The following is a 57,671-nucleotide window of genomic DNA, read 5'->3' as shown; positions in this document are numbered from 1 at the left end:
AGGCGCCAATGGGTTGTCGGAGTTTCTTACAAGGCTGGAAAAACGAACAAGGACAAGAGGTCAACAGTGGCCGTATGAACTTGGGTGTTGTAACAGTTAACTTGCCACGGATTGCGCTTGAAGCTGCTGGCGACCAAGCTAAGTTCTGGGAAATTTTAGAACAACGCTTGAAGGTCTGCAAGGAAGCCCTCGTCTTCAAAGTGGAACGTGCTAAGGAAGCTAAACCTGAAAACGCCCCAATTCTTTATCGTTACGGTGCTTTTGGCAAACGCTTGAAGAAAACGGACAGTGTTGATGAAGTCTTCAAGAATTCACGCGCAACAGTTTCATTGGGCTATATTGGCCTCTATGAAGTCGGTGCAGCCTTCTTCGGCCCAGATTGGGAAAAGGATGCAACTGCTAAGCAATTCACGTTAGACGTGGTTAAGGACCTCTATAACCATTGTGTTGATTGGGAAAAAGAATATGGTTATCATTTCTCAGTTTATAGCACACCTGCTGAAAGTTTAACGAATACTTTCTGTCAAAAAGACACGCAAAAATTTGGGATTGTCGAAAACATTACGGACAAGGAATACTACACAAATAGTTTCCATTATGATGTTCGCAAGGCGCCAACCCCATTTGAAAAGTTAGACTTCGAAAAAGATTATCCTAAATATTGTGCCGGTGGCTTTATTCACTATTGTGAATATCCAAATCTACGTCAAAATCCTAAGGCACTAGAAGCTGTTTGGGATTACGCTTATGACCGTGTTGGCTATTTAGGCACCAATACGCCAATTGATCAATGTTTCAAGTGTGGCTTTAAGGGTGACTTTAAACCAACTGAACGGGGCTTCCAATGCCCACAATGTGGGAACACAGATCCAGCAACGTGTGACGTTGTTAAACGGACTTGTGGTTATTTAGGTAACCCACAACAACGGCCAATGGTTCACGGTCGTCATAAGGAAATTTCAAGTCGTGTCAAACACATGCACATCACGATTGGTAATGATAATAATAACGTTGCAAGACAATAAACGATTTTGAGTTGAGGAGTTTGTTCAATGGGAAATACGAAACGCGGGCCTAAGAACCCGGCACCACAAGAATGGTTGTCTGAAGAACTTAGTCAGGATTATATTGCGGATTACAAACCATTTAATTTTGTTGATGGTGAAGGTGTCCGTTGTAGTTTGTATGTTAGTGGCTGTTTATTTGCCTGCCCAGGTTGTTACAACCGAATTGCACAGAATTTTAAATATGGCCGGCCTTACACCAAAGAACTGGAGGACCAAATCATTGATGATCTTGGCCAACCGTATGTTCAAGGTTTGACGTTACTGGGGGGCGAACCTTTCTTAAATACCAAAACGTGCCTGTCATTGGTTGATCGCATCCATGAAACCTACGGACAGACTAAGGACGTTTGGTCGTGGACGGGTTATACTTGGGAAGAATTAATGCTCGAGTCACCCGATAAACTGGAATTGTTATCGCAAATCGATATTCTAGTGGACGGTCGCTTTATGCAAGATAAGATGGATTTAACCTTACAATTTAGAGGAAGCAGTAACCAACGTATTATCGATGTACCGAAATCATTGGTTGCTGGTAAGCCCGTTATTTGGGATAAATTAGTCCGTTAACGATGCATCACTAATAAAAAAATAACATTTTATTTTAAGAGAATGGTATATACCGTATAAATTAAAAAAGAAGCATCAACTCAGTATTTAAGTGAGTTGGTGCTTCTTTTGGTTATTAGTGAAAACCTTCCTAATTTAAGCTTTTTAGTATGGTTATTATTTGATAACGCTTACATAAGCCGTTATGATAATACTTGTAATAGCAATTATATAGGCTTTTAAATAACAGGACAGAGAGTGAGATTTATGGATTCAGTTATCAGTTTCATGGAGAAACGATTCTTACCAGTTGCTGCTAAAGTTGGGAACCAAAGACATCTAATTGCCATTCGGGATGCCTTTGTGACAACAATGCCGTTGATGATTTTAGGTGCTTTTGCGACCTTACTCAATAACTTACCAATTCCGGCATATACCAATTTTATGAATAGTGTTTTCTCAAAGACAGTTGGTACCGGCGCGGACAAAGCTTACATTTGGACTAAATTTGGGGGGAACGCTTGGAGTGGGACATTTGCTATTTTGTCTGTCTTCATCGTTTTCCTAGTCGCCTATAACTTAGGTAAGTCTTACGATGTTAATCCGCTAGCATCAGGCGTAACAGCATTAGGTTCTTTCTTTGCTGTTGGTGGCTTGGCTGGCATGGATTCAATGGGCTTATTCGTGGCCTTAATTGTCGCAATGATTTCAACTGAAATCCTCAGACGCTTATTAGGTAACAAACACTTAGTGATCAAGATGCCTGATGGGGTACCACCTGCAGTTGCTAAGTCATTTGCTGCTTTATTACCATCAATGATTACCATTTCTATTTTTGCATTATTCGCAACAATTTTATTAGGTTTTGGTATTGAAAATATCGTGACATCATTCTACAAAGCCGTTCAAGAACCATTCCAAGGGCTTGCAAACAGCTATCCTTCAGCTTTATTATTAGCATTCATTACACCATTCTTATGGTTCTTCGGGTTACATGGTGCCAACATGATCGAACCATTCATGCAAACAATCAATGCACCTGCTATTACAGCTAACATCACAGCGATTAAAGCTGGTAAAGTGGCCCCTTACATCGTTAACAAACCATTCTTTGATTCATTTGTTAACTTGGGTGGTACAGGTGCAACATTAGGTTTAATTTTCGCTATCTGGTTAGTTGGCCGTAAGAACAAACAATACATGATTGTTGGTAACTTAAGTGCCGCACCTGGCGTTTTCAATATCAACGAACCATTAACTTTCGGCTTACCAATTGTATTAAATCCAATTCTATTCATTCCATATATTGTGACACCAATGGTCTTAGTGACAATTGCTTACTTTGCAACGAGCACAGGGTTAGTGCCAGCAGCAACCATCATGCCACCTTGGGTAACACCACCAATTATCGGTGGGATTATGGCAAGTGTTAGTTGGCAAGGCGGGGGTTTAGCCGCAGTTAACTTACTCGTTTCAACGATTATCTACTTGCCATTTACCAAGATTGCCACATCAATGGCATTAAAAGAAGAAGCAGCCCGTGAACAACAAGAAGCTGCCTAATAAAAAAGGAAGACGCTTAGCGTATTCCTTTTTTTAGTTTGTAACTGATTTATTTTCCGTAATTTGACCGGCAGTAACATCCGTCAAATAGTTGATACTAGCGCTCATACCGACGATTGGAGCATCCGCTTTAGTGGTGATTGTTGAAGCAACCTCGCCAGGATATTTATCATCCATCTGCTTGAAAATCGTGATACTTTGTTGCGGTAACTCTTTTTCAGAGACTTGGTCGCTTGTTTTTTGGTAGTCGGTCGCAAGACCTTCGCCAATACGAACTAATTTTTGATTGTTAACAAAGAGGTAGAGGTACCCAATACTATCGCCACTGGCAACTGATTTACCAGTGAGTTGGTAGCCAGCTTTGGCTGCAGAACTTTGCTGATCGGTGAACATCGCGCTTTTTCTAAGGGTGGCGGCCGATTCGGAAGCCAGCGATTGAATTGCGGAGCGTTCATAACTGTCATAGCGTTGTTGATAGAGGTAGCCGTCTTTGACGAGTACTTTGCCGCTATCGTTAGCGCTGGCCGTTGTGCCGGCTGCAGTCCAAGTACCATTTAACTGCGTTAAGGGGACTTGCGTTGTTTTTTGTTGGGTTGCGGTACTATTGAAGACTTCACCACGTTCTAGGGTTTGGGTGTGATCAGTCGTAATGTATTCGATATTAATAGTGTATAGGTGGTCGTCTTTGGCAATGACCGCTTCAGGAAGAACCATCGTTTTAGTCTTTGTTTCTAGATAAATCAGATCATTTAAACTACCGATTTTGAAATTGGCACCTAATTTTTTGAGTGTCTGGTTAATTTGAGTGACCGACATAAAGTGAAGATCATCTTGACCTTCTTTAGTAACGCTTTGTCGTGTTTTCCGAGACCAGGTTTTAAACGATACTTGATTGTAGACCACTGTATTACCAGAAATTTGACCTTGGCCGGTTGTCCAGTTAATTTGGGCATCGCTTCTGGTGGTCGGCGAGATGGTTAATTGCTCAGACACACCTTTGGTTGTTTGTTGTGAACCAACCCTTTTGCCGAAGGTCCAAGTTTGAGTGGCACCTTGGATGATTTTTTCTGTGGTTGATTTGACGTTAGTGATGGTTGCTTCTTTCGTACTTTTGGTTGATTGGGTCGTTTTTTTAGCTTGAACACCACAGCCGGTAAGCAAGAGTAGTGAAGCGAGGGTTAAGATGATTGTTTTGCGCATGCGTTGGTTCCTTTCGCTGGTTAATGTGCTTATTATAACAGTTGCATGAGTCAGTGAATAAAAAAATCGGCTAGTACCACCTTCAAAAAGGGGAACTAGCCGATTATATTTATCTAAAATGATTTTCTTTGCCCATCAAACGTTCACCGTCTGGATCATTATAGTAACTTAAAAAGGGAAAGAGTAATTTGAAAGTCGCACCATTTCCGGGCGTTGAGCTGGCATAAAGTTCGTGGCCAAGCTTGTTACTTAGCGATTTAGCGAGATAGAGGCCTAGGCCAGTTGAGCGCTGATTGGATTGACGCCCATTTTGCCCAGTGAAGCCTTTATCGAAGACGCGCGGTAAATCTTCAGCGGGAATACCGATACCAGAATCGCTGACACTAAGCCAGACACCTTGTTCATCATGCGCCAAATCAATTGTAATTTGCCCGTTTTGAGGCGTGTATTTCAAAGCATTGGAGACGATTTGATTCAGGATGAAGACTAACCATTTTGCATCTGTCAGTACAGTTTGCTCCTCACCAGTTAATTTGAATTGAATCCGGTTTTGGATAAAATAGTTTCGATTTTGACGAATCGTTTGGTTGATGAGGGGTTTCAAAGCATATTCTTGGACCAAGTAGTCTTTAGAGAAACTATCAAGACGAGAATAATAGAGAACTTGTTCGACGTAGTGTTCGATTTGTACGAGCTCGTCGGTCAGTTGATTAAATTTCTCCTCTGGGATTTGATCTTCAATCCATTCAACCAACAATTGCGTTGCAGCAAGTGGCACTTTGCTTTCATGGACCCAGCCGTCAATGAAGTCTTTTTGATCTTGTTGAGCGTGCATCAAACGTTCGATGCTTTGTTGATGATAGTCTAATAGCGAATTAACGTATTTTTGAAAGTACTGTTTTTCAGCCGAAGTAGCGCCGGTTAGTGGCCAATTGAGGGCATCTTCTTTAGCATTGAGGCGAATCTGAATTGTTCGAAACCATTTACGATGGTAGAGGTAAAGGCCAATCAAGAAAGCACAAAAGAAAATCGTTAATAGGAAATCGAGGTACATCAAGGTTTCTTTGGCCAGGCGCATATGGGGATCTAGCCATAAGACGATGTCTAAGACAAACATGCCACCAAAGAAGAATACGATGTGAAATAGATGATCACGAATAAATTTTTTAAAGGTCATAATTACTCCTTATGGAATGATGTAGCCTTGGCCGATTTTAGTTTGAATATAGTCTTCTAGACCGGCTTGTTCGATTTTTTTACGCAGCCGATTGATATTGACGGTTAATGTATTGTCATCGACAAAACGTTCGTCGTCCCATAACGCCCGTAGGAGTTTTTCACGACTGACAATTTGCCCGTGTTGACGCATCAAAAATTGGAGTAACTTATATTCATTTTTAGAGAGGTCAACGACAGTATCACCAACTTGAGCCCCGCCACTTTGTAAGTTAATTAGAAGGCCGTTATGTTCGATGACGTCTGTATTTTGATCGACATAGTTATAGGTCCGGCGTAAAAGCGCATTGATTTTAGCGATTAAGACTTCCATTGAAAAGGGCTTGTTAACAAAATCATCGCCACCCATGTTCATTGACATCACCATATCCATATTAGTACTGCGGCTAGAGATGAAGATAATTGGCACTTTAGAAACTTCACGAATTTTACGACACCAATAGAAACCGTCATAGACGGGTAAATTGATATCTAGTAGGACTAAGTGGGGTTTATCCGTTAAAAAACGGTCAAAAATGGTATCGAAATCATCGGGGATAATGGCTTTTAACTGCCATTTCTCTAAGTTTTCAGCAATCAAGTTAGCAATTGTAGGATCATCTTCAACAATCATAATTTCAAACATAATAAGCGCTCCTCAGACATAATTAAGTTCATAGTACCGATTTTTAAGTTAAAAGACAACCAACTAAGGTCTGATTAAATGGGTTTTTTGGTAAAACTCTGCTAAAATGTAAAGCAAGTTAATTCGGGAGTGTGACAAAATGACAGTGGTAGCCGTTCAACAAGTTTCTAAAGTTTATGGCCATCGGTTTAATCTGGTGAATGCGTTAAATAATATTTCCTTTGAGATCGAAGAAGGCGAATTTGTCGGCATCATGGGACCTTCTGGTGCTGGTAAAACGACGCTTTTAAATATGATTGCGACGATTGATCGGCCAACACATGGGCAAGTAATGATCAAAAATCAAGTTGTGACGAAAATGCGTGAGGCTAAGTTAGCCAATTTTAGACGACATGATTTAGGCTTTATTTTTCAGGACTTTAATTTATTGGATTCGCTGACGGTTAGGGAAAATATTTTGTTACCGTTAGCGTTAGATAAGATGAGCGTCGCCTTAATCGAAAAGCGACTCGCCCAAGTGACACAAGTTCTCGGGATTGGGGGCCTATTAGACCGCTATCCAGATGAAATCTCAATCGGGCAACGGCAACGGGTCGCGTGTGGTCGGGCGATGATTACCAATCCTACTTTATTGTTGGCTGATGAACCAACAGGGAGCTTGGATTCAAAATCGGCAACCGAACTTTTACGGTATTTAACGGAAATTAATCATCAGGAGAAGACGACGATCCTATTAGTAACGCATGATGCGTTTACGGCAAGTTATTGCCGGCGGATTCTCTTCATCAAAGACGGTCAGCTCTTTTCTGAGATTGTCCGCAGTGGTGATCGACAACAATTCTTTAATCAAATCATTGATATGCAGGCGACAATTGGTGGGGGAGGTCGCTACAATGCTGTTACGACTCCTCGTTAGAAGTACCATTAATCGGGCCCGCGATTACGCTGCGTATTTGATGGCCTGTATTATGGCGATTGTTGTTTACTTTTGTTTTACAGCTATCAAAACTGATCCAGTGTTGTCTAAACTAAAATCGGCGGGTGAACGCTTAATTTTTGGTGGGACGATTCAAATTGCCAGCATCATTATCATTTTATTTGCGGCCTTTTTCCTAGCGTATGCCAATCTATTTTTTATGAAGAAACGGCGGCAAGAAATCGGAATGCTAAGTGTGATAGGTGTTACGCGTCTGCAGATTAGTGTGGTATTCTTCGCCGAAAGTTTAGTAATCGGAACGATTGCACTGTTGATTGGTCTGTTTTTCGGAATCTTTTTATCAAAGTTATTTGGGATGTTACTATTACGGATGATGGGCATCAGTGTCGCAATCCCGTTTTTAATCTCCTGGGGAGCTATTAAGCAGACGACGATTACTTTCGGTTTGCTGTTCTTATTAACTGGCCTATTAAATAGTAGTTTAATTTTTCGCTATCAACTGGTCGATTTATTACACCCTACCGAATTTAGCCGCAAAATACGGCGCCCTAATTGGTTAACAACCATCTGGGGAATAATTGGCATTGTTTTGATTATCAGTGGTTATTATTTAGCGGAACGTATTTTAGTGCTGATGCCCGAACTTGAACGGCGTTATGGCTATGGTATTGATGCGGGGTATTTGGGTGCCATTTTGTGGTTTGAAGTCATCGGGACACTTGCCTTTTTCCAAGCGTATACGCAGATTTGGCTCCGAATTGAACGCCATTGGAAACGACTCTATTATCGGGGCACACATTTATTGAGTGTGACGAATCTGAGCTATCGGTTTAAGAAAAATGCGAAAACATTGTGGATGATTACCATTCTAAGCGCTGTGACGATTACAGCGTTGGGGAGCGCAGCGATGATCTATACATTTAGCCAAAAGACATTGCGTGAAAATATTCCCGCAGATATTATTTATTCTAAATATCAAAAAAAAGGTGTCGAACAAATTTTACGGGCGCATCAGGTTACACCGAAAAAAATCACAGAGACTACCTATAAAATTGTCGATGCCCAATTTGAACTGGCAACGCCCTTGTTAAGTGATTCAATGACGCTTGCTGGTGCTACTGGCGTTTTACCATTATCGCGATATAATGCGTTGATGGCTCGACAATTTAAGCTTCCAGCAACGCCATTACGGCCTAATGAGGCGATTGCGATGATTGATTTACCGCTAACGATGATTAAGATGCCACATCATAAACGGTTAGCGCATGCCAATCAACAAGGAATTCCTCTGCAGATTAAGCAACCGGAGTTACCACAGCTCCGCATTATTCATCTTCGGCGGTTATTTCCAAATGGCGTATCGGTTAATTTTTACGGCTCACTGAATATGGTTGCTGTGCCAGATCAATATTACGATCAAATCAAGCCGGCTACTATTGACCATGTCTATGCGCTTGATCTAACGCCTAAGCAACGACGCGATAAAAAACTGATGAAGTCGTTTTTTAAGCTTTCACAAGATACGAAAAAACGGAGCTATCTAACAGCTGTTAGAAATGAGAATGGCTTTAAACGCTATCGAGTGACGACTAAAGAAGAACGAAGTGGTTTTGTCCGTGCTGATTTATTATTACGCAAGCCTAATCAGGACCGTGCGAATGCCAACTTTGGCTTTTATATGTACATCGCCTTATTTATCGCATTGACGTTTATGTTGGCGACTGGGAGTATCATTATGTTGAAACAATTATCGGAAGCCCAAGAGGAAATTTTACAGTATAAAACCTTAAAACGAATTGGCATGACTTATTCGGAAATCAAACGCACGATTTATTTCCAAATTCTGATTATCTTTTTATTGCCGATTATTCTGGGGACCTTGCACGCGATTTTTGCGATTCGATTATTGAGTTTGTTTTTGGATAATCCTGGGTTACAATTAGTCTATATTGTGTGCGGTATTTTCATTATGATTTATTTTGTGTTCTATCTGGTAACTGCCGAAATCTACAATCGCATCGTCAATATACCGTTAAATGACGATGCACTATATTAAGCTCGGAGGAAAATTTTTTGCAATTAAGAACTTATCGTGCAACTGCGCGGCAACTATTAAAAGGCCACTGGCAGATGATGGCAACCTTAGTGATTATCTGGCTATTAGTCGAAATGGGGACCGATACGCTGTTGCAAAGCTTATTCGAGACAAATTCATTTGGTTATCAAATGTTAAATACGTTTGCCAACTATTTATTTTATTTTGTCTTTTTAAACGCTGTTTTCTTAGCGGCGTATAAATTAACAATCAAAAAAGAAACGCGTCTCAGCGATACATTAGTATTGTTCCGACCACCGTTTTATACGCATCTGATTATCTTAAACTTCATTCAACAATTATTAAATTGGGCATTAACATTTATTGGTTTAGCACCATTTCACCAGTTAATCAGCTGGCAAAGGGTTTTCCGTTATACGTATAATGGCATCACATCAATGGCACCTTATATTATGCAGATTAGTCAGAATCCAAAACAATATACGACTGTTTTGGCATTCTTGTTGGTGATTCTAGCAATCACCTTCTTGCAACCATTAATTTTGATGTACTATCAAATCTTAGTGTTGATCAAATTTGATTTTCCACAGGTTTCAATGCGGATGCTACTATCCTTGTCAGTACTTATCTTAAAAGGGCACTGGTTGAAATTATTAGGATTAGGGTTATCATTCATTGGCTGGGAATTGTTAGTCTACTTGACGGCCGGCATCGGTTTCATCTGGTTCTATCCATATTTAATCGTCAGTGTGACGGCCTTTTACCAAGATATTAAGCAACAACGCATTCAAATTATTCAATAGTAAAGAAGGATTGGCTAACATGCCAATCCTTTTTTGATGCTTAAAAAACGCTAAATATTTAAAAACAAGGGTGCAATATAATTGGCTAGTGAGCTACTATAGAGGAAGATAGAAAGGTGGTTCATTAAAATGGAATTAACAGTTTTAGGTTATTATGGCGGTTATCCATACGCGGGGGTCGGCACAAGTAGTTATCTCTTAACGAGTGGCGATTATCATTTATTACTCGATTGCGGGAGCGGCGCACTCTTGGCACTCGAAAAAGAACTTGATCCACTCCAATTAGATGCCGTCTTGTTGACGCATTATCACCATGATCACATCGCAGATGTCGGCGTTTTACAATATTACTGGCAACTACAAGCAGGTCAAAAGAAAGAACCCATATTGCCAATTTATGGGCATTTACAAGATCCATTGCACTTTGGTAGCCTAACCCTACCAAATGTAACGCAAGGTTTTGGTTATCAAGAAGATACTACGTTGCAACTCGGACCATTGAAAGTCACGTTTAAGCGGACTGAGCATCCAGTACCAGCCTTTGCCGTTCGAATTGAAGAAGAAACAACCGGCAAGGTTTTAGTCTTTACAGCAGATACTGCCTACTTCCCAGGGTTAGCTGAGTTCTGTCAGGGTGCTGATTTATTGATGACTGACACTAACTTCTTGGCTGATCGTACAGGGAAGATGGCGCACATGACGACGACGCAATCAGCGAACCTTGCACAGATTAGCGGCGTTAAACAATTATTGCTAACGCATTTACCACAAGCTGTCACACCAGAGACTTTATTGGCACAAGCTAAAACAGTGATAACGACAATTCCAGTCACAATTGCCGAACAGGGTTTGACAATTAAAATAGACTAGGTTAGAATAGGTCTTGTTGTTAGCTTACAAAAAATAAGTTAAATATCATGAGAACGATACGCTGGTATAATTTTTTTTAAATGGTAAGGATAACCTTTTAAAAGGGACAATAAGTTCAAAGTGTGATATGAGTGGATTGAAACGCTTTTATTGAACATAACGAAACTATTAGTCTAATAGAAAAGATTAATATTTAATTAGAAATTAAGGAAATTAACTAGTTTTTGCTGGTTGTTTCGTGTATAATAAGTTCTTGTAAGAGAGAGAATGAGGCGGAGATGGGTTATTTCATAGCCGCTCTCATAAAAGGTAAAGGAGAGAGACATATGGTTACATTATATACTTCACCAAGTTGTACATCTTGTCGTAAAGCTCGTGCGTGGTTAAAGGAACATAACATTCCATTTAAAGAACGCAATATTTTTTCGGAGCCTCTCAATAAAAATGAAATTAAAACCATTTTGCGAATGACTGAGGACGGCACTGAAGAAATTATTTCAACACGTTCTAAGATTTTCCAACAACTAAATATTAAAATTGATGATTTATCTGTTAATGAATTATTAGATCTTGTTCAAGAAAATCCTGGTCTATTAAGACGACCAATTATCTTGGATGAAAAACGACTTCAAGTTGGTTACAACGAAGATGAAATTCGTCGTTTCTTACCACGCGAAGTGCGCGCACTAGAATTACAACAAGCACAATTAATGGCAGGATTCTAAAAAAAGTCGAGGTGGATACCTCGACTTTTTTAGTAGCAAACGAAATTATTATCTTTTTTTGAATGGAAATGGTTTGATACTTGAATGTTGTGTCCGATACTGGTATGGTAAAGCAAAGAGTAGGATACTGTGCAGGCTATTTAAATAGCCCAATAGAAAGGGGCGTTGTCCCATGAGAATGGAAAAAATCGATGAAAACACAATTCGTGTTTTATTGGAAAATGATGATCTAGAAGAACGTGGCATTACTGGTCTTGATTTATTGAGTAATCATAAAAAAATCGAGCGCTTCTTCTATTCAATTCTAGAAGAAGTTGATCAAGATCACGTTTTCGCTAATAATGATGCGGTCACTTTCCAAGTGTTACCTAATGAACAGGGGTTAGAGTTATTAATTAGTAAGAATTTATCTAATCTCGATTTGAACAAAGCACAATCAGAAATGGTTCAGGGAAAAGACGGTATTACAGAGTATATTAAGGATCAACTATTGAAGCGGGATACGGCCTCTTCTGAGGATGACGAAGAAGACGACGAAATCGAATCTTATTTAAATCAAGCGGATAACCCAACTAAACAAGTTGTTTTAGGCTTTGATACATTTGAAGATTGGATTGCACTCGCCCAACAGTTGCACATTGAAAGTGGTGTTTCGAACCTTTTTGTTTACAAACATCAATATTACGCGCAATTAGTGTTCTTCTTAGAAAATACAACGGAAACGTTTGTCCAAGATGATTTAGCGGTCGCTAATGAATTTGGTCATAAGACAAATTACACCGCTGATTTCTTAAGTGAATATGGTCAGAGAGTAATGGAAAATAGTGCCTTGGAATTAACACGTTACTATTTTAAAGATTAATTAAAAAGCCAGTTGATGAATAATCAACTGGCTTTTTTGCGTATTTTTTCTTGGGGTGTTTTGATGAAAATGGCTTTGAATCTTGCTGGTCAGTTGGTGTCTGCTGGAGATGCCGTCTTACTTGGAAGTGGTCAGTATTTTTGCCCGCGGTGCCAAAAGCCTGTTCAGCTCAAGGGCGGTCAGCAGACTGTTCCTTATTTTGCGCATCAAACTAAAGTGGTGGGTGGTGGCGGTGAAAGTGACGCCCATCAAACTGGTAAGGTGGCGATTGCAGCACTTGCTAATGCGCTGGGGTGGCAGGCGGATTTTGAGTTGGTTGTTAATCCTGAGCAGAGGGCCGATGTCTATTTAACAAAGCTCAATTGTGAGTCACAAGTGATTGAGTATCAATGTAGTCCGTTGACGCCCACACGATTGTTAAAACGAACGCAGGGGTATCATGCAAGTGGTTTGGCGGTCACTTGGATAGTTGGTGATCGGTTCCGTTTTAAATCCCGTCATCTTAGTCGGCAACAATTGGCTTTTTTAAATTATTGCCCGGCATGGGGCTTTTATCTATTTTGTTACAGCACGCAATTGCACCGTTGGGTCTTGCAACATCACGTCGTTGCGCTTGAATTTCAAGGTTATCAGTGGCGGACACAATACTTTAAACCGCGTCAACTAGTCGCATTTTTAAGTAAAAATCGTTTGTTAAAACCAATCAATATTCAAAATATGCCGATTGATTGGCAACGAGCGCGGCTGATGCAACGACTAAAGCTATGTGATGAGCGTTTTGTCCGCTTGCAACAGATTTGTTACCAACAAGGAACGTTACTCCAAAAAGCCCCTGATTGGTGTTTTTATCAATCGGTAGTGCCACCACTTTATCAGCAGAATCAGTTTGAAAGTCGCTTAAAGTGGTGGCTGGCTGAGCAACCCGTAACCACATTTTCGCAGTTTTGTCCCACCTTAAATCAACCGTTAATTGGCCAACAAGCTTTTCGAGATTGGCCAACCTGCAGGCTACAACAGGCTTTGCGGGCTAAAAAATAAGCGTCCAAGACTGTTTAAAATCTTGAGCGCTTATTTAGTGCTGAATGACGGATTACGACAGTACGCGAAAGGCGATTTTAGTCACATTAGCTTTATGTTTTTGTAATTTTTGGTACGTGTCTTCAGGACTCACTCCCTGAGAACAAACCTCTTTCAAGAGGTCGTAAGAATCACAATTTTCAATTAATAAGCCGGCTTCAGAGTCATCTTTAGAATAGTCAAAGGCAACTGCGGAAGGTGTCATCTTAATGTTCATTTCACAGGCTAGTTGTTGATCGGAATCAAAAACCTGTTTAGTTAAATCGCTGTGCCAATCTTCGAGTAACATTTCAGTATCTAAGTGGGCCTTTTCAGCGATTTCTAAAACTAATTTAGTATCAAGGGTAGTATCAGGTTGTTGAAAAACTTGTTGGAGCTGCATTAAAAATGCTTGGCTCTTCTTACTTCCTTGGAAAGTCGCTGCTTTATAAGCTAAGACTGCTTCGTACATCGTACTGAAGACGTGGTTTCTTAAGTCTAAGTCACGTCGGTTTAAATTTTGAAATTGCATGTAACGTTCAACGTTTTGTAAGTTGAGGACGGGTATGAACTTGAAATGGATGTTCATATCAGCCTCGTCAATAATTTTTAAAAGTGCCTTTTCGGATTGCAAGCAACGTTGGCCGATCGGGTTAATATATAAAAACACTTCTAACAAAATGGTTCCCCCAAACTTAAGTCTCGTATTGAAAGCTCTTGTCTTACTTTAACAAATTTTTTTGGATTTGCAATTAGTTAGCTTTGATGATTTTTAGCACGTTGAATCTTGTTGAGTGGTGCAGTTTGTGTTAATTTGAAACGCGCAACGATGTCTTGAAAGAAAGGTTGGGCGAGTATCATGTCGTCAAATTCCAGTTCCAATTCATAGTCAGCCGTCTGATCCGGATAGGTTGTTTGATCTAATGTCAGGCGACAACTAGGCAGTGTTAAAACCCGACGCTTAGTGGTTGCTTGACCCCAGATGAAAAGGGGCGACCAATCAATCCCGATTGTTTCTAGATACTTGGCAATTTGCTGATTGGGCTGAATGGTTTGTTGCGCAATCAATTGCTGTGCGGTGGCTAATGGCATTGTATCTGTGATCTCCAATAGGGTACGAGTCGCACCAGCTTGGGGGACCTTCAGTGTCTGTTCTGCATGATCTTGGTAAAGACGAGTTCGTAACCCCATATGTCGGCGTTGTAACTCATTTTGTGGTAGTTCGTAGTAATAATTAGTCTGGGTAAAAGGTGTCGGCCATGGATAAGCGGCTTGCAGTTGTTTAAATTGTTGTTCAGTGAGACTGACTTTAAATTCACGTTCAATGGTCTGAGTCATTTAATAACCTGCCTTTTGAGAATAAGACTATCCTAGCATAAATTTGAAAACTTGTAATTGTATTTGATTTGGGAGGAATGCTATCTATTCTTTTCCAATATATGTTAGAATAATGCTGTATGTGACAGATTGAATGAGGGGTTATTATGGTCGAAAATTGGAAAAAATTCCTGATGCCTTATGAACAAGCCGTTAGTGAATTGAAAATAAAATTACGTGGTATGCGTAAACAATATCAACAAAATAATGAACATGCCCCAATCGAATTTGTAACGGGCCGGGTCAAACCGATTGATAGTATCAAGGAGAAAATGCAACGGCGGTATATCACAGAAGATTTATTGGAACAAGATATGCAAGATATTGCTGGATTACGGATTATGTGTCAGTTCGTCGAGGATATCCACGAAATTGTGGGTCTATTACACCAACGAACCGATATGAAGATTATCGAGGAACGCGACTACGTTTCAAACGTTAAACCTAGTGGTTATCGTTCATATCACATTGTGGTGGAATACCCCGTGCAATTGATTAGTGGTGAAAAATTGATTTTGGCAGAAATTCAGATTCGGACAATGTCGATGAATTTCTGGGCGACGATTGAACATTCACTCAATTATAAATACCAAGGGGAATTCCCTGAAACCTTGAAAGCACGTTTAAAACGGGCAGCCGAAGCGTCATTTATGTTAGATAAAGAAATGTCTGAAATTCGCGAAGAAATTCAAGAAGCACAACAACTCTTTTCATATGGCAAGTGGCAGAGTGCTTTAGAAAAGGCGACTGAAAATGATTCTGAAGGAGATGCCCCAGATTGAGAATAACGGTATATAGCAATGACGGCAGCTCTTCTCGACAAGTGGCTGATAAACTGACCAATAAGTTAATTAACAACGGTTTTACGATGGACGCGCAAACACCAGAAGTGGTGATTTCAGTGGGTGGTGATGGGACGTTATTGTCTGCTTTTCACCGCTATGCCGATGCGCTAGATCAAATCCGCTTTATCGGGGTCCATACAGGGCACCTGGGTTTTTATACGGATTGGCGGGATTTTGAAGTTGATGATTTAGTGGTCGCTTTACAAGAAGATTTGGGTCAGAGTATTAGTTATCCGTTACTCGAAGTTAAGATTACCTATGCTGATACCAATGAAGTCCAACACTTCTTGGCATTGAATGAAGTGACGTTGCGGCGTTACGCGGCAACCTTGCGGACTGATGTTTATATCAAAGAGAACTTTTTTGAAAGCTTCCGTGGCGATGGGCTATGTGTTTCGACACCAACCGGCTCAACGGCCTATGGGAAATCAATTGGTGGTGCAGTCTTACATCCACGCTTAGAAGCGATGCAATTGACCGAAATTGCGTCGATTAATAATCGGGTTTACCGGACACTGGCCGCACCAATTGTGTTGCCTTCTGATGAGTGGTTACTATTAAAACCCTCACGCACCAGCGATTACGTTGTGACGATTGATCAGTTTACGTTTAAGGATCGACCAATTGAATCAATGCAATTTAAAATTGCAAAAGAAAGAATACAATTTGCACGTTACCGACACACCCATTTCTGGGATCGCGTCGAAGATGCATTTATTGGGTCAAAACATGAAATTTGAGTGGCAATACACAGACAGCGAAGGCTGTATTTTACGCAATTTTTTAAGACGACATGAGATTTCTCGGAGTCAGCTATCGAAGATTAAATTCTCAGGTGGGCAGATTTTAGTGAACGGTCAGGAAGCCCATACCAATATTAGATTAGTTCAAAATGATGTGGTGACGGTTTATCTAGCGCCAGAAGTAGCGGTGGAACACGTGATTCCTGTGAAGGGTGATTTAAAAATTGCCTATGAGGATGATCATTTTCTGATTGTTGATAAACCAGCCTTTGTGGCTTCGCTGCCGGCACCCAACCATCCGAATAACACGATGGCTAACTTTGTGAAGCAGTATTTAATTGATGAACAAGCTGAAAGTCTTGCAGTTCATGTCGTCACGCGTTTGGACCGTGATACGAGCGGCTTGATGATGTTCACTAAGCATGGTTTTGCGCATAGTTTGTTGGATCGACAGTTACAGTCGAAAGAATTACAAAAAACGTATATCGCAATTGCTAGTGGTGATATGCGCGAGGATTTACCGCAACATGCGTGGATTGATCGTCCGATTAAACGCTCGGAAGAATTCTACATGCGACGGGTGGTCGGCGAAGGTGGTAAGCGGTCATTGACCGAATATTGGCAAGCCGCTCACGGTGATGGCGCCACACTCGTTAAATTGAAGTTACTAACAGGCCGGACACATCAGATTCGGGTCCATTTTGCATCGTTAGGGCATTCGCTAATTGGTGATAACCTCTACGGTGAATCTGATGATCTATTGCCGCGCCAAGCACTTCATTGCCGCCAATTGACGTTCTATCATCCATTTGAAGAACGAACAATTACGGTGAAAAGCCCGGTGCCAGCTGATTTTAGCGCCGTTTTAGCGCAACGCCAGTTTGATTTTGATGAAACAACACTCTAAAAATAAGCAAAAGGCCGTGATTTGGCGGTCTTTTTTTGTGTTTAATTTTAATAAAAAAACCTTAAACTTCTAATTTAAGTCGCATTCTAGATTTGAAATTAGTATACTAGAGAACGACTACGTTTCATGGAGGGATGGAGATTGTGTTAACTTTAAATGTGATTAAGGCAATTATTTTAGGGATTGTCGAAGGTTTTACGGAATGGTTACCGATTAGTTCAACGGGCCATTTAGTCTTAGTAGGTAGTGTTTTAAAAATGGGCGAATCAAAAGCCTTTATGGATATGTTTAATTACGTCATTCAATTCGGTGCGATTTTGGCCGTTGTCGTCTTATACTTCCATAAATTGAACCCATTTTCACCGCAGAAGAATCAATTAGAGCAAAAGCAAACATGGACTTTATGGTTTAAGGTTATTTTGGCGGTTATTCCGTCAGTGATTATTGGTTTCCCATTGAATGATTGGATGGACGAACATTTAATGCAAAACTGGGTTGTCGCAAGTATGTTAATTTTATATGGTATTTTATTTATCGTTATTGAAAATCGCAATAAACAACGCACACCCAAATTTGCAGATTTAAATACGTTGCCTTGGTTAACCGCCTTTTGGATTGGGTGTTTCCAAGCCTTATCAATTATTCCTGGGACATCACGTTCAGGCGCAACGATTTTAGGGGCGATTTTAATTGGGACATCACGTTTTGTTGGGGCTGAATTCTCATTCTTCATGGCAATTCCAACGATGATTGGGGTCAGCATCTTGAAGATTGGGAAGTTCTTCTACCAAGGCAATACCTTTACTGGTGATCAATCAATTATTTTATTGGTCGGGATGGTCGTCTCACTCATCATTTCAATCATTTCAATCAAGTTCTTGATGGGTTACATCAAGAAAAACGATTTCAAGGTTTTCGGTTGGTACCGGATTATCCTAGGGGTATTGGTATTAGGCGCAATGTTCTTATAAGAGTGCGTTTGAAACGGGTATATTCAGAGCATTAACCTGATTTGACGAATTAGCGATGGAATCGCTAGTTTGGCAAATAGCGTTAAGCGCAGGAATATGTTTCAAAAAGCACGTTTAAAAAAGAGTGCGTTAATTGGCGGTTAACTTTTGAGCACTAGTCAATCTGGCGAATTACCGACAGCGTCGGTGATTTGACGGATAGAACTAGGCACAGAAAGTTGCTAATTAAAAGCAGGTTTGGATATGAGTGCTTTTGGGTGCGCTTAGCAACTGAGCATTAATTAAAAATTTCTATTAATCCAGATTTTAGGATTAATAGAAATTTTAGATTGAGCGGAAGTTGTTGCAACCCAAAAAGCACGTTTAAAATAAAAATTGGAGGTTTTCCCATGTTAATCAAAGAAGTTTGTGTCGAAAATTTCACCGAAATTCCGGCTGCCATTCGTAATGGTGCCAAACGAATTGAATTAAACGACAACTTAGCGGTTGGCGGCACCACTGTTAGTCGTGGTGTTATGGCTGAATCAGTACGTTATGCACATGAACATGATGTGCCAGTGATGGTCATGATTCGCCCCCGTGGTGGTAACTTTGTCTATAACGATCAAGAATTAAAAATTATGGAAGCTGATATTTTTTCAGCACAAGAATTAGGCGCTGACGGGATTGTTGTGGGTTGCTTAACACCTGACAATAAGATTGATGATGAAGCAATGGAAATGCTAATTGGCGCTGCCAATGGGATGCAAGTTGTTTTCCACATGGCTTTTGACGAATTAGCAGTAGCTGACCAAGCCGAAGCAATCGACTGGTTGGTTGAACATGATGTTAAACGGATTTTAACGCATGGTGGCCCATTAACGGCACCGTTAAATGAAGAACGTCTTCAAGAACTAGTGCGTTTAGCTGACGGTCGCTTAGGCATTTTACCAGGCGGTGGCATTACAGCGGAAAACGTTGCTGGTATTACTGAACGATTAAACGTGACAGAAGCACACGGCACTAAAATCGTTGGTTAATCCAAAAATTGAGCAATCAAAAAAGGTTTCCGGATAAAAATAACTTTTATCCGGAAACCTTTTTATTTTTTGATCACGGTCAGTAGTTGACCGACATCTTGGTTGACGCCTTGAAAGTGGCGAACTGCATAACGCTCAGGATTGAGGCGGGTTAAATCTGCAACTAAGTAGTGGATTTCTTCTTCCGATTTAAAAAAGTGATTATCAATGATAAAAAGTAATAAACCGCCCCGATTGAGACGGGATAAGACTTGATGGTAAGCCGAGATGGTCGTGTTAGGGAGCGTGACATCTTGAGAAGTCTCTGGTGAAAGTGAGCCAAGACTGAAGATCGCCGCCTGCACCTTTAAATCGGCGGGAAGAGCAGTGATGATTCGCTCGTGGCCTTGATTGATGAGGGATACCTGCTGGTTAAGATTGGCCGTTGTTAACCGTTTTTGACAAGTTGCCAACGCTTCTTTTTGAATATCGAAGCCATAAACATGGCCGTAATCGGCAACTTTTTCCGCTAGAAATAAAGTATCGTCGCCATGGCCAACAGTGGCGTCGATGACAACATCGCCTGGGCGAATGGCCTGGTCTAATAGGAAGTGGGCAAAAGAACTTGGCTGATCAAGTAGCATGATAAAAATCCCCTTTAATTACGATTTTTGCTGCAATAGGTGGTAGCTATCAAAATAATACCACGAAAGGCCTAATCCGGTTAAGGCTAACATGAAACCGGCTAAAACATCTGTGGGGTAGTGAACCTGCACGTAAATCCGGCTAATCCCAATGAGGAGCGTCAGTATTAAGCACAAACCAATTACTAGGTGCCGCCAATAGTGACTTTTAATCAGGTAAATGGCAATAATGCTTAATGAACCAAAAAATAATAGGGCACCAGAAGAATGACCACTAGGAAAACTAAAGCCGCTAGCGACTACCAAATGATGCGCGCTAGGTCGGGGTCGAGCAACCCATTCTTTAATAATGTGGTTTAAACTACTGAAAACCGCCATATTGACTAATAAGAAGAGCGCAGCATTATTCTGGCGGATGAAGAGTAAGGTGAGCGTTGCTACGACTGTTAATCCCAGCATACTATAAGGATTACCTATGCTTGTGATAGCGATTGCTATAGTGGTTGTTAAAGGTGAAGCAACGCTACGAACGATATGAATGATGTGACTATCGAAAGTATTAATCCAAGTTGCTTGGTTTAAAAGACTGACTAAAATAATCATAAATAGTGAAAAGCCCACTATCATTGATGTGAGTTGTTGCTTTTGACGAGACATAGTGAACCCCTTTCAAATTCTATAATAACAATGTTAACGGTCTGTCGCCTTGAACTAATTTTAAATCGATTATTAACCGCTTATAACATATACGTTGTTTTATAGGATTATTAATATTATAATATATTTTAGATAAACTTAATAAAGATAGCTATTACTTTAAAGAAAATTTATATGGAGGTTTTTATGTTGAAAGAGACTAGAAAACAAAGAATCGCGACACAAAAAATAATTTTAAACCGTCAAAAAAAGGAACTACGGAATAAGAAAGTGCGGCATATGACGACTTTTGCAGGAGCTAGTTTCTTGATGGGGTCTGCGGTTGCACCTAGTCTCACGAGCGGTAAAGTTAAGGCAGCTGTTGAAACAGTGAGCGCCAACGAAACCAACCTCAATACAGCGACATCAAGTACAAGTAGTGTTGCTAATAGTACGACCTCAACAAGTAGTACTGACCAAGCAACAAGCAGCAGTCAAAGTCAATCAAGCCAAACAACAAGTAGTAGCCAAAGCCAATCACAACCAGTTGTGAAGCCTCAAGTGACTGAAAATGATGCGAATAAGGCAGCTACAGCTCAACCCAAACCAACACAAGCACAACCAGTTGTTGGCACACAAAATACGGGTGCTAATATCGCAACAGCTCAAGCGATTATGGCCTATTCATCAACCAGTGCATCAACTTTCATCAATTCAATTGCTAGCTCAGCACGTCAATTAGCAAGTGAAAATGATTTGTATGCTTCAGTAATGATTGCCCAAGCTTCTCTTGAATCAGGTTTTGGGAATAGCGCTTTAGGCAAAGCCCCTAACTACAACTTATTCGGTGTTAAAGGGAGTTACAACGGTAGCTCTGTCTACATGTTAACAAACGAAGATGATGGTCATGGTAATCTTTATCAAATCAACGCTGCTTTCCGTAAATATCCTTCATATTACCAATCACTACAAGATTACGTGCATGTTTTGAAGAATACTTCTTTTGGGTCAACACCTTATTACCAAGGGGCCTTCAAGAGCCACACGACAAGCTATCAAAATGCGACACAATATCTTCAAGGTCGCTATGCCACAGCTACGAACTATGCGGCTAGTTTAAATCGCCTTATCCAACAATATAACTTAACGCAATATGATACACCTGCTACAAGTGGTAACAATGGTGGTACGGGCACAACACCAACGAACCCAACAACACCAACGAATGGTGAAAAGTATACGGTTAAAGCTGGCGATTCAGTTTACGGCATCGCTAAACGTTATGGGATTTCAATGAGTACTTTAATTAGCTGGAATAACATTAAAAATAACATGATTCATCCTGGTGATGTCTTAATCGTTTCGGCTAACAAACCAACAACACCAACGAATCCGACGACACCAACGAACCCAACCAATTCAACTAAACCAACAAATGGTGAAAAATACACAGTTAAAGCCGGCGATTCAGTTTACGGCATTGCTAAGCGTTACGGTATTTCAATGAATACGTTAATTAGCTGGAATAACATTAAAAATAACATGATCCACCCGGGCGATGTTTTGATTGTTTCTGCTAAACAAACAACAAACCCAACAACACCAACGAATCCAACTAAACCGACAAATCCAACGAACCCAACAACACCGGCGAATAACCAAACTTACACGGTTAAGTCTGGCGATTCAGTTTGGGCAATCTCAAACCGCTATGGTGTTTCAATGGCGAACTTAGTGAAGTGGAATAATATCCGTAATAACTTCATCTATCCTGGTCAAAAATTAATTGTTGGTCAAAAATCAACGGGACAAACAACACCGCCAACAAATAACAACAACAATAGCAGTAGTAATAATAACAATGGCTCAACAACGACAACCGCTAAAACCTACAAGGTCAAAGCTGGTGATTCAGTATGGCGGATTTCACAACAATCAGGAATCTCAATGGCTGAATTGGTTCGTTTAAATAACATTAAAAATAATTTTATTTATCCAGGTCAAGTGTTAAAAGTCAGTGCTGGTAAAACAACAACTAACAATAACAACCAAACAACGCCTAATAAAACAAAGTCTTATACCGTTAAATCAGGTGATAGCCTATGGTCAATCGCTCAAAAAAATGGTACGACAATTAGCCAATTGAAGACTGCCAATAATTTACGCTCAGATTTAATCTTAGTTGGCCAAGTCTTGAAATTGAAGTAAGAGTTTGGTATGCTAAGAACAATTATTTAACGTTGAGAGGGATTAGTAGTTAAGTGAAACGTCCAGAGAGCGTGTGGTTAGTGCGAACACGTCGTTGAACTTAGCGAACTCACCTTTGAGTTTTCTATTGAAATCAAGTAGATAGAAACGTCAGCCACGTTACGGCCAGAGAGTTGCTCAGTTTGAACTGGGCAGAACTTAGGTGGCATCGCGGTCAATTCGTCCTATGGTATTTATACCATAGGACTTTTTTTGACGTTAAGTGGATTAAAAAAGAGTGCGTCAAAAGTGTCTATACTTTTGAAAGTACGCTAAAAATAAGGAGTGTTTGATATGACTTACGATCATCGCGCAGTTGAACAAAAGTGGCAAGCCTACTGGCAATCACATAAATCTTTTAAAACAACAGAAGATAAAGATAAGAAAAATTTCTACGCATTAGATATGTTCCCATATCCATCAGGACAAGGGTTGCACGTTGGCCATCCTGAAGGCTATACGGCAACTGATATCTTGGCCCGGATGAAACGGATGCAAGGCTTCAACGTGTTGCACCCAATGGGTTGGGATGCATTCGGCTTACCTGCTGAACAATATGCGTTAGATACGGGGAATAACCCTGCTGATTTCACGCAAAAAAATATCAACACTTTCAAACGTCAAATCAATTCATTAGGCTTCTCATACGATTGGGATCGCGAAGTGAATACAACGGATCCTGATTTCTACAAATGGACCCAATGGATTTTTGAAAAAATGTACGAAAAAGGCTTGGCTTATGAAGCCGAAGTTGCTGTTAACTGGAGCCCAGATTTAGGGACAGTTGTGGCCAACGAAGAAGTGATCGACGGTAAAACTGAACGTGGTGGTTATCCTGTTTACCGGAAACCAATGCGTCAATGGATGTTGAAGATTACGGCTTATGCTGATCGTTTAATTGACGACTTAGACCTTGTTGATTGGCCTGAAAGTGTCAAGGATATGCAACGTAACTGGATTGGCCGCTCAAAAGGCGCTGAAGTTTCATTTGCTGTTGAAAACCATGACGCTAATATTGACGTCTTCACAACACGTGCCGACACAATGTTTGGTGTGAGTTACATCGTGATGGCGCCAGAACACAAATTAGTAGCTGACATCACAACGCCTGAACAAAAAGCTGCCGTTGATGCATACTTAAAAGAAATCGAACACAAGAGTGATCTTGAACGGACTGATTTGGCTAAGGACAAAACAGGTGCCTTTACGGGTGCTTATGCCATCAATCCAGTGAACGGCGAACGTTTACCAATCTGGATTTCAGATTACGTTTTAGCTTCATACGGGACTGGTGCTGTCATGGCCGTTCCTGCACATGACCCTCGCGATTGGGAATTTGCCAAGAAATTCGGTTTACCATTGAAACCAGTTGTTTCAGGCGGTAACCCTGAAGAAGCTGTTCACACAGAACCTGGTGTGATGATCAATTCAGATTTCTTAGATGGCTTAGACAAACAAGCTGCTATCGACAAGATGATTCCATGGTTGGTTGAACACAAAGTGGGTCATGAACAAATCAGTTATAAATTACGTGACTGGTTATTCTCACGTCAACGCTACTGGGGTGAACCAATTCCAATTATTCATTGGGAAGATGGCACAACATCTGTCGTTCCAGAAGATCAATTGCCACTTGAATTACCATTAACAAGCGATATCAAACCTTCTGGTACTGGTGAAAGTCCACTTGCGAACTTAACAGACTGGTTAAACGTGACGGACGAAAATGGTCGTAAAGGCCGTCGTGAAACGAATACAATGCCACAATGGGCTGGTAGTTCATGGTATTACCTCCGTTATATCGATCCTAAGAACCCTGATAAATTGGCTGATTTTGACAAGTTGAAGGACTGGTTACCAGTTGACATGTACATCGGTGGTGCAGAACATGCTGTGCTTCATTTACTATATGTTCGTTTCTGGCACAAATTCTTGTATGATATCGGTGTCGTCCCAACGAAGGAACCATTCCAACACCTATACAATCAAGGGATGATTTTAGGCGATAACCACGAAAAAATGTCTAAATCAAAAGGGAACGTTGTTAACCCTGATGATGTTGTTGATCGTTTTGGTGCTGATACATTACGTCTATACGAAATGTTCATGGGCCCATTAGATGCTTCAATTTCATGGAGTGAAAAGGGCTTAGCCGGCGCTCGTAAATTCTTGGACCGTGTATGGCGTTTATACACAGAAGAAGATACGGACGAAAACGACCAACTTTCAAGCAAGATTGTCGCTGACAACAACGATCAATTGAAGAAGGTTTATAACGAAACTGTTAAGAAAGTGACAGAAGACTTCGAAAGCATGCACTTTAACGTGGCCATTTCACAATTGATGGTCTTCATCAACGATGCTTATAAAGCAGATACATTCCCACGTGAATATGCTGAAGGCTTCGTGAAATTATTAGCCCCAATCGCACCACATATGATGGAAGAATTATGGGCAATGCTTGGTCATGATGATTCAATCAGCTATGTTGATTGGCCAACATTTGACCCAGCAGCATTAATCGCTAATGAAGTAGAAGTTATCTTCCAAGTTAACGGTAAGTTAAAGGCCAAAGTAACAGTGGCGAAAGATACACCGAAGGAAGAATTAGAAGCGATGGCAAAGGCCAACGAAAAAGTAGCCGAATTTATCGCAGACAAGACAGTCCGTAAAGTGATTGCCATTCCAAACAAATTGGTAAACATTGTAGCGAATTAGAGTGCGTTCAAGCTCGGGCAACTTTTGAGCATTATCAGAGGGAAGCGAATAAGCGACGCAGTCGGTTGTTTGATTCACTGGGATAAGCGCAGAAAGTTAGCTTGAAAAGCACGTTTCAGACAAGAGTGCATTTGGTTGCGGTCAGCAACTGAGCATTAATAAAAAATTGTAAATAATCCAGGTTTTAGGATTATTTACAGTTTTAGATTAAGCGGAAGTTGTTGCAACCAAAAAGCACGTTTCAAAAAAGAGTGTGTTTCAGGTGGTTATATCGTGAAGATTAGCCTAGGCTCGTGGATAATCGACAAAGTCGATTATTTGCGGGACGTAGCTAACCACAATGATATACCTGAAAAAGCACGTTTCAAAAAGGACAGACAAATTCAATTTTGTCTGTCCTTTTTTCTTATCTAAAGTTAATAGTTAGGAACCTAACAAATACTATTGACCTACAAAACCTTATTTAATAGCATTCTAAAATGATAAAAAGATTAGAAAAGATATTGATTTTCCTCTTTTTTTATTATACGATGATAAGTAAATTTAGATTGTCGGGTTAACCAACAATGGGGATACCTAAATAGAAGGGTTTGAGGAGAATGAAACGGAATTTAAATGCCCGTCAGATGCAGATGATTGCATTAGGTGGGACAATCGGGGTCGGTTTGTTTATGGGGGCTAATACGACGATTAAATGGACAGGACCTTCTGTCTTAATCGCTTATGGTATTGCCGGTCTATTATTGTATTTAATCATGCGCGCTTTGGGGGAAATGTTGTACGTTGATCCAGATACGGGATCGTTTGCGAAATTTGCAACGGAATATATGCACCCCATTTTTGGTTATTTGACAGCTTGGAGTAATGTTTTCCAATTTGTGGTCGTTGGGATGAGTGAAATGATTGCAATCGGTGGCTATCTAGAATTTTGGTGGCCGAATCTGCCAGGGTGGGTCCCAGGTTTAGTCGCAATTACGTTCTTATGTGCCGCTAATCTCATATCGGTCAGCATGTTTGGTGAACTAGAATTCTGGTTTGCCCTAATTAAAGTGGTGACGATTGTGTTAATGATTGTCGCTGGTCTCGGATTAATCATCTTCGGGATTGGGAATCACATGCACCCAGTTGGGATTAGCAATTTATGGGCACACGGTTTCTTCACAGGTGGATTCAAAGGCTTTGTCTTTGCCCTTGCGATTGTCCTTGCTTCTTATCAAGGGATTGAATTAATTGGGATTACGGCCGGAGAAGCCGAAAACCCACAAGAAACCTTAGTTAAAGCGATTCAATCAACTGTTGCTCGGATCCTCATTTTCTACATCGGTGCTATTTTCGTCATTTTAAGTATTTACCCTTGGAATGAACTCAACCAAGTTGGTTCACCATTTGTTCAAACCTTCGCTAAAATCGGGATTACCGCCGCAGCCTCAATTATTAATTTCGTTGTGATTACAGCGGCCTTATCAGGCGCTAACTCTGGGATTTACAGTGCGAGCCGGATGACGTTTACGTTGGCTAATAATGGTCAATTACCAAAACGTTTCTTGAAACTCAACCGACATGGCGTGCCATTCTACGCGGTTGGTGCGATTTCATTAGGGATTTTAATCGGTGTGATTTTAAACGCGATTCTACCATTGGTTTATCCTAAAGCCGGCAACATCTTCGTCCTTGTTTATAGTTCAAGTGTCTTGCCAGGAATGGTGCCTTGGTTTGTCATCTTAATTAGCCAAATCGCCTTTAGGAAACAACACGCTGAAAAGATGGCAACCCATCCATTTAAAATGCCATGGTCACCATATTCCAACTACATCACGTTGGCAATGTTGTGCTTAACACTAGTATTCATGTTTATTAACCCAGAAACACGGATCTCATTAATTGTCGGCTTAATCTTTTTAGTCCTGATGATTGTTATTTATTTCGTGAAGTTTGGACGTCAAAAAGAATAGAAGAGTGTGCCATAAGTTCAGGATATGACTTATAGAACACGGTTAGATTATCAATATTCAAATAGTGAAGAAGGCGCCAAGACAAGCATTACTTGTCCTGGCGCCTTTTTTGCTATCCAGACTCCTATCGTCTAGACGTGCTTTTTGGTTGCAACAACTTCCGCTTAATCTAAAATTGGCAGTAATCCTAAAACCTTGGATTACTGCCAATTTTGTATTAATGCTCAGTTGCTACCCGCAACCTACAGCACTCTTTTTTAGTAGATTGGATTAATTTGATCACGATGCAAGACATTGATCGATTCCCCAGCTGATTGGCGGCGGTCGATATTATCTTCACCCCATAAGCAGAGTAGGTTCAAAATCTTATTGAGTGATTGACCGTATTCAGAGAGGCTGTATTCAACCCGCGGCGGAATTTCTTGATAGATTTTCCGATTGATAATCCCGTCGGCTTCGAGTTCGCGCAATTGTTGCGTTAAAACTTTTTGAGAGATTTTAGGGATATTTTGTAAGAGTTCACTTGAGCGGAGTGGTTGATTCCGTAAGTGGCATAAAATGACAGGTTTCCATTTACCACCGATGATTTCCATCGTGGCTTCAACACCAATGTTATAAGTTTTCTCATTCATTTCTAATTTTGATTCACCTTTTCATTGTGATAAGACTCAATTATTACTTTTCAGTAACCTACTGACTAAAAAGTGCGTGATTGTGAAAATGACGCTTCTATTGAATAATATAGTACATCAGTAAAAAAGTCTATTAGGAGTGTGGGAAAATGAGTAAAAAGCAACGTGCGAACTTAACTTTGTTAGCATTGGCGATTAGTGCCTTTGCGATTGGTTCAACAGAATTCATCAGTGTTGGCTTAATGCCGTTGATGATTAAAGATTTTGGGATTACAATGAGCCAAGCCGGCTTAACCGTTTCAATGTACGCCTTGGGGATTACGATTGGTGCGCCCATTTTGGCTATCTTAACCAGTCGTTGGCCACGGAAGAATTTATTGTTGGGGATTATGATCGTCTTTACCATTGGTAACTTAACGGTGGCCTTTGCCCCAGTCTTCTCAGTTGTTTTAATCGGTCGGATTATTTCAGCGTTATCACACGGGATCTTTATGTCAATCGCATCAGTGATTGCGGCGGATGTTGTGGAACCAGAACGCCGAGCAAGTGCGATTGCCGTGATGTTCACTGGTTTAACAGTCGCAACTGTTACCGGGGTACCGCTGGGGACTTTCATCGGTCAAATTTCAACCTGGCACATGTCATTTATTTTCATCGCTGGCATTGGTGTCTTGGGCTTAATCGCTAACTGGTTCTTGGTTCCAAACGACTTACCGTTGGGTCAACCAAGCCAATTTAGTGGGATTATTCGGGTCTTCAAAAATAAAGCAATCGTGATTGCCTTATTAATTACAGCCCTTGGTTATGGTGGCACATTCACAGTTTATACTTTTGTGACACCAATCTTACAAACGAAGATGGGTTGGTCACCAAGTGCGGTGGTTATTATCTTAGTTGTTTATGGCTTAATGGTTGCTGTAGGGAACACGTTAGGCGGTAAGTGGTCTAACCACAAACCTTTGTTGGCATTATTGAGAATGTTTGTTGGGTTATTAGTAACCCTCATGTTATTCATGCTAACATTGAATTCACATTGGTTTGGTTTAATTAACGTCTTATTGATGGGCTTTTTCGCCTTCATGGACGTTCCTGGTTTGCAACTTTACATTGTCCAACTTGCTGAAAAGTTCACACCAAACGATATTCCATTGGCATCGGCTTTGAATATCTCAGCCTTTAACATTGGGATTACGATTGGCTCATTGGTCGGCGGTCAAGCTTCTGCCGCTTGGGGCTTGGGTAGTACACCAATTTTCGGGAGCATCATGGTGTTCATCAGTATCTTATTAACATGGTACTTGATTAAACAAACAACGAAAACGAAATAAAAATGAAACGGGGTCTGCGGAAGCGGATCCTGTTTTTTTTATTGTGATTTTTTTGCCTAAACTTCACAAGATAATCGGCTGAAACGTGCTTTAACGAGCACCTTCTTCCGTCTAGCGACGCTTAGCAAACGATCCGCTGTGCGGCCCATTCACCAAGCTATGCTATACTCAGAAGTTAAACGCTCGGTAAAGCGCTCTAATTTGAAACGTGCTTCTGATGGCAACAACTTCCGCTTAATCTAAAATAACCATTAAGCTTAAAAGCGAGATTAATGGTTATTTTTAATTAATGCTCAGTTGTTAACCGTCATCAGAAACACTCCACGTTTGAAACGTGCTTTAGTACGCAACTTCTTCCGGTTAGCGACATCAGTCAAATCGACGATTGCATCGTCAATTCGCCTGATTAGGCTAATCCTCAGAAGTTAAACGTGTACTAAAGCACTCTTTTTTCATAAAGTTTTGTTAAAGGAATTGCAAGGTTTCAGGCAATCAACTAAAATAGTAGGAAGATGCTTTTTTGACGTTTAATAAGGGAGTTATGGAAAATGACCAATTCATCTGATACAAAGGCGACGGATAAATCTTCACAGAGCAAGATGTTGCGGGGATCCGCTTGGATGACTGCCGGAAGTATTTTCTCGCGAATTCTGGGAGCCATCTATGTTATTCCATGGCCAATCTGGTTTGGGGTTAACTTTTTAGCAGCCAATAATTTATTTGGCCGAGGATACCAAATTTATAGTGTGCTAATCGTTGTCTCGACTGCTGGGATTCCGGGGGCACTCTCAAAACAAATTGCGCACTATAACGAAATGAATGAATATGGAGTTGGGCAGAAACTCTTTCAAAAATCACTAATTTTAATGCTGATTATGGGGATTTTATCGGCAGGTGCGTTATATCTTCTAGCACCGGTATTATCCCAAGGGGATGCCAGAATGATTCCGGTGTTCCATTCACTTTGTTGGCCATTGTTGGTGATTCCACTCTTAAGTATTATGCGTGGTTTTTTCCAAGGGTATGCTGAGATGGCACCTTCCGCGATTTCTCAATTTATTGAACAAGTTGCTCGGGTAATTTATATGACTGTGACTGTTTTTGTTATCACACAGGTCTTAAGAGGAAGTTACATTGATGCTGTGACTCAGGCAACTTTTGCGGCATTTATCGGAGCGGTTGCTGGTCTACTTCTACTGATTTGGCACTACTTAAAGCAGCGACCACGGATTGAAAAGCTAATTGCTGGTAGTAATAATGCGATAACTGTTTCAATGAATGATTTATTGAAGGGGATTATCAAGCAATCGATTCCTTTTATCGTTATTGATGCTAGTATTAATTTAGTCTATATTATTGACCAGTATAGTTTTAATCGTATGATGAGTGATTTTGTAATTGCTTCGGATCACCAACTTTGGAATCTATATACGCTTTTTGCGGTTAATGCGAATAAGCTGATTTCAATCACGGTTTCATTAGCGGCCGCAATGGCTGTTACGGCGGTACCATTGATGTCTGCGGCTCACGTTCGTGGTAATCAAAAAGAATTACGCCAGCAAATTGGTAGTACCATTCAACTCTTTAATTTAGTCATGATTCCAGCGGCTTTCGGGATGGCAGCCGTGGCCGAACCACTTTATACGTTGTTCTACTCACACGATGCCTTAGGGATTAGCGTCTTGCAATTTTCATCGTATATTTCGATTCTCTTAGGCCTCTTCACGGTCTTAGGAGCGATTCTACAAGGGTTATACCAAAACCGGTTGGCCTTGTTCTATCTATTGATTGGTTTCATCGTTAAAATTGTGGCCCAATACCCAGCTATTTATTTCTTCCGGGTATACGGCCCGCTTGTGTCAACTGGCTTAGCCTTTGCGACGAGTTCAATCTTGATGTTAGCCGCATTACACCGCTATTATCATTTTGATGCCTGGCAAACGATTCGCCGTTTAATCGGGATCGTCGGCTTTTCGGTGATTATGTATCTGATGACATCACTAACGGTCAAAGGATTATTGTTAGTGTTTAATCCACAAAGTCGGCTTCAAAGTGTGCTTGTCCTTGCGATTAGTGTCGCAGTTGGTGGGTTAGTCTATGCTGTTTTAGCGTTGAAATCACGCTTAGCCGATTATGTCCTAGGCAGTAACTTAGACCGCTTTAGAAGAAAGTTGAAATTAAAATGAGAATTGATCGTTTTTTAAGTCATATGAATGTCGGCACACGTAAAACGCTCAAGCCATTACTAAAGGCAGGGCGGGTTCGTGTTGCCGATAAAGTTATCAAAGAAGCAAAATATCAAGTGACCCCAGAAACGGTGGTTTACGTTGATGATGAACCGATTCGCTATCAAACTAATTTTTATTGGTTATTAAATAAACCGGCGGGGGTTATTTCGGCCACGACCGATCCGCAAAAAACAGTCATGGATTTATTCGCACCAGCAGATTATCGGGAAGACTTATTCCCAGTGGGCCGTTTGGACAAGGATACGACGGGGCTATTGCTGATTACCAATGATGGCGACTTAGCCCACGATTTATTGAGTCCCAAAAAACACGTTGCTAAAACGTACCGCGCTAAAATTGCCGGGGTGGTAACGGCGGCTGACCAAGCACAATTTGCTGCCGGTCTAAAGTTGAGTGATTTTGATGCTCAACCAGCACAATTGACGATTTTAAGTACTGATACAAAACGCCAAGAAAGCTTAATTGAAGTTGAAATTCATGAAGGCAAGTTCCACCAGGTTAAGCGCATGTTCCATGCGGTTGACAAAGAAGTACTGACACTAGAACGACTTCAGATGGGACCGTTAAGATTGCCGGCTGACCTGAAACGTGGCGCGTATCGCGCATTAAAAACTACCGAAATAGCATTATTAAAAGAATAGTTCATACTAAAGGGGCCTGGGAAAAATTACTTTTTCCAGGCCCCTTTAGTAATATATTTAAAAAAGAAATAGAATCATTATTATGAATGGTAATATAATCGCAATTGGCAAGCCGATTTTTATTAGTACTAGGTACTTTTGTGGGATGATTGGATAGGCATCTTTTAATAGCCAACGGGTCCCAAAAACATAGCTAGCCACTAGTGCAATGATTAGAATGTTTCTAAGGCTACCTTGAATTGGCCGGACTACGACCAATAAATAGCTTAAAAACAGGTAGATGGCGGTTGTTAATAGTGGTAATATAAGACGTCTCATTGTTTAGACCTCCATTGCTATGATTTGGAAAACGCTTTTTAGACATTGATAATACCATTAATTAGACGGAAGAACAATCCTTTTTTGACATAGACCACTGACTACTTTAAAGCTTGAATAATAGCTAAGAATAGTAGTTATCACTACCAGTCCAATCAGGTTAATGATCAGCTATCTTTGCCATAAATTGCGGTAACGCTTGAATAATCTGACTGGGCAGTGTCACGTATTGAGTTGTAGCAAGTTCGTCGGAGATTGCACTGTGGGTATAAACCGCGGCATCAATTACATCAGCAGTTGGGCCAAATTGCGCACAGAACGCCGCGATAATCCCGGTTAAAGTATCGCCACTACCACCGGTCGCCATTGCGGGGCCGCCAATCATGAGCTGACTGACTTGTGTTTGGTGATAAATTTCGGTGTGGTGTTTTTTTAGCACGAGAGTGGCCTTGGGATAATCAGCCAGTGCCGTTTGATTATTGGCGACAGTTTGTTGTTCAATCGATAGACCGCTTAGACGCGCCCATTCCATTTGGTGGGGTGTTAAAATCAGTTGCGCATCCGGCAGGGCGAGTTTTTCGCGGGCGATTAAGGTAAGCGCAGAACCATCGATTAAGAGAGTTTGTTCAGGCCGAACAGCTTGCAAAACTTGTTTTAAAAGAAGCGACGCAAAGGCGCTCAGTCCAAGTCCTGGACCGATCACGATAACATCGGCGGCTTGAACGGCAGGTACCCATTGTACGAAGGGTTGCCGGTAATCGATAAACATGGCTTCGGGTAAACGGGTGTGAAGGCTAGAGAGGACGCTTAAATCGCTAGCCACGGAAACCAACCCCGCCCCGGTATAAACAGCAGCAGAGGCGCTCATAATAGCCGCACCGCCATATTGCTGACTACCGCCGATGATTAAAATACGGCCAAAATCGCCTTTGTGACTGATAGCGGGCCGAGCCACAATCACTTGGCGGGCCAATTCGTCTGTGATAATTTGCATACGATGACCTCCTTTAGTTGCCTCTATTATAAGCGAAATAGTATTAAAAGGGTATTGGCAGGGCTTCACAACACTGGTACAATAGTCATGTAGCAAATCGCCCGTGTGGCGGAACTGGCAGACGCGCAGCGTTCAGGTCGCTGTTTGGGTAACCGAGTACAGGTTCGAATCCTGCCACGGGCATCACGAAATGCTTACAAGAGACTGACCAAGTTGTTTTTAGCAACTCGGCTAGTCTTTTTTTATTGCTTAGGATGATTAGGTTGACTTTTTAAGTCTACGGTTGTAAACTAACTTTATTGAATGAATGATCGTTTCGTTGAGACGGTTATTTTTTCGAACAATTAGTTTACAAATGTAGATATTGGAGGATATGACAATGACACAAATCGTTAAAATTACAGGGATGAAATGTGATGGTTGTACGCAAAACGTGCAGGAACGCTTCTCAAAAATCGCAGGGGTTCAATCCGTTGAAGTGAGTTTAGAACAAAAGCAAGCAACGCTTCAAACGGCTACTGAAATTGATCATGCCACCTTGGCAGCGGCACTTGAAGGGACACACTACACGGTCGACTAGAATTACCGGATTGAAGGGAGTAACCAGCAAATGACAACTAAAACGTTTAACATTGATGGGATGGTGTGCGCTTCTTGTGCACAAACGATTGAAGGGGCAACGCAAAAATTGCCGGGCATGCAAAAAGCGGCGGTCAATTTGGCCACCGAAAAAATGCAGGTCGAATATGACGATTCCGAATTATCCGTGACTACGATTGAAGAAGCGGTTAGCGCAGCGGGCTATGGTGCAACAGAACAGATTGACCCGGAAAAAGAAGCGCAGGCGATCCAGGCCAAACGCACGGCTCACTTACAAGCACTTTGGCGGCGTTTTTGGTTATCGGCCCTTGTGACGTTGCCGCTTTTATATTTATCGATGGGGCATATGGTTGGCTTACCGCTACCGGCGTTTTGGCAACCGATGCAAGCGCCCGTTAACTTTGCGGTCACCCAGCTAGTATTGACGTTACCGGTATTATATTGGGGCCGGCAATTTTTCATTGTCGGGTTTAAGGCGTTATTCAATGGGCATCCCAATATGGATTCCTTAGTTGCACTCGGTACTAGCGCCGCTTGGGGTTACAGCTTAATCGCCACCTTAGCGATTATCAGTGGGCATATCGACTTAGTGACGAGCCTCTATTATGAATCAGCCAGTGTTATTTTGACGTTGATTACGTTAGGCAAATATTTTGAAGCGCGTTCTAAGGGTCAGACATCATCAGCAATCGAAAAATTGTTAAATTTAGCGCCTAAACAAGCGACGGTTTTACGCGAGGGCGTCGAAACAACGATTGATGTGGCTGAAGTGGTCGTCGGTGACGTACTTGTTGTCCGTCCTGGCGAAAAAGTGCCGGTTGACGGAGAATTGATTGCGGGTCATTCGGCGGTTGATGAATCGCTAATTACCGGTGAAAGTTTACCGGTTGAAAAACAAGTTGGCGATGCCGTTATTGGGGCCAGCTTAAATAAAAACGGTCATTTCCAATTTAAAGCCACTAAGATTGGCAAAGATACGGCCTTGGCGCAAATTGTCCAATTGGTCGAACAGGCGCAAGGGACTAAGGCGCCCATCGCACGGTTAGCGGATAAGATTGCGGGCGTCTTTGTCCCAATCGTGATTGGCTTAGCCTTATTATCCGGTTTAGCGTGGTTCTTTTTAGGGCAAGAATCGTGGCTCTTTGCGTTAACGATTACGATTTCAGTTTTAGTGATTGCTTGTCCATGTGCCTTAGGGTTAGCAACCCCTACTGCCATTATGGTGGGCACTGGTAAAGGCGCTGAAAATGGTGTCTTGATTAAGAGCGGGGATGCACTTGAAACGGCGCAACATATTCAAACCGTTGTATTGGATAAAACGGGGACGATTACCGCCGGACAACCAATCGTGACTGATATGGTTGTTTATCAGGGCACTGAAGACGACTTGTTACAATTAGCGGCCAGTGTAGAAGCTGGTTCGGAACATCCGTTAGCAAGTGCAATCAGCCAAGCGGCTAGTGAGCGCCAATTAACTTTATCAGCAATGACCGATTTCACAGCCATTCCGGGTTACGGTCTGTCCGCCCAAGTTGCGAACCAGACAATTCTATTTGGAAATCAACAATTAATGGCTGAAAATGGCGTTGCAATCGAAATTGGTTTGAAGACGGCGCAACAATTAGCTGAACAAGGCAAGACACCGATGTACTTGGCCCAAGACGGTCAATTACAAGGCGTAATTGCGGTTGCCGATCTGGTTAAAGCAACGAGTCAAGCGGCCATCAGTCGTTTGCAAAAGATGGGGATTCAAGTTGTGATGTTGACTGGGGATAACCAAAAGACGGCTCAAGCAATTGCACACCAAGTTGGGATTGAACAAGTGATTAGTGATGTTTTACCAGAACAAAAGGCAGCCCAAATTAAAACCTTACAAGCAACCGGTCAATTAGTGGCGATGGTTGGTGACGGGATTAATGATGCGCCGGCTTTAGCGCAAGCCGATGTTGGCTTAGCAATCGGTTCAGGGACAGATGTCGCGATTGAGTCAGCAGATATTGTGTTGATGCATGATGATTTAATGGCGGTTCCAACGGCTTTTAAATTAAGTCGAAAAACGATGCAAAATATCAAAGAGAATCTTTTCTGGGCTTTTGCCTATAATATTCTCGGGATTCCAGTCGCAATGGGTGTCCTTCACTTGTTTGGGGGACCACTTCTAAACCCAATGATTGCTGGGGCGGCGATGAGTTTTAGTTCAGTGTCGGTGTTATTAAATGCCTTACGACTAAAACGATTAAAATTATCATAAGACCGAAAATAGCACTGACGCGTTAAATGCGGCAGTGCTATTTTTAATAAGTTGAATGTAAACGGTTGCGAGCGCGGACCGAAACCGTTATATTATTAAGGTAACTAAGGATAGGGGAGCGTTAAGTATGACAGTTAAATTAATTGCATCAGATATGGATCATACCTTATTAAACGAAAGTGGCCAGTTACCACCCAACTTCGAACAAGTTGTTAAACAGTTAACGGCCAAAGGCATCATTTTTACAGCGGCGAGTGGGCGACCACTTTATACGTTGAAGCAGATGTTTGCTAATTTAGAAAATGACATGTGTCTCGTAGGTGATAATGGCGGGGTTATCAGTTATCAAGGTGACATTATCTTCAAGAGTTTATTGCCATTGACTGATTATCAACGGATGGTCGCTTTTGTGAACGAGAGTCAAACCGGAATCGGGATGATTTGTGGGATGGATGCCGTTTATATTGAAGAACAATACCAAGCTTTAGATGCGACATTCCGTCAATTCTATGCCGAAATCAAATACGTTCCCGATTTAACTAAAGTGAGTGTTGAAGCGGATAAGTTTACGGTTTACTTCCCAGAAGCCAATAGCCGCGACTTTTACGAACAAATTTACGGGCCAACATTTGGCGCTGATTATTCAGTGGCCGTGGCTGGTGTGGAATGGGTCGATATCATGAATAAAGGGATTGATAAAGGCCATGCAATGCGTTTTCTAGCTAATCATTTCAATATTTCAACGGATGAAATGATGGCCTTTGGGGATACGTATAATGATAAAGAAATGCTTCAAACAGTTAAATATAGTTATTTAATGGGTAATGCAGACGACGATATGTTGCAATATGCTACCTACCGCGCTGATACTAACGAGAATTATGGCGTGTTGCAGGAGATTCAGAAATTGCTGTAAGCAACCAATCATAAATCGCTTGTTGCTGTTCAATTGCATTTGTTTCTTGTAAGATTTCATGAGCTGTATGTGGTAAAATGCGCACCGTTGCGTTAGTGACGGTGTGCTTTTTAAATTGTGTCGCTAAATGGCATGCGCGGCGGCCATAACCGCCGGCGGGATCGTCTTGACCACTCAGGACTAGCACTGGGCGTTCTTTTAAGGCCAGTTGCCAATCCGCGTGGCGCGTTAATTCTGTCAGCGTCAATAACATCGAAAAACCGCTATTGCTGAACACGTAGCCACAGAGGGGATGATTTTCGTAGGCTGCCACATTGGCTTGATTATAACTGAGCCACGAGAATGGTCGGTTGGCGTCAAAGCGTTTAGGATAAACGCCGAAAGCCAGATTATTTAAAAGCTTACCCGGTTGTTTAGGCGCAAGGGCTCCGATTAAATTAACGAGTGGTAAAACGGGTTTGAGCACGACTGGGACGTCAATAACGCCCATAAAAATCGCGCCGGTCAGTGGGACAGTTGTTTGTTTGACATATTGGGTGGCGAGCATCGAACCCATTGAATGACCTAACACAAATAACGGGCATTCAGGATATGCTTCATGGGCGATGCGCCCGATTAAAGTACAATCGTTTAAGAGTGTTTGTAAGCCGTGGGGGCCAAAATAACCAAGTTCATCAGTTGTCTGAACGGAATGTCCTTGACCAACATGATCGTGGCCAATTACGACGATCCCGCGAGCAGCTAAGAATTGGGCGAGCGCGTCGTAGCGTTCGATATATTCTGCCATCCCGGTTAAAAGTTGGACAACTGCGATTGGTTTTTGAGTCGGCAACCAAGCAACCACGTGAAGTTGATGCTGGCGGTCGGTTGATTGCACGGTAAATTTTTTCATATTCAAGCGCCTCCAATTATCGTTTATTCTAACAGAAACGTTGATATGATAGCAAAAAAAGAGATTGGAACAAAAATTATTTTTGTTTCAATCTCTTTTTGATGGCACATTTTTAACTTAAACGTGTTCTATCAGTCATATCCTTGCGGTTAACGCCGCATGTCAAATAATTACCGTTGGCAATCATTCGCCATGCTCTGTTAATCCTCGGGACATCCCCGACTGATGACACACTCTTTTTAAAGCTGTACGTCCTTATTGATTCGTTTGGCGCGTGAGAAGTATTTGGAATAGAAGCGACTGATAATACCCCAATAATAGAAGATGAGGGCTAAGGCGCTAATTAGGACGAAATCAAGCGGATAAGGAATCACGTTGATACCGTTAAACTCACGACTACCAAGGAAGGAAATCAATGACAGCAAGGCTAAATAAATAATCAACCAGAGACTGCCTTTGAATTGTGCCCAGGTATTTTCCCAATGAATCCGATATTCATAGTAGAAATAAAATGGTAGGCCAAGCATAATTACGCCGATAACTTTGATAGTTGTAGGCCACATTGCCCAGTAAGTCGCAAGACTAGCGAGGACAAAGGATAAAGGCGCCATCACTTTCATCCATGGTGAATGGACAGGCCGATTCATGTCCGGCGCCATTTTCCGAAGTGACATCACGGTTACCGGACCGGTCAAGTAAGCAATCAGGGTGGCCGTTGAAATAACGCTGGCAAGCGTGCCCCAGCTTCTGAAGACGGAAACTAACAGCATGCTGACTACGGCGTTGATCGCCATTGCGACCCGAGGAATGTTGTATTGATGGTTTATTTTCCCAACAATAGCGGGCATATGTTTGTTTTGCTTCAAGGCCGCAAGTGTTCGGGCACATGATGCAACAAACGAAACGCCGGTCCCAAATGGTGAGATGAAAGCATCTAAGTATAATAGGACGGCGAGCCAGTGAATCCCTAATAGGATTGCTAAATCGGCAAATGGTGATTGGAAATTCAAACCATGCCAGCCGGTTTTAGCGATTAAAGCGGGAGAAACAGCACCGATAAAGGTGATTTGAAGTAATAAATAGATGACGATACTAATACCAAGTGAAATTGCGATCCCGCGACCAATATTGCGTTTAGAATCCCGAATTTCGCTCCCAACATTAATGACCGTTTGAAAGGCGTTGTAGGAGAAAATAATCCCGGAAATCGATGTTGCCGCAAAAATTTTAGCGGAACCATATGGCATAAAGGTTGCTACCGAATGGCCAAAGTTTTCAGAATGGAACCCAGTTGAAACTAACATGATAATTGTTAGTAATGGAATTGCCAATTTAAAAATGGCGATGAAACTGGTGAAACGGGTCAAGAATTTAACTGACCAGAAATTTAAAAGGGTAAAGACAATGATAAAAGCAAAAACGACTAACAAACCGCGGGTTGAAATCTCATTATGATGCATGAAACGGTTCGTCCAGTTGGCCCAAGACCAGGGCCACGAACTCATGTATTGAACAGCGGCGACAGCCTCAATGGGGATAATCGTGACTAACGACACCCAATTAGACCATGACGCGATAAAACCTAATAATGAGCCATGACTGTACTGCGCGTAATGACTCATTCCACCACTTTCAGGAAACATGGTCCCCAGTTCGACGTAGTTAAAGGCGATGGCACCAATCACAATCGCACCGACAATCCATGAAATAATGGCAGCCGGTCCTGCGACAGTGGTTGCTTCCCAAGCACCAAATAGCCACCCGGAACCGATGATTGAACTTAGTCCTAACATGACTAAGCTGAATAAACTCATTTTGTTCTTTTCTAACATAAAGACCTCCTGTGTATGGTTTGCTATTATAACAACCATCAAAGTGGTATACAAATGGATTTTTAACCAAAAAACAGGCGCCAGTAGTGCGCTTGATAGTGTGGTGACGGTTACAAAAAAAGTTGGTATTAAATTTTTAAGCACTAAAAAAGAAGAGTGTGTCATCAGTCGGGGATATTCTGAGGATTAACAGAGGGAGGTGAATGGTGACTGGAAGTCACCGTTTACCTCTCGGCGTTAAACGCAGGAATATGACTGATAGAACACGTTTAGACATTAAAAAAATTATAAGCACTAAAAAAGACATCACACAAAATAGCTTTTGCGTGACGTCTACGCTTAATTTATAGTTAAGTTAGTGATTGTGGTGAACTGCGTCGCTTTGTTTGAACATCTTAATCTTGCGATCATTCCAAAAAGTTTCAGACATATCACGATAAAAGATGGCAGTCTGACAGCTCGGACAGCGTTTGATACCGTAATCAATAGAGGCTTGGCACGCTGGACAATGAAAAGCCGATGATTCCGAAAGTTCTTGTGATGTTTCTTGAGAATCTTTCATCAATAGGACTCCAATCTTTGAGTTGTTAGCCTTAGTATACATTACCGAAGGGGTGCCTGTTAAGTCATTGAATCATTTTTTCAAAAAAATATTCACAAATCTAGGAGATTATGCTACAATAAGTGAGTAATGCGAGTGTAGTTTAGTGGTAAAACTCAAGCTTCCCAAGCTTGCGTCGCGGGTCCGATTCCCGTCACTCGCTTCATGAATAACAGTTGAATAATTATTGAAGAAGCTAGGCCGAAATGGTCTGGCTTCTTTTTTTGTCCGATTGGCCATCAAAATGATATAATGATGCAATCTTGAAAAGTTGCGTAAAGAACAGCTAAAAAATAATAAATGACAGGCTGTCATTTTTAAGACTTTAGACTGATTGTTTGTCAAAGTCGGTTTGGTAAAGTAGATTCATGAGCAAAGCCCTGGGGAATAAACATAGGGTACTATAAGTAGTGGGAGTGTAGTCAATTGACATTATTAGAGATTAAAGATATTCACAAGTCCTACCATGTGAATAAAGAAGCGTTTAAAGTTTTAAAAGGCATTAATCTTAAGTTTGATCGGGGCGAATTTGTATCGATCTTAGGGGAATCTGGTGGCGGTAAATCAACGTTACTGAACATTATTGGTGGTTTGGATCATCAATATGAAGGTGAATTAATCGTTGATGGTGAATCATTGAAGAATGCTTCTGAAAAGAAGTTCGATGCTTATCGCAGTCAGACAATTGGCTTCATCTTCCAGAGTTTTAACTTAATTAGTCACTTAACCAACTTAGAAAACGTTATGGTACCACTTGAAATGACCGATTTGTCGCATAAGGAACGGGTTGCAAAGGCAACCGCCTTATTAGAACAAGTTGGCCTAAAGGAACATATCAATAAGCATCCAAACCAACTATCGGGGGGCCAAAAACAACGGGTCGCTATCGCGCGTGCATTAGCTGCCGATCCTGATGTGATCATTGCCGATGAACCAACCGGTGCCTTGGATAGTCAAAATACTGCTGAAATCTTGGCGATTTTACAAAAAATTGCCGAAGATGGGAAACTCGTTATTGCCGTGACGCATTCGCAGGCTGTTGCGGATTACGGCACACGTGTTGTCCACATGGTTGATGGGCAAATTGATTATGATAAGCGCCTCAAGGATGCTTATCCAGCACCATGTGAATCAGCACCCAAGAAAAATAGCCCATTGAGTTTCATGTCAGCTTTTAAAATGGCGATGCAACATATGCGCTATGACATTAAACGAAACTTGTTAATCATTTTTGGTGCCTCAATCGGGATTTTCTCAGTGATTTTAATGTTGGGCTTAGGCCAAGGGGTGACCGGGTACATCAACGATCAAGTATCATCCCAAGTGAACCCCAATACAATTCAAATTGCCCGGAATGTGAGCCAAAAACAAATTGAAAATGGCGATCAAGGGAATTTAGCCAATAAAGATATTAAACGTTTTGACAAGATTAAAGATGTGACAAAGGTTGAAAAGGGCTATTATGCCGATGGTGTCCAAGTTCACTATCAAAAGAAGAGTGAAACAATCCAAATGTTCCAAACCTTTAATAAGACGGAACGGGTTCAAGATATTAAAACCGGGACAAAACCAGGCGCCAACGAAGTTCTTTTAACGAAGGCAACTGCCAAAAAATTAGATAAGAAAAATTACAAGAAGATGGTTGGTCGTACGGTAACTGTATACGTCAACGCAATTAGTAAAGACCAACGACCAGTTCAAATGCGTCAAGATGTGAAGGTCTCAGGGATTATCAATTCGGGGACTGAAGCCGTTACTTATGGGACTTTAGCAAAGATGTATCAAGCCCAAAACTTAGAATTAGAACCTAACTTTGCCGCTGTTACGGTGAATAAAACGCAAAACGTCAAAGCGGTTCAAAATAAGATCAAAGCTTACGACAGTAAGGTAGATGGTAAAACGCAAAAAGATTATCAAATTACCGGTGTCGGTGCGATCTTAGATTCAATCAATACGTACCTCAAGTTAGCCTTCTACGTCTTAGCTGGGATTGCAGGGATTTCATTATTAGTTTCAGCAATCATGATTATCGTCGTCCTCTACATCAGTGTTTCAGAACGGACGAAAGAAATCGGTATTTTACGGGCGATTGGTGCACGTAAAAAGGATATTCGTCACTTATTCATGTCAGAGGCTTTCTTGATTGGCCTCTTCTCAAGTATTCTAGGGGCTTTAATTGCCTGGGGTGGTCAAGCATTGGTTAACGTGATTGCCCAACCGTTGACGCACATGCCAATTGTGGCAATTACCAGTGGTTATGTCATCTTCGGGATTGTTATCAGTATAGTGATTAGTTTACTAGCAGCGCTCGCACCATCACGTAAAGCCGCTAAATTAGACCCAATCGAAGCCTTATCCGCTGAATAATTGGGGTTGAAATGTTAACAGGACTTCTATATACTAGGAGTCAAGTTAGAACAGTCAAAAGAATAGTGTTAGCAGCGATTAATAGCGAGTCCGGGATTGGTGGAAGCCGGATAATCAAGCTAATGTGGCGCACTTTTGGTTGAACAATTGCATACTATTGAGTGGATCGATTGATCAATCAGAGTGGTACCGCGGGAATTCTCGTCTCTTTCATTTATTTGGAAGGGACTTTTTTTGTTCGAAAATTTAAGGAGGCTATTAACATGGATTTTAAACAACAGGTTGTCACAGCATTAACTGGCGTTTTAGGCGACAGTTTACCAGCAGAGAAAATCGCACAACTCATCGAAACACCTAAGACATCAGATTTGGGTGATTATGCATTCCCAACATTTATCTTAGCGAAAACATTACGGAAGGCACCACAACAAATCGCCCAAGATTTAGTCGATCAAATGGACGTTGCTGGCTTTGAAAAAGTCATTGCTAACGGCCCTTACATCAACTTCTTCTTAGACAAGGCTGCTTTTAGCGACCAAATCTTGAAGACCGTTTTAACAGAAGCTGCTAAATACGGTGAAAGTGATTTAGGTCATGGTGGTAACGTGCCAATCGATATGTCATCACCTAACATCGCTAAACCAATTTCAATGGGTCATTTACGTTCAACTGTTATCGGAAACTCAATTGCTAAGATTTTGACGAAGGTTGGTTTCAACCCAATCAAAATCAATCATTTGGGTGACTGGGGCACACAATTCGGTAAATTAATCGTGGCCTACAAAAAATGGGGGAGTGAAGAAGAAGTCAAGAAAGACCCTATCACAAACCTTTTGAAATATTACGTTAAGTTCCATCAAGAAGACGTGGAACACCCAGAATTAGACGACGAAGCGCGCGCATGGTTCCGGAAGTTAGAAGCCGGGGATGAAGAAGCAACACAACTCTGGTCATGGTTCAGAAGTGAATCATTGAAGGAATTCCAAAAGATTTATGACATGTTGGGTGTTGAATTCGATTCATATAACGGTGAAGCCTTCTATAATGATAAGATGGATGCTGTTGTGGAAGCAATCGAATCAAAAGGCTTACTACAAGAAAGTCGCGGTGCTGAAATCGTTGACTTAACAGCTTATAACTTAAACCCTGCTTTGATCAAAAAATCAGATGGTGCCACACTTTATATGACACGTGATTTGGCAGCCGCAATGTACCGTCATGACACTTATAACTTCGTACAATCATTGTACGTCGTTGGTGGTGAACAACGGGAACATTTCAACCAATTGAAGGCTGTTTTAAAAGAAATGGGTAACGACTGGTCAGACGAAATCCATCACATTCCATTTGGTTTAATCACACAAGGTGGTAAGAAATTATCAACTCGTAGTGGTCGCGTAATTCTTTTAGAAGAAGTTTTAAACGACGCTGTTAAATTAGCTGGTGCTCAAATTGAAGCGAAGAACCCAGATTTACCTAACCGTGAAGAAGTTGCCAAACAAGTTGGTATTGGTGCTGTTATCTTCCACGATTTGAAGAACGATCGTTTAGACAACTTCGACTTTGACTTAGAAGAAGTGGTTCGTTTTGAAGGTGAAACAGGTCCTTACGTGCAATATACAAATGCACGTGCGCAAAGTATTTTGAGAAAAGCTAACCAAGAAGTCGTTGTAGACGATCAATTAGTCGTTGCTGACGATAACGCTTGGGATGTCTTGAAGATGTTAAGCAACTTCCCAGCAGTGATTGCACGCGCAAGTAAAGAATACGAACCATCAATCGTCGCTAAATATGCATTACGTTTAGCAAAAGCATTTAATAAATACTATGCTAACTCTAAGATTTTGGCAGACGACGATCAAAGAAACGCTCGCCTATCATTAGTGAAGAGTGTCAGCATCGTATTAGAAACAGCCCTAGACCTATTAGGCGTCCAAGCACCAAAAGAAATGTAAAGTGCGTCATTAATTGGTAGCTTTTGAGCACTTGCCTAGTGTCGTGAATGAGTGCTAGAGGCAATCGTTTGCGATACGTAACTAAGCACAGGAGTCAGCTTTAAAAAGCACGTTTCAAAATCACCAGCAACCGGGTGTTGGTGATTAAAGAGGGCCAGACAAATTAATTTTGTCTGGTCCTCTTTTTGGATACACCACACGCGACTTTTCCTTCATAATCCGCTATAGTAATGGTGAACTTTTCAAAAGGGGGATTTTGGGATGGCACTTGTATTAAAGCGGCAGATTAAGGGCATTCCGGTGTTAGAAGTTGTGGCAGAAAACGCACGCCATGAACCATTACCACTGGTTGTTTATTATCATGGTTGGCGGTCGGCCAAGGAATTGGTCCTGACACAGGCGCGTAAATTAGCGCAAGCTGGCATGCGCGTCGTATTACCAGACGCACTTAATCATGGTGAACGGTTGCAGCCAGTATCAGAAATTCCGTCATGGACTTTTTGGCAGAGCATCCAAACCAATCTAGCGGAATTTAGTTTAATCATCGATTATTGGCAGCAACTGCACCTGATTAAAGACGACTTAATTGGCGTTGGCGGTGTCTCAATGGGCGGCATGACAACGGCGGCTTTATTGACGAAGCATCCAGAAATTAAAGTGGCGGCTTGCATTATGGGCTCGCCAGCCCCTTTAACATATGCGCGCTTGGTCCGCGATAATGTTCGTCAGCACGGCTTACAACAACCGGCTGATCTTGGCTTGTTGACGAGTTGGCTAACGGCCTATGATTTAACGCAACAGCCGAACGCACTTGCGAACCGCCCCGTTTTATTTTGGCATGGTACCGAGGATGAACGAATCCCCTACAATCAAATGGCTGATTTTGAACGGCAGGTAAAAGGGCAATCGTATGCACAAAACGTGACGTTTATGACGGGCCAAGGAGAGCGCCATTTAGTGCAACCCGCCTTAATGACGACGATTACTGACTTTTTTGCAACGCATTTAAAAATAAAATCTGAATAACAAAAAGACGCTCATCAAAACGAATAATTTTGGTGAGCGTCTTTTTTGTGGTTGACTTTAAGAGTGTACTACGTATAATAGTACAGTGTAATACAGTGATTGATTTAAAGGAGGTGCCAAGGCGATGATGATTGATAAAACAAGTGCTAAACCGTACTACGAACAGATTATTTTATTGATTAAGGAACAAGTCCTACAGGGGATTTTAAAACCGGGTGAACAAATTCCGTCTGTTCGAGAAATGGCGCGGCAATTAATGATGAACCCGAACACGGTAAGTAAGGCCTATAAATTGTTAGAAGTGCAAGGCATTATAGTGACGGTTAAAGGCCGGGGCACTTACATCGCTGAACACCAAGCGACCGACCGGGATAATGGTAAAATCGCCCAACTGAAGGCGCAATTACAAGAACTCGTTTTAGAAGCTGTTTATTTAAACGTTTCAGAGGCTGAGATGAGTGAATGGTTAACCGCACAATTTGAAAGGGGTCCAAAAGATGCTGACAATTAACAAGTTACATAAACGAATTGATCAAAAATCAATTCTAGAAGAGATTAGTTTTGAACAAGAACCGGGGGAAATCTTGGGATTGGTCGGTCGTAACGGTGCCGGTAAGTCGACATTGCTAAAAAGTATTGCCAGTCATTATTTATTGGATGGTGGTCAGATTTTGATTGATCAAGTTTCAATCGATGAAGATCGTCGCTTGCGGACACAAATTTTTTATTTAGACGAAGATCATTTATTTTTCAAAAATTTAACGTTATTACAGATTGGTCGCTTTTACCAACAAGCCTATTCGCAGTTTGATGAAAATCAGATGACTACTTTATTAGCGCAATATCGCTTACCACTCAAACAAAATTATCGGCAATTATCAAAAGGAATGCGGGGCTTATTCAATATTATTTTAGCTATCAGTAGTCATGCACGGTACATTTTGTTGGATGAACCATTTGATGGCTTAGACGTCATTATTCGTAAAAATGTCATTCGACTATTGCTCGATCAAGTGGGTGAACAACAATTTTCACTGCTGATTACCTCGCATAACCTAGCGGAATTAGAACCTTTGATTGACCGGACACTGATTTTAAAGGATCGGACAATTAGTCACGATTATCGTTTAGAAACACTCCGCCAAACAGCACGGAAGTTGCAACTGGTATTAAAAACCAACGAGATTCCAGCGCTAGTAAAAGAAAAAGGGCGGTTATTAAATATTTCAGGGCGCGTGATGGTCATTTATTTCCCAGACTATACAGATAAAATTAAACAGGAGTTAGCCGCATTGGACCCTGTTTTATGCGAAGCACTACCGATTACATTGGAAGATGTTTTCGAAGCAAACTTAATTAACGAACAAGACTATCAAGTCTTCGTTTAGAAGTGGAGGCAGTAAAAATGCAAAAACAGTTAATGAAAATTATGCAATTACGCTATTGGAAGTACTTGGTCGGTTTGTTTGTGATTATTGTTGGGCTGCAAGGGATGAGAAGTATGACTGTTGTTGATAAATGGCAATCATCTGATCAATATTATCATTCGGAACAGTTTATTAAAGATTTTAAGCAACATCCAAAGTTATATCTACAAGAAGATCGTAAAGGCCATCCCAAAAAGCAATCATTAGAGGCTTATAGATTGGAAGCTAATCCTGTATTTGAACCAACGCATGAGGCAGGCTTTATGATTTATTCACCAACGATAATCGTGCTAGTAATGATTGTTTTTGGTGCAGGGCTCTTAATATTTGCCAATGATCGACGGACTAATTTTGATACGTTCTTGTTTAGTTTAGAGAGTTCGCGACGACGGCTATACTGGACGAAATTGGGTTATGGAATAGGAACATTATTAAGTAGTCTGTTGATAGGAGATGTTATCTACTATTCAGTTCTGAAGTTAAAAATTGACGCGTCATATGTTCAGCTAAATATCCCGACGCTAATCCAACGTGAGATTGGCAGCCTTGTTTTGATGTTAGGGATTTTTACAATCGGTTGTTTAATTGGATTACTAATTGGTAAGTTACCAACATTAATCATTGGTGGTCTTGGTTTTATTTGTTCACTTTCTTTTGCTATTACTAGTATGAGTGATACACGAAGCTTTGTAATGAGTCGAGGAAGTGAACAATATAGTATTCACTCTGATAGTAATGGTGGCTTACTCACTAAGCTATTAACAATGGGTAACGGGCAATACCGGTTGTATCGTAACCAACAACAAACTGGGTTAATCATTGGTTTATTCGTAGTAACTTGTCTATTGTTATGGGGTGGAGCTTGGATTTATAAACGCTTATCACTTGAAAATAAGAACCAATTGGTCCAAATTGCTGGTTTTAAAAAGCCGCTGGTTGTTATCGGTACATTATATTTGGCGTGGTTGTTTGGGATGAATGGAGTTTTCAGCCGCCAACCTTATGAACTATTAGCCAACCATGAAAAAATAGTCTTAGTGTGGGTCATCTTACGTAATATTGTCATTATCGGGATTATCGGTTGGCTTTATACAGAGCGACCATGGCAACGATTTAAAAATAGAAGATTAAGTTAATAAAAACAGCCGCCCATATTATGATGGGCGGCTGTTTTGAGTTGTGATTAGAGTTGATAACGTGCGCTTAAAGGCAACTTCCTGTGCTTAGCTACGTATCGCAAACAATCGACTGAAGTCGCTTATTCACGACACTAGGCTAATGCTCGGAAGTTAACCGCCTTTAATCGCACTTCTATGCTTTTTGTCTTCTTGCGATTGCTGGTAAGATCATACCTAGCGCAATGAAGATGATTGGTGTGATGATGTTTAAGCTTAATTGGAACCACCATGTTGAAGGGTTAGCAGCGTATGAAAGCTTAGGAATCATGCCCATCAAACAAGCGAAGGCGGTGAAGAAGAAGCACCAACTACCGACGATTAAGCCGATTTTAGGGTTCTTAGTAAAGTGATATTCTGACGTGAATTTCTTAAGTTGTTTATTCAAGAGGATATAAGCTAAGAATACCCAGAGATAACGAAGTGGCATAACAACTGAGTTTAAGTTTAATAACCAGTTGTAAAGTTCGTTCATGTTACCAATCCCTAGGGCAGGCACGATAATCAAGAGACCAACGAGGACCCCAGTTAACATGTAACCTTTAGTTGGGATGCCTTTTTTGTTGAGTTTTGAAAGACCTTTAGGAATGAAGTTGCTATCAGCGTCGCCCAATAAAATTTTAAGTGGGGCATCAATTGAAAAGGCTAGCGCTGAGATTTGTGCGAGTGTATTTGCTAAGGCGTAAAGAATAACGAAGAGTGGTCCAACGTGGTAGAAAACACCGAGACGATGGAAGGCTTCATAAGCACCGTTAGCCATTAAATCAGTTGGGATATGGTTTGAATCAAATAGCATGCCCATCCCAAATGAGCCTAGGATGGCACAAAAGGCCACCATGCCGGCTAAGACTAACATTCCTTTAGGGAATTCTTTAGCGGCATTTTTAGTATTGTTAACGTAAGGTGAAATCTTTTCAGCACCACCAACCGCGAACACTAACATTGAAATGGTTGTGAAATAGTTAACATCAAATTTAGGGATGTATGTTTTAATATTACCCATGTCTGGTGTGGCAATGTGAGCGCCTTTAGTCATAAAAGGGGCTGAAACTGCGAGAATGATGAAAAGAATTGACATCACAAACATAGCGGTTCCAGCAATACTCCCAATTCGGTTCAAGGTCGCGATTCCGCGCGATGATAGCCATAAGAAGAGCAAGAAAAGGACCAAACAGATGACCGAAACGGCCATTGATGAAATCGTATTGACGAAGTTTCCGTTACCCTTGAAAAGCCAGCTGAGTGCTATGAGAATCCCTTGTGGCTTTTGCGCAAGATATGGAATGTGAACAACCCAGTAAGTCCAAGCAGCGTAGTAAGCGAGCCGCTTAGTACTTGTTGCTTTAATCCAGGAAGAAACACCACCGTTAGCATCTTTAAAAGTAGAACCTAATTGACCAACGATTAATGCGTAAGGAACGAAATATAAGAGCATGATCAGAATCCAAGACGTGATAACGGAGAGACCTTGTTGCGCGTAGTTATTAACCACGTTACCAAGACCCCAAACCGCTACAAAGGCAATAAGTGCAACATTATACCAACGAAGCTGTTTCGATTTAGATTGCATAAGAGCAACCTCCTTTTATAAGTATACTTTGAATATAATCGAAATTTAATCAAATGGCAATCCTAAATTAAGGAATTTGTGAATAAAATCGTTTAAGCTATTGCGGGTTTTATAGCTTATAATAGGATAAAAGAAAAGTTATTGGAGGATGAACGCTATTGGAAAACGGACGAATCAGACGTGCCAGCCGCTTTAATAAAACCCGCTTTGTTTTTATTTTAAAAGGGTTATTAGTCGGGGGTGTGACAGGCTTAGTAGTCAGTTTGTTTCGACTTGCGATTGAAAAAGGCTTAGCACTAACGATTAAGTTGTATCAAAGCTTGCATAGTCAACCACTTAACTGGTTGTGGATAATCGGTGCTAACTTGCTAATAGGCTTGGTTGTGGCGCAGCTATTGAAAAAAGAACCTAATATCAGTGGTTCGGGGATTCCCCAAGTGGAAGGGCAACTAGAAGGCGAATTTGAGCTAGCTTGGTGGTCGATTCTTTGGCGCAAATTTGTTGGTGGTATTTTAAGTATTGCGCCAGGCTTATTCCTAGGACGTGAAGGCCCCTCAATTCAATTAGGGGCGGCAGTCGGTCAAGGCGTAGCGGACCGCTTAGACGATCACGGCGCTGATCGCCGTATTTTAATCGCTGGTGGGGCGGCGGCTGGTTTATCGGCCGCTTTTAACGCACCAATTGCTGGAACCTTTTTCGTACTGGAAGAAATCTATCATAATTTTTCCCCACTTGTTTGGCTAACCGCATTGACCAGTGCAATCGGGGCCAACTTCATCTCATTGAATTTTTTCGGATTAACGCCCACGTTGCACATTACGTATACACATAATTTACCGATTAATCAGTATTGGCATCTGATTCTTTTAGGGATTGTGCTCGGGTTGTTGGGCTACGTCTATCAAAAAACGTTGCTTTGGTTACCGCAGTTTTATAAGCGATTACCAGTGCCTAAATATTATTGGGGCTTATTGCCGTTAGTGCTTGTATTGCCCATCGGTTACTTTTGGCCAACGGTCTTAGGTGGCGGGAATGGTTTGATCACACAATTAGGCCAACAAGTGCCAACTTTAACCACGGTGGCATTGTTACTAGTTTTGCGGTTTGTTTTCTCAATGATTTCGTATGGTTCTGGCTTGCCAGGGGGGATCTTCTTGCCCATCTTGTCACTGGGCGCACTAATTGGGGCCGTCTATGGCTTAGTGATGGTCCAATTGGGCTGGTTAGCACCGGTTTATGTCCCTAATCTAATTATTTTTGCGATGGGTGGTTATTTTGCCGGCATCGGGAAAGCACCGTTTACGGCGATTTTATTGGTAACCGAAATGGTCGGGACACTCACCCATTTAATGCCGTTGGCGATTTTATCGTTAGTCGCGTATGTCGTGGTTGATTTGATGGGTGGCGCACCGATTTATGCGTCGTTATTACAACGCCTAATTGGCCAACCCAAAACCGATATGGCACAATTTAAAGATCGTTTGGAAGTACCGATTTTTGCCGGGGCACCATTGGAAGATCATCAAGTCCGCGATGTTGCTTGGCCGGAAACTTGTTTATTAATTGCCGTGCGGCGCGGCGAAACGGAATTGATTCCGCATGGTGATACGCTGATTCGCGCGGGTGACACCTTGGTCATTTTAACCGATCATCACTTACGAGCAACCGTGCGGCGACAGATTGAAGCCGCTGCCCAAACCTTAAAAAAAGCGGATGAGAATCTCGTGAAATAATTGATAAAAAAGTGGTGATTAACTACTTTTTATGCTAAAGTATTAAAAGACAGTGTAGATAGAAAGGTAGGGAGTTAGGTTGGAAAATCTTATCCTGAACTTATTATTAATCGATTCAATCTTGATTGTGATCGCAGTCATGATGCAACCAAGTAAACAACAAGATGCATTGAGTGCTTTATCAGGTGGATCTGGTGACTTATTTGGTAAGCAAAAGGCTAGAGGATTTGAAGCCTTCATGCAGAAGGTAACAGTGGTCCTCGGAACTTTATTTTTCGTCTTTGCAATTGCATTAGTTTATTTATCATCACACTAAAGCAAGTAGGACGGATCGAATTCTAATAAGAACGTTGATGCGGTCTCCTGTTCAAATAGCAGGAGACCTTTTTAAATGAATTAAATCGGTCAAGTACTGGAGGCGGGTTTGAATGCAGTATCGGTTACCACAACCTTACTATTATGATAGTGGCCCTGTTGGCGTGGTGTTATTGCACGCTTATACAGGAAGTGCCAATGATGTTCATATGATGGGCCGTTTTTTAGAGAAACAGCAAATCAGTGTACTTGCACCGCATTTTACGGGGCATGCCACTTTTGAACCACTTGATATCTTAGAAGAAGGTAGTGTCCAAGCTTGGTGGGCGGATACAACGGCTGCCATTCAGAAGTTACAAGTTGCTGCCAAGAAACCACTATTTGTTTTTGGGTTGTCATTGGGTGGATTGTTCGCGATGCGCGCAATCGAAACGATGCCAGCGGTGATTGGTGGTGGCATTTTTAGCGCGCCAGTACTAGAAGGACCGACTGATAAATTAGAACCGCTATTTCTGGGTTATGCGCAACGCCTTTATCAGATGGCTGAAAAAACGGCCGCTGATCAAGCCGTTCAATTGGCCAAGATTAAGCAACAGTTACCACAACAACTACAAGCAATCGCTGATTTTAGCGCGTTAGTCACCGCCGATTTAGATCAGATTGGTGATAAGCCAGTCTTTATCGGTCAAGGTGGTCAAGATCAAGTGATTGATCCTAATGGCGCATCAGTATTAAAACAACGCTTAGAAGCACAACAAACACCAGTTGATTATCACTGGTATGACAATGCCGGTCACGTGATTACAGTCGATCGGGCACACCACCAATTAGAAACAGATGTTGAAGCATTTATTAAACGTTATGAGAAATAAGGAAGAGGTGTTGATTTGACACAAGTTGACCAAATGAAAGCTGCCATCTTAGCCATTTTTGCAGCAGATGAAACGCAACAATTAAACGTATCAGAAATCAGTGAACGAATCGGTGTGGCCGGCTCACAAGGATTCAAAGATTTAGTGAAAGTATTAGCCGAATTAGAAGGAGACAAGCACCTTTTAATGGATGATGCCGGTAAATTCAGATTACCAGCTAGCCAACGCTTAGTCGAAGGGGTTTTCCACGCCAACGATCGGGGTTTTGGTTTCGTCTCAATGGTTGATAAAGAACCAAGCGATCCAGATATTTTTATCGCACCACCAAACACAAACTTCGCAATGAATGGTGACACTGTTGAAGTGGCCATCATCAAAGAAGCAGAAGAAAACAGCCGCCGCGGTCCTGAAGGAAAAGTGGCTAAAGTGATTACGCGGGGGATTGAAGAAATCGTCGGCGAATTCATGCCTTATTCAGATATCCAAAAAGAAAAAACAGGCTTGATTGGTTACATTCAAAGCCATGCTAAAAAATTAAGCAGCTATTTAATTTACTTAACAGATAACGGTTTACACCCTCAAAAAGGAGACATGGTGCAAGTCGATATTACGTCATACCCAAGTATCGATACACCCGGCCAAATGCGCGGGATTGCCAAACAAGTCTTAGGGAATAAAAATGATCCTGGTGTTGATGTTTTATCAATTGTATACCAACATGATATTAAAACAGACTTCCCAGAAGAAGTTCGTTTACAATCAGAAGCCATTCCAGATACTGTTTTAGAAACAGATAAGTTTGGCCGCAAAGATTTAACCGACCAACCAGTTGTGACCATCGATGGCGACGATTCAAAAGATTTTGATGATGCCGTTAATGTCCGTCAATTGGACAATGGTCACTTCTACTTAGGCGTGCATATTGCCGATGTTAGTTATTACGTTACAGAAGGCTCACCATTAGATGCTGAAGCGCTCGAACGTGGGACAAGTACTTACTTAACTGATCGCGTGATTCCAATGTTACCATTCCGTCTTTCTAATGGGATTTGTTCATTGAACCCAGACGTTGAACGATTGGCATTAACTTGTGAAATGGAAATTGACGAACATGGTAACGTGGTCGATCACAACATTTTCCCAAGTGTTATCAAATCAACCGCTCGAATGACTTATAACAATGTTAATAAGATTTTGACGGATCAAGATGCTGACTTACGTGATCAATACGCACGTTTGGTGCCAATGTTTGAAACAATGGCTGAATTACACGAAATCCTCTTGAAGAAACGTCATAATCGTGGCGCAATCGACTTTGAAGAAGACGAAGCTAAAATCATTGTTGATGAAAACGGTAAGGCAATCGATATTGAATTACGTCAACGCGGTCTTTCAGAACGCATGATCGAATCATTCATGTTGGCTGCTAATGAAACTGTTGCAGAACATTACAGTACTGCTAACGCACCTTTCTTATACCGGATTCATGAAACACCAGATACTGATAAGATGAAGAACTTCTTCGAATTTATCACAGCTTATGGCATTCAAGTCCAAGGCTCAAGCAAAAAAGTAACACCAATGATGTTACAAGAAGTCTTGACACAAATTGAAGGTCAACCTGAACAACCCATTATTACAACAATGTTATTGAGAAGTATGCAACAAGCACATTATTCAGATGAATCACTTGGTCACTTTGGTTTGGCTGCTGAATTCTATACGCATTTCACATCACCAATTCGTCGTTACCCTGATTTAATGGTCCATCGTTTAATTCATAACTATGCTACTAACGGCATGACGATTGAAGAAAAAGAAAAATGGGCACCTAAGTTACAACCAATCGCTGAACAAACATCACTTGAGGAACGACGCTCAATTGATACGGAACGTGAAGTTGTTGATCTTAAGAAAGCTGAATACATGCTTGATAAGGTTGGTAATGAATACGATGCTGTTATTAGTTCCGTGACAAGCTTCGGGATGTTTATCGCCTTACCAAGTACGGTTGAAGGCCTTGTACACATCTCTCAAATGAAAGATGATTACTATAGCTTTGTTGAAAGTCAATTGGCTTTAGTGGGCGAAAGAACACATAAAATGTTCCGAATTGGCCAACCAGTACGGGTTAAAGTCGCTAATGTTGACTTAGATGCACATTCTGTAGACTTCGAATTATTAGCAAGCGAGGAAGTTCCCTTGGCTTCTGCTGAAATTTTGAGTAAGATAGAAGCAAGACCTAAGCGCCCAACTCGCCCAAGAGACCATGAAAAAGGCGGTCAACGACGTGGTGACCAAAAGAAAAACAGTCATCCAAGACGACCAGTGGCTAAAAAGGACTCACAAAAACGTACTTTTAAAAAGTAGGTGATTGAATGGCAAAGAAACATCCACAAAAACCAGCTAATTTGATTGCACAAAACAAAAAAGCTGGGCATGATTACAATATCCTAGAGACATTTGAAGCAGGGTTAGTTTTAACTGGGACCGAGATTAAATCGGTTCGTAAGGGGAAAATTAGTTTGCGTGATGGCTTTGCACGTGTTCGTAGGGGCGAAGCTTATCTAGAAAATGTCCATATCAGTCCTTATGAACAAGGCAACCAATTTAACCATGATCCATTGCGTAACCGGAAATTATTGTTACACAAAAAGGAAATTGCTAAAATTGGTGCTTTGACCAAGGACAAAGGGATTACAATTGTTCCGTTACGTGTTTATTTAAAACACGGTTTTGCTAAGGTCTTAATCGGCGTTGGTGAAGGGAAACGGGAATACGATAAACGAGAAACGCTCAAGCGCAAGGAACAAGATCGTGAAATGGCAAGAGCACTACGAAAACGCTAATTAAAAGAGGTCGGACGATATTGTCCGACCTCTTTTTTAGTTAGTGTTGTAAAAAAACTTGAAGGATTACGCTTTAATCATTACTATAGGGGGTTGAAGTGAACTAAACAAATACCTTTATTTTCTTGACGAGAAATTTGTAATAGTTAACACTAAAACGTAATAGCATTAACCATCGTTATTCTGTATAATTAATCTGGAATAGCGATAACGTAGGGGGGCTTAAGCAAGATGCAATTCAAGAAAATCGGTTTAATGATTCTGACAGGGCTGATGATTATTGTGACGACAGCAGGACCAGTCAGCGCTGCCAGTCTTAGTGAATTAAAACAACAAGAAGATCAAACACAAAAAAGTATCGATACGATCAACGGTAAAATTCAAAGCACGTTAACCAAAGTGAATACTAAATATCAAGAAGTTGATCAATTAAAAACGAAAATTACAGAAAATGAAGAACATATTAATAAGGCCGAAACGATTTTAGCGGCTCAAAAAAAGGAATTGGCGGAACGAAAAGATTATGCCAAGGCCCACTTGCAGGCATTACAAAAATCAGAAGATAATCGGGATGTCTTAAATACTTTATTATCGGCTGATTCATTGAGTGATCTATTTAGTCGCGTCTACACTTTGACGATTCTACAAGATGCGGATAATCAAAATATGACTGATTTAGCAACTAGTTATCAGAAAATGGTGACAATTCAAAAACACTTAGAAGAAAGTAAGGCCGCTTTAGACAAACAAAAAAAGGATTTAGACCAGCAAACGGCTGATTTACAAAAGCAAGTCGATCAGATGAAAAAAGACTTGAGCCAGAGTCAAAAACAACTTGCTGATATTAGTAAAAAGAAGATTGAAGAACAAAAACGAGAAGCTGAAGAACAAGCTAAAGCCGCTGCTAAGGCGAAAAATGAGGCTGCCGCTAAAGCTGCTAGCCAAAAATTATCAGCAGTCAATAATCAACAACAAGCCGCGCTAGCTGCTGCTGCCAAAGGAAAGCCCGGACAGACAATTGAAGTGCAAGCGACGGCTTATTCAACGGCAGAACCAGGCTTAAGTCGCTACGGGCATTGATTTGGTGAAAACCCTAATTGTATTGCTGTTGATCCAAAAGTTATTCCGTTAAATTCGCTTGTTTTGGTGCCAGGATATGGTTATGCAATTGCAGGTGATACGGGTGGTGCCATTAAGGGCCACATTATTGATGTTCACTTCCCAAGTGTTGCCCAATGCGTCAGTTGGGGACGACGTCATATTGCAATTACGATTATTAAATAAATTTAAAGCAGCCCTAGTTAGGGCCGCTTTTTTAGTAAAAAAAGGGCATTTCAGCTCATTAATAGTCTATTTAGCAAAATTTTACTTAATTTAATAATATGTCTGTTGAAACATGTTCTTTAATACTATAAACTGGTATATGCTTCATTATGATTTATTTTAAGCGCGCGTTTTATAATCAAGTTAGCCAAATACTTTTAGCTAATTGATAAAATAAAAAACACCAAGACAAATCTCTGTTATCATTGATGTTCCTACAC

49 protein-coding genes, 2 tRNA genes, 1 pseudogene and 1 other annotated feature (1 of these 53 running past the window's edge) are annotated in these 57,671 nt (G+C 41.2%); of the genes and pseudogenes, 38 read left to right on the top strand and 14 right to left on the bottom strand.

Annotation, left to right across the window (positions count from 1 at the left end):
• The 3 genes from nrdD to NDN60_RS03445 all read left to right on the top strand — a co-directional run.
• Positions 1–1,025: the 3' portion of an anaerobic ribonucleoside-triphosphate reductase gene (gene nrdD / locus NDN60_RS03455; RefSeq protein WP_056948103.1), read on the top strand. Its footprint begins 1,192 nt before the window's first position; the window shows 1,025 of its 2,217 coding nt (coding positions 1,193–2,217); the start codon falls outside the window, past its left edge; the stop codon is at positions 1,023–1,025.
• 27 nt (positions 1,026–1,052) lie between these two features.
• Positions 1,053–1,634, top strand: coding sequence for an anaerobic ribonucleoside-triphosphate reductase activating protein (gene nrdG / locus NDN60_RS03450; protein ID WP_011375150.1), 582 nt, complete (start codon positions 1,053–1,055; stop codon positions 1,632–1,634).
• Between the two features lie 246 nt (positions 1,635–1,880).
• Positions 1,881–3,176, top strand: a complete 1,296-nt coding sequence (locus NDN60_RS03445; RefSeq protein WP_011375149.1) for a PTS sugar transporter subunit IIC — start codon at positions 1,881–1,883, stop codon at positions 3,174–3,176.
• A gap of 33 nt (positions 3,177–3,209) precedes the next feature.
• Here NDN60_RS03445 and NDN60_RS03440 read toward each other — a convergent pair whose 3' ends face one another.
• The 3 genes from NDN60_RS03440 to NDN60_RS03430 form a co-directional block, all read right to left on the bottom strand.
• Positions 3,210–4,376 carry a hypothetical protein gene (locus NDN60_RS03440; protein WP_056948105.1) on the bottom strand — a complete coding sequence of 389 codons (1,167 nt, stop codon included), beginning with the start codon at positions 4,374–4,376 and terminating at the stop codon, positions 3,210–3,212.
• A 109-nt stretch (positions 4,377–4,485) separates the two neighbouring features.
• A complete protein-coding gene (locus NDN60_RS03435; RefSeq protein ID WP_056948107.1) occupies positions 4,486–5,553 on the bottom strand; it encodes a HAMP domain-containing histidine kinase in 1,068 nt (355 codons plus the stop codon).
• Between the two features lie 9 nt (positions 5,554–5,562).
• Positions 5,563–6,237: a response regulator transcription factor gene (locus tag NDN60_RS03430; RefSeq protein ID WP_011375146.1), complete on the bottom strand. Its 675-nt coding sequence runs from the start codon at positions 6,235–6,237 to the stop codon at positions 5,563–5,565.
• Positions 6,238–6,376: 139 nt separating this feature from the next.
• On the opposite strand from NDN60_RS03430, the gene NDN60_RS03425 reads away from it, so the two are divergent.
• The 7 genes from NDN60_RS03425 to NDN60_RS03395 all read left to right on the top strand — a co-directional run bounded on the left by NDN60_RS03425 (position 6,377) and on the right by NDN60_RS03395 (position 13,528).
• On the top strand, positions 6,377–7,153 hold the full coding sequence (locus NDN60_RS03425) for an ABC transporter ATP-binding protein (RefSeq protein ID WP_011375145.1): 777 nt from the start codon (positions 6,377–6,379) through the stop codon (positions 7,151–7,153).
• Positions 7,131–9,230: an ABC transporter permease gene (locus tag NDN60_RS03420; RefSeq protein WP_056948108.1), complete on the top strand. Its 2,100-nt coding sequence runs from the start codon at positions 7,131–7,133 to the stop codon at positions 9,228–9,230. Before NDN60_RS03425 ends, NDN60_RS03420 begins: the two co-directional genes overlap by 23 nt.
• A gap of 17 nt (positions 9,231–9,247) precedes the next feature.
• Positions 9,248–10,033, top strand: coding sequence for a DUF975 family protein (locus NDN60_RS03415; protein WP_016265492.1), 786 nt, complete (start codon positions 9,248–9,250; stop codon positions 10,031–10,033).
• Positions 10,034–10,162: 129 nt separating this feature from the next.
• Positions 10,163–10,903 (top strand): MBL fold metallo-hydrolase, encoded by a 741-nt coding sequence (locus tag NDN60_RS03410; RefSeq protein WP_035145739.1) that lies wholly within the window; start codon positions 10,163–10,165, stop codon positions 10,901–10,903.
• 326 nt (positions 10,904–11,229) lie between these two features.
• Positions 11,230–11,628 (top strand): transcriptional regulator SpxA, encoded by a 399-nt coding sequence (spxA, locus tag NDN60_RS03405; protein ID WP_011375141.1) that lies wholly within the window; start codon positions 11,230–11,232, stop codon positions 11,626–11,628.
• Positions 11,629–11,800: 172 nt separating this feature from the next.
• A complete protein-coding gene (locus NDN60_RS03400; protein WP_011375140.1) occupies positions 11,801–12,490 on the top strand; it encodes an adaptor protein MecA in 690 nt (229 codons plus the stop codon).
• A gap of 63 nt (positions 12,491–12,553) precedes the next feature.
• Positions 12,554–13,528: a competence protein CoiA gene (locus NDN60_RS03395; protein WP_157771048.1), complete on the top strand. Its 975-nt coding sequence runs from the start codon at positions 12,554–12,556 to the stop codon at positions 13,526–13,528.
• Positions 13,529–13,580: 52 nt separating this feature from the next.
• On the opposite strand, the gene NDN60_RS03390 is transcribed toward NDN60_RS03395, so the two are convergent.
• Positions 13,581–14,216, bottom strand: coding sequence for a ClpXP adapter SpxH family protein (locus NDN60_RS03390; protein WP_231952382.1), 636 nt, complete (start codon positions 14,214–14,216; stop codon positions 13,581–13,583).
• A gap of 86 nt (positions 14,217–14,302) precedes the next feature.
• On the bottom strand, positions 14,303–14,884 hold the full coding sequence (locus NDN60_RS03385; RefSeq protein ID WP_096584402.1) for a CYTH domain-containing protein: 582 nt from the start codon (positions 14,882–14,884) through the stop codon (positions 14,303–14,305).
• A 146-nt stretch (positions 14,885–15,030) separates the two neighbouring features.
• Here NDN60_RS03385 and NDN60_RS03380 point away from each other — a divergent pair, with 146 nt between their 5' ends.
• From NDN60_RS03380 to NDN60_RS03360, 5 genes are all read left to right on the top strand, one after another.
• A complete protein-coding gene (locus tag NDN60_RS03380; RefSeq protein WP_011375136.1) occupies positions 15,031–15,705 on the top strand; it encodes a GTP pyrophosphokinase in 675 nt (224 codons plus the stop codon).
• Positions 15,702–16,508 carry an NAD kinase gene (locus NDN60_RS03375; protein WP_011375135.1) on the top strand — a complete coding sequence of 269 codons (807 nt, stop codon included), beginning with the start codon at positions 15,702–15,704 and terminating at the stop codon, positions 16,506–16,508. Before NDN60_RS03380 ends, NDN60_RS03375 begins: the two co-directional genes overlap by 4 nt.
• Positions 16,498–17,418, top strand: a complete 921-nt coding sequence (locus NDN60_RS03370; protein ID WP_025016055.1) for an RluA family pseudouridine synthase — start codon at positions 16,498–16,500, stop codon at positions 17,416–17,418. Before NDN60_RS03375 ends, NDN60_RS03370 begins: the two co-directional genes overlap by 11 nt.
• A 134-nt stretch (positions 17,419–17,552) precedes the next feature.
• On the top strand, positions 17,553–18,389 hold the full coding sequence (locus NDN60_RS03365) for an undecaprenyl-diphosphate phosphatase (protein ID WP_056948118.1): 837 nt from the start codon (positions 17,553–17,555) through the stop codon (positions 18,387–18,389).
• A gap of 389 nt (positions 18,390–18,778) precedes the next feature.
• Positions 18,779–19,408, top strand: coding sequence for a copper homeostasis protein CutC (locus NDN60_RS03360; RefSeq protein ID WP_016265484.1), 630 nt, complete (start codon positions 18,779–18,781; stop codon positions 19,406–19,408).
• A 62-nt stretch (positions 19,409–19,470) separates the two neighbouring features.
• Here the strand turns inward: NDN60_RS03360 and NDN60_RS03355 are convergent, their stop codons facing one another.
• Positions 19,471–20,031: a class I SAM-dependent methyltransferase gene (locus tag NDN60_RS03355; protein ID WP_076631903.1), complete on the bottom strand. Its 561-nt coding sequence runs from the start codon at positions 20,029–20,031 to the stop codon at positions 19,471–19,473.
• An 18-nt stretch (positions 20,032–20,049) separates the two neighbouring features.
• Positions 20,050–20,688 carry a phosphatase PAP2 family protein gene (locus NDN60_RS03350; protein WP_011375130.1) on the bottom strand — a complete coding sequence of 213 codons (639 nt, stop codon included), beginning with the start codon at positions 20,686–20,688 and terminating at the stop codon, positions 20,050–20,052.
• A 186-nt stretch (positions 20,689–20,874) separates the two neighbouring features.
• Between NDN60_RS03350 and NDN60_RS03345 the strand changes: the two genes are divergently transcribed.
• The 3 genes from NDN60_RS03345 to NDN60_RS03335 all read left to right on the top strand — a co-directional run bounded on the left by NDN60_RS03345 (position 20,875) and on the right by NDN60_RS03335 (position 27,584).
• Positions 20,875–22,875 (top strand): LysM peptidoglycan-binding domain-containing protein, encoded by a 2,001-nt coding sequence (locus NDN60_RS03345; RefSeq protein WP_231953168.1) that lies wholly within the window; start codon positions 20,875–20,877, stop codon positions 22,873–22,875.
• 23 nt (positions 22,876–22,898) lie between these two features.
• Positions 22,899–23,105 (top strand) — a binding site (T-box leader).
• 103 nt (positions 23,106–23,208) lie between these two features.
• Complete coding sequence (leuS, locus tag NDN60_RS03340) at positions 23,209–25,632, top strand: leucine--tRNA ligase (RefSeq protein ID WP_011375128.1); 2,424 nt, start codon at positions 23,209–23,211, stop codon at positions 25,630–25,632.
• Positions 25,633–26,231: 599 nt separating this feature from the next.
• On the top strand, positions 26,232–27,584 hold the full coding sequence (locus tag NDN60_RS03335; protein ID WP_011375127.1) for an amino acid permease: 1,353 nt from the start codon (positions 26,232–26,234) through the stop codon (positions 27,582–27,584).
• 257 nt (positions 27,585–27,841) lie between these two features.
• Here NDN60_RS03335 and NDN60_RS03330 read toward each other — a convergent pair whose 3' ends face one another.
• Positions 27,842–28,216 (bottom strand): winged helix-turn-helix transcriptional regulator, encoded by a 375-nt coding sequence (locus NDN60_RS03330; RefSeq protein ID WP_011375126.1) that lies wholly within the window; start codon positions 28,214–28,216, stop codon positions 27,842–27,844.
• 149 nt (positions 28,217–28,365) lie between these two features.
• Between NDN60_RS03330 and NDN60_RS03325 the strand changes: the two genes are divergently transcribed.
• The 3 genes from NDN60_RS03325 (at position 28,366) to NDN60_RS03315 (ending at position 32,434) form a co-directional block, all read left to right on the top strand.
• Entirely contained in the window at positions 28,366–29,544 is a 1,179-nt protein-coding gene (locus NDN60_RS03325; RefSeq protein WP_011375125.1) for an MFS transporter, read from the top strand.
• A gap of 548 nt (positions 29,545–30,092) precedes the next feature.
• The gene (locus NDN60_RS03320; RefSeq protein ID WP_099947716.1) at positions 30,093–31,730 is read left to right on the top strand and encodes a putative polysaccharide biosynthesis protein; all 1,638 of its coding nucleotides are present in this window, start codon (positions 30,093–30,095) and stop codon (positions 31,728–31,730) included.
• On the top strand, positions 31,727–32,434 hold the full coding sequence (locus NDN60_RS03315; RefSeq protein ID WP_099947715.1) for a pseudouridine synthase: 708 nt from the start codon (positions 31,727–31,729) through the stop codon (positions 32,432–32,434). Before NDN60_RS03320 ends, NDN60_RS03315 begins: the two co-directional genes overlap by 4 nt.
• A gap of 57 nt (positions 32,435–32,491) precedes the next feature.
• On the opposite strand, the gene NDN60_RS03310 is transcribed toward NDN60_RS03315, so the two are convergent.
• The gene (locus NDN60_RS03310) at positions 32,492–32,752 is read right to left on the bottom strand and encodes a hypothetical protein (RefSeq protein WP_061827377.1); all 261 of its coding nucleotides are present in this window, start codon (positions 32,750–32,752) and stop codon (positions 32,492–32,494) included.
• 160 nt (positions 32,753–32,912) lie between these two features.
• Positions 32,913–33,746: an NAD(P)H-hydrate dehydratase gene (locus tag NDN60_RS03305; protein ID WP_099947714.1), complete on the bottom strand. Its 834-nt coding sequence runs from the start codon at positions 33,744–33,746 to the stop codon at positions 32,913–32,915.
• A gap of 99 nt (positions 33,747–33,845) precedes the next feature.
• Between NDN60_RS03305 and NDN60_RS03300 the strand changes: the two genes are divergently transcribed.
• From NDN60_RS03300 to NDN60_RS03285, 3 genes and pseudogenes are all read left to right on the top strand, one after another.
• Positions 33,846–33,929 (top strand) — tRNA-Leu (locus NDN60_RS03300).
• 196 nt (positions 33,930–34,125) lie between these two features.
• Positions 34,126–36,597, top strand: a pseudogene (locus NDN60_RS03290) (heavy metal translocating P-type ATPase).
• A 127-nt stretch (positions 36,598–36,724) separates the two neighbouring features.
• Complete coding sequence (locus NDN60_RS03285) at positions 36,725–37,513, top strand: HAD family hydrolase (RefSeq protein WP_099947432.1); 789 nt, start codon at positions 36,725–36,727, stop codon at positions 37,511–37,513.
• Here the strand turns inward: NDN60_RS03285 and NDN60_RS03280 are convergent.
• From NDN60_RS03280 to NDN60_RS03270, 3 genes are all read right to left on the bottom strand, one after another.
• Positions 37,467–38,405, bottom strand: coding sequence for an alpha/beta fold hydrolase (locus NDN60_RS03280; protein ID WP_099947431.1), 939 nt, complete (start codon positions 38,403–38,405; stop codon positions 37,467–37,469). The genes NDN60_RS03285 and NDN60_RS03280 overlap by 47 nt on opposite strands.
• 239 nt (positions 38,406–38,644) lie before the next feature.
• Positions 38,645–40,237, bottom strand: coding sequence for an APC family permease (locus tag NDN60_RS03275; RefSeq protein WP_016265472.1), 1,593 nt, complete (start codon positions 40,235–40,237; stop codon positions 38,645–38,647).
• 355 nt (positions 40,238–40,592) lie between these two features.
• Positions 40,593–40,799 (bottom strand): hypothetical protein, encoded by a 207-nt coding sequence (locus NDN60_RS03270; protein WP_099947430.1) that lies wholly within the window; start codon positions 40,797–40,799, stop codon positions 40,593–40,595.
• A gap of 131 nt (positions 40,800–40,930) precedes the next feature.
• Between NDN60_RS03270 and NDN60_RS03265 the strand changes: the two genes are divergently transcribed.
• The 7 genes from NDN60_RS03265 (at position 40,931) to NDN60_RS03235 (ending at position 48,749) form a co-directional block, all read left to right on the top strand.
• A tRNA-Gly gene (locus tag NDN60_RS03265) sits at positions 40,931–41,001 on the top strand.
• A gap of 263 nt (positions 41,002–41,264) precedes the next feature.
• The gene (locus tag NDN60_RS03260) at positions 41,265–43,205 is read left to right on the top strand and encodes an ABC transporter ATP-binding protein/permease (protein WP_099947713.1); all 1,941 of its coding nucleotides are present in this window, start codon (positions 41,265–41,267) and stop codon (positions 43,203–43,205) included.
• A 263-nt stretch (positions 43,206–43,468) separates the two neighbouring features.
• Positions 43,469–45,160 carry an arginine--tRNA ligase gene (gene argS / locus NDN60_RS03255; RefSeq protein WP_076631897.1) on the top strand — a complete coding sequence of 564 codons (1,692 nt, stop codon included), beginning with the start codon at positions 43,469–43,471 and terminating at the stop codon, positions 45,158–45,160.
• Between the two features lie 261 nt (positions 45,161–45,421).
• A complete protein-coding gene (locus tag NDN60_RS03250; protein ID WP_076645734.1) occupies positions 45,422–46,186 on the top strand; it encodes an alpha/beta fold hydrolase in 765 nt (254 codons plus the stop codon).
• Between the two features lie 124 nt (positions 46,187–46,310).
• Positions 46,311–46,697 (top strand): GntR family transcriptional regulator, encoded by a 387-nt coding sequence (locus NDN60_RS03245; protein WP_076645736.1) that lies wholly within the window; start codon positions 46,311–46,313, stop codon positions 46,695–46,697.
• On the top strand, positions 46,684–47,574 hold the full coding sequence (locus tag NDN60_RS03240) for an ATP-binding cassette domain-containing protein (RefSeq protein WP_315969691.1): 891 nt from the start codon (positions 46,684–46,686) through the stop codon (positions 47,572–47,574). Before NDN60_RS03245 ends, NDN60_RS03240 begins: the two co-directional genes overlap by 14 nt.
• A gap of 17 nt (positions 47,575–47,591) precedes the next feature.
• On the top strand, positions 47,592–48,749 hold the full coding sequence (locus NDN60_RS03235; RefSeq protein WP_011375109.1) for an ABC transporter permease: 1,158 nt from the start codon (positions 47,592–47,594) through the stop codon (positions 48,747–48,749).
• 175 nt (positions 48,750–48,924) lie between these two features.
• Here NDN60_RS03235 and NDN60_RS03230 read toward each other — a convergent pair whose 3' ends face one another.
• Positions 48,925–50,358 (bottom strand): amino acid permease, encoded by a 1,434-nt coding sequence (locus tag NDN60_RS03230; protein ID WP_099947712.1) that lies wholly within the window; start codon positions 50,356–50,358, stop codon positions 48,925–48,927.
• Positions 50,359–50,516: 158 nt separating this feature from the next.
• On the opposite strand from NDN60_RS03230, the gene NDN60_RS03225 reads away from it, so the two are divergent.
• The 7 genes from NDN60_RS03225 (at position 50,517) to NDN60_RS03195 (ending at position 57,411) form a co-directional block, all read left to right on the top strand.
• Positions 50,517–52,091, top strand: coding sequence for a ClC family H(+)/Cl(-) exchange transporter (locus NDN60_RS03225; RefSeq protein WP_096584556.1), 1,575 nt, complete (start codon positions 50,517–50,519; stop codon positions 52,089–52,091).
• Between the two features lie 79 nt (positions 52,092–52,170).
• The gene (secG, locus tag NDN60_RS03220) at positions 52,171–52,407 is read left to right on the top strand and encodes a preprotein translocase subunit SecG (protein ID WP_011375106.1); all 237 of its coding nucleotides are present in this window, start codon (positions 52,171–52,173) and stop codon (positions 52,405–52,407) included.
• Between the two features lie 112 nt (positions 52,408–52,519).
• Positions 52,520–53,278 (top strand): alpha/beta hydrolase, encoded by a 759-nt coding sequence (locus NDN60_RS03215; RefSeq protein WP_011375105.1) that lies wholly within the window; start codon positions 52,520–52,522, stop codon positions 53,276–53,278.
• A 15-nt stretch (positions 53,279–53,293) separates the two neighbouring features.
• Positions 53,294–55,648 (top strand): ribonuclease R, encoded by a 2,355-nt coding sequence (gene rnr, locus NDN60_RS03210; protein ID WP_016265461.1) that lies wholly within the window; start codon positions 53,294–53,296, stop codon positions 55,646–55,648.
• An 8-nt stretch (positions 55,649–55,656) separates the two neighbouring features.
• A complete protein-coding gene (smpB, locus tag NDN60_RS03205; protein ID WP_011375103.1) occupies positions 55,657–56,127 on the top strand; it encodes an SsrA-binding protein SmpB in 471 nt (156 codons plus the stop codon).
• Between the two features lie 231 nt (positions 56,128–56,358).
• Positions 56,359–57,207 carry a coiled-coil domain-containing protein gene (locus NDN60_RS03200; RefSeq protein WP_231953166.1) on the top strand — a complete coding sequence of 283 codons (849 nt, stop codon included), beginning with the start codon at positions 56,359–56,361 and terminating at the stop codon, positions 57,205–57,207.
• A 21-nt stretch (positions 57,208–57,228) separates the two neighbouring features.
• Positions 57,229–57,411 (top strand): 3D domain-containing protein, encoded by a 183-nt coding sequence (locus NDN60_RS03195; protein WP_257789833.1) that lies wholly within the window; start codon positions 57,229–57,231, stop codon positions 57,409–57,411.
• The last annotated feature ends 260 nt before the right edge of the window (positions 57,412–57,671 follow it).

Origin of the sequence: Latilactobacillus sp., assembly GCF_033176295.1 — a bacterium.
GTDB classification, from domain to species: domain Bacteria; phylum Bacillota; class Bacilli; order Lactobacillales; family Lactobacillaceae; genus Latilactobacillus; species Latilactobacillus sakei.
Note: the sequence above shows the minus strand (reverse complement) of the source record. Positions and strands in the feature narration are given on the sequence as shown.

What these genes read in the sequence shown, in the direction of transcription:
- NDN60_RS03200 (WP_231953166.1), top strand. Translation starts at nt 56,359, where the DNA reads ATGCAATTCAAGAAAATCGGTTTAATGATTCTGACAGGGCTGATGATT.
- NDN60_RS03325 (WP_011375125.1), top strand. Translation starts at nt 28,366, where the DNA reads ATGAGTAAAAAGCAACGTGCGAACTTAACTTTGTTAGCATTGGCGATT.
- NDN60_RS03275 (WP_016265472.1), bottom strand. Translation starts at nt 40,237, where the DNA reads ATGTTAGAAAAGAACAAAATGAGTTTATTCAGCTTAGTCATGTTAGGA.
- NDN60_RS03215 (WP_011375105.1), top strand. Translation starts at nt 52,520, where the DNA reads ATGCAGTATCGGTTACCACAACCTTACTATTATGATAGTGGCCCTGTT.
- NDN60_RS03345 (WP_231953168.1), top strand. Translation starts at nt 20,875, where the DNA reads ATGTTGAAAGAGACTAGAAAACAAAGAATCGCGACACAAAAAATAATT.
- NDN60_RS03235 (WP_011375109.1), top strand. Translation starts at nt 47,592, where the DNA reads ATGCAAAAACAGTTAATGAAAATTATGCAATTACGCTATTGGAAGTAC.
- NDN60_RS03240 (WP_315969691.1), top strand. Translation starts at nt 46,684, where the DNA reads ATGCTGACAATTAACAAGTTACATAAACGAATTGATCAAAAATCAATT.
- NDN60_RS03360 (WP_016265484.1), top strand. Translation starts at nt 18,779, where the DNA reads ATGTTAATCAAAGAAGTTTGTGTCGAAAATTTCACCGAAATTCCGGCT.
- argS (WP_076631897.1), top strand. Translation starts at nt 43,469, where the DNA reads ATGGATTTTAAACAACAGGTTGTCACAGCATTAACTGGCGTTTTAGGC.
- NDN60_RS03395 (WP_157771048.1), top strand. Translation starts at nt 12,554, where the DNA reads ATGAAAATGGCTTTGAATCTTGCTGGTCAGTTGGTGTCTGCTGGAGAT.
- NDN60_RS03355 (WP_076631903.1), bottom strand. Translation starts at nt 20,031, where the DNA reads ATGCTACTTGATCAGCCAAGTTCTTTTGCCCACTTCCTATTAGACCAG.
- smpB (WP_011375103.1), top strand. Translation starts at nt 55,657, where the DNA reads ATGGCAAAGAAACATCCACAAAAACCAGCTAATTTGATTGCACAAAAC.
- NDN60_RS03245 (WP_076645736.1), top strand. Translation starts at nt 46,311, where the DNA reads ATGATGATTGATAAAACAAGTGCTAAACCGTACTACGAACAGATTATT.
- spxA (WP_011375141.1), top strand. Translation starts at nt 11,230, where the DNA reads ATGGTTACATTATATACTTCACCAAGTTGTACATCTTGTCGTAAAGCT.
- NDN60_RS03385 (WP_096584402.1), bottom strand. Translation starts at nt 14,884, where the DNA reads ATGACTCAGACCATTGAACGTGAATTTAAAGTCAGTCTCACTGAACAA.
- leuS (WP_011375128.1), top strand. Translation starts at nt 23,209, where the DNA reads ATGACTTACGATCATCGCGCAGTTGAACAAAAGTGGCAAGCCTACTGG.
- NDN60_RS03250 (WP_076645734.1), top strand. Translation starts at nt 45,422, where the DNA reads ATGGCACTTGTATTAAAGCGGCAGATTAAGGGCATTCCGGTGTTAGAA.
- NDN60_RS03320 (WP_099947716.1), top strand. Translation starts at nt 30,093, where the DNA reads ATGACCAATTCATCTGATACAAAGGCGACGGATAAATCTTCACAGAGC.
- NDN60_RS03445 (WP_011375149.1), top strand. Translation starts at nt 1,881, where the DNA reads ATGGATTCAGTTATCAGTTTCATGGAGAAACGATTCTTACCAGTTGCT.
- NDN60_RS03230 (WP_099947712.1), bottom strand. Translation starts at nt 50,358, where the DNA reads ATGCAATCTAAATCGAAACAGCTTCGTTGGTATAATGTTGCACTTATT.
- NDN60_RS03430 (WP_011375146.1), bottom strand. Translation starts at nt 6,237, where the DNA reads ATGTTTGAAATTATGATTGTTGAAGATGATCCTACAATTGCTAACTTG.
- NDN60_RS03350 (WP_011375130.1), bottom strand. Translation starts at nt 20,688, where the DNA reads ATGTCTCGTCAAAAGCAACAACTCACATCAATGATAGTGGGCTTTTCA.
- NDN60_RS03305 (WP_099947714.1), bottom strand. Translation starts at nt 33,746, where the DNA reads ATGCAAATTATCACAGACGAATTGGCCCGCCAAGTGATTGTGGCTCGG.
- NDN60_RS03410 (WP_035145739.1), top strand. Translation starts at nt 10,163, where the DNA reads ATGGAATTAACAGTTTTAGGTTATTATGGCGGTTATCCATACGCGGGG.
- nrdG (WP_011375150.1), top strand. Translation starts at nt 1,053, where the DNA reads ATGGGAAATACGAAACGCGGGCCTAAGAACCCGGCACCACAAGAATGG.
- NDN60_RS03270 (WP_099947430.1), bottom strand. Translation starts at nt 40,799, where the DNA reads ATGAAAGATTCTCAAGAAACATCACAAGAACTTTCGGAATCATCGGCT.
- NDN60_RS03435 (WP_056948107.1), bottom strand. Translation starts at nt 5,553, where the DNA reads ATGACCTTTAAAAAATTTATTCGTGATCATCTATTTCACATCGTATTC.
- NDN60_RS03370 (WP_025016055.1), top strand. Translation starts at nt 16,498, where the DNA reads ATGAAATTTGAGTGGCAATACACAGACAGCGAAGGCTGTATTTTACGC.
- NDN60_RS03310 (WP_061827377.1), bottom strand. Translation starts at nt 32,752, where the DNA reads ATGAGACGTCTTATATTACCACTATTAACAACCGCCATCTACCTGTTT.
- NDN60_RS03440 (WP_056948105.1), bottom strand. Translation starts at nt 4,376, where the DNA reads ATGCGCAAAACAATCATCTTAACCCTCGCTTCACTACTCTTGCTTACC.
- NDN60_RS03280 (WP_099947431.1), bottom strand. Translation starts at nt 38,405, where the DNA reads ATGAAAAAATTTACCGTGCAATCAACCGACCGCCAGCATCAACTTCAC.
- NDN60_RS03285 (WP_099947432.1), top strand. Translation starts at nt 36,725, where the DNA reads ATGACAGTTAAATTAATTGCATCAGATATGGATCATACCTTATTAAAC.
- NDN60_RS03420 (WP_056948108.1), top strand. Translation starts at nt 7,131, where the DNA reads ATGCTGTTACGACTCCTCGTTAGAAGTACCATTAATCGGGCCCGCGAT.
- NDN60_RS03330 (WP_011375126.1), bottom strand. Translation starts at nt 28,216, where the DNA reads ATGAATGAGAAAACTTATAACATTGGTGTTGAAGCCACGATGGAAATC.
- NDN60_RS03365 (WP_056948118.1), top strand. Translation starts at nt 17,553, where the DNA reads ATGGAGATTGTGTTAACTTTAAATGTGATTAAGGCAATTATTTTAGGG.
- NDN60_RS03380 (WP_011375136.1), top strand. Translation starts at nt 15,031, where the DNA reads ATGGTCGAAAATTGGAAAAAATTCCTGATGCCTTATGAACAAGCCGTT.
- NDN60_RS03315 (WP_099947715.1), top strand. Translation starts at nt 31,727, where the DNA reads ATGAGAATTGATCGTTTTTTAAGTCATATGAATGTCGGCACACGTAAA.
- NDN60_RS03400 (WP_011375140.1), top strand. Translation starts at nt 11,801, where the DNA reads ATGAGAATGGAAAAAATCGATGAAAACACAATTCGTGTTTTATTGGAA.
- NDN60_RS03425 (WP_011375145.1), top strand. Translation starts at nt 6,377, where the DNA reads ATGACAGTGGTAGCCGTTCAACAAGTTTCTAAAGTTTATGGCCATCGG.
- NDN60_RS03335 (WP_011375127.1), top strand. Translation starts at nt 26,232, where the DNA reads ATGAAACGGAATTTAAATGCCCGTCAGATGCAGATGATTGCATTAGGT.